Raw genomic sequence first — 57671 nt, 5'->3', positions numbered from 1 at the left:
CCAGAAAGCAGCTATAAAGACACGTTTGACTACATTGCAATGCACACGCCTTTTGGTGGCATGATTAAAGGTGCTCACCGTAATCTGATGCGTAAGCTAGAGCGAGCCAAACCGGCAGATATTGAATTAGACTTTGAGCAGCGCATTATGCCGGGTTTGATGTACTGCCAGCGGGTGGGGAACATTATGGGGGCAACAACCATGCTGTCACTCGCCAGTACCATCGTGCATGGCAACTTTGATGACCCTAGGCGTGTAGGTGTGTTTTCTTATGGTTCAGGTTGTTGTTCGGAATTTTTCAGTGGTGTAGTGACTAAAACCAGCCAAGAGCGACTACGCGCTCAAAATATCAAAGCACAGCTAGATAGCCGTTATGAATTGACCATGGATGAGTACGAGCAGCTTCTGATCGACAGCAACATGGTGAAGTTCGGTACCCGTAACGTGGAGCTGGACACGAGTTTTGCACCTAAAGCGAGGACATCTCAATCAGTGCCTACCTTGTTCTTAAAGCGCATCACAGAATTTCATAGGGAGTATGAATGGGTATAAATCATTATCACACGCTTAAGGTTCGATTTGAGCAGGATATTTGTTTTGTACAAATGTATCGCCCTGATGCTGATAACGCATTAAACGAACAGATGATTGATGAATTGATCGATATTTATCAAGTGTGTGAAACACAGGCGAAAATCGTCGTATTAGAAGGTACTGAGTCGGTTTTCTGTTTTGGGGCGGACTTTAAGGAGGTTGGCTCTGATGACGACGCGCAAGAAGATAGCCCAGCGCCTTTGTATGAGTTATGGCAAAAGATGGCGACAGGACCTTATTTGACCATTGCTCATGTGCGCGGCAAGGTGAATGCAGGTGGCGTTGGCTTGGTCGCAGCATCAGATATTGTGCTGAGTGAGTCAGCGGCAACCTTTAGCTTGTCTGAGCTATTGTTTGGTCTCATGCCAGCGTGTGTTTTGCCATTTTTGATCCGCCGAATTGGCGTGACCAAAGCGAACTATATGACATTGATGACACAGCCTATTCAAGCATCACAAGCAGCAGAATGGGGGCTGGTTGATACGATAGAGCAAAACAGTACCAACTTACTTCGTCGGCACTTGCTACGCCTGCGTCGATTAGATAAAAAAGCAATATCCCGTTATAAAGCATATTTAGCTGAATTAGATAGCTTTATTGATGATGCTAAAGCGCCTGCTGTGGCGGGAAACTTGGCTGTGTTCTCAGACCCTGAAAATGTTGCAAAGATTGTGCGGTACACCCAAACCGGACAATTTCCTTGGGAGGATAACAGAGCATGAGCGAACCTGCTGTTGCTGTGAGTGAAGTCAGTTCTGGTGTAGTGCAAATCACTATGCAGGATAAAGTGAACAAGAATACTTTTTCTGCAGCACTCACCGACGGCTTGATCGATGCCTTTTCGCAAGTTGGCCAGAATACGGAGTATAAGGTCGTAATTCTAACAGGCTTTGATAATTATTTTGCCAGTGGAGGAACGCAAGAGGATTTACTGTATTTATCGGGGGGGGAAGGTAAATTTTCGGACCGAGATTTATATAGTTTAGCGCTTAACTGCCCTATCCCTGTTATTGCTGCAATGCAAGGACATGGGATTGGAGGTGGATTTGTCTTAGGTATGTTTGCAGATATTGTCATTTTGAGTCGCGAAAGTATCTATACCACGAATTTTATGAAGTATGGGTTTACGCCTGGAATGGGCGCGACCTTTGTATTGCCGAAAAAATTAGGATTTGCCCTGGCGGAAGAAATGATGCTGAGTGCAAAAAATTATCGAGGTGCGGAGTTACAACAAAGAGGAGTTCCTTTTCGTGTAATGCCTCGAGCTGAAGTAATGGAATACGCATACGAGTTAGCATCCACTTTGGCTGAAAAGCCCAGATACTCGTTAGTGACTTTAAAAGATCATTTGGTTAGCGAGTTACGTGCTGGTCTAAGTCAGGCGATAAAAAGTGAAGTTGTGATGCATGACAAAACATTTAATCAACCACAAGTAAAAGAGCGCATCGCAGAGTTATTTGGTCGTTAATTTGTGTGATCCGCAGTTATGAAAACAACAGTGATACCAATAGGTTTAATTACGAGATCTATTTGAGGTGGTAACACGGTGTTGATAACACCGCTACCGTTCCAGCATCAGTAGATGCGCTCAAACGGATCATGTGTTAGGCCAAAATTGGTATTGGATATCTACATTGGAGATAAAAATGGAAAAGCAAGACATCTTTAATATCATTACCCGCAATCTAAGTGAAGTCATTCCTGATCTTGAAGGTCATCCATTTCAGCTCGCTGAGTCAATGCGTGATTTTGGTGCCAACTCAATAGATCGATCGGAAATTATTATGATGACCCTAGAGAAGCTGGGTATTAGCGTACCGTTGATTGAGTTGGCTAAAGCGCAAAGTATGGGGGATTTGGCGGGCATCCTACATGAAAAACTGTAGCCAAGAGTCGTTGATCATTACCGGTGTAGGGATCACGACTGCTGTTGGGCAAGGGAAACAGGCGGTAAGCGACGCACTCATTGCGGGCAAGCATAACTTTGCCGTGATGAAGCGCGCTGGCCGCCAGTATCCGAGCTCAACAAAGCAAACAAGTCAGTTTATCGGTGCTGAAATTGACGCTTTGTCGATTCCTGAGCATGTGTCTAAGTTTTCGTTGCGAAATATATCCTATAGCGCACAAGCGGTATTAGCGACGTTGAGTGAGGCTTGGCATGATGCGCAGCTAGATAAAGTCGACCCACACCGTATTGGCATCATTGTCGGAGGCTCAAATATCCAACAGCGTGAGCATGTCCTTATGCAGGATACTTATCGAGATAAGGTTCCTTTTGTGCGGCCAACTTATGCAATGTCTTACATGGACAGCGACATTTGTGGTTTATGTACAGAGGTATTTCCTATTAAGGGACTTGCCTACAGTCTTGGCGGCGCTTCTGCCAGTGGACAATTGGCAGTGATACAAGCATTAGAGGCTGTTAAATCTGGACAACTAGATGTGTGCATCGCTGTGGGGGCACTGATGGACTTGTCGTACTGGGAGTGTCAAGCCTTTCGCTCTTTAGGGGCGATGGGCTCCGACATGTTTGCTGACCAGCCCGAACTGGCGTTAAGGCCTTTTGATCAGCAACATAATGGCTTCTTATTTGGAGAGTCATGCGCTGTGGTGGTGATTGAAAAGGATAAAGTTCATAGGGATCGTCACATCACTCCGTATGGTCGCGTTGCCGGTTGGAGTCACGCTGTCGATGGTAATCGTAATCCTAACCCCTCATATGAGGGCGAAGTAAAGGTGATTCAGGAGGCATTAAAAAGAGCGGATCTATCGGCGAGGGATATCGACTATGTAAACCCGCATGGGACAGGGTCAATTGTTGGAGATGAAACCGAGCTTAGGGCGCTCAGTCATTGTCAGTTGGAGCACGCGCATATCAATACCACTAAGTCTTTGTTAGGGCATGGGTTGAGTGCGGCTGGCACAACCGAGCTGGTGGCAACCTTGTTGCAGATGTCTGCTGCGAAATTACATCCATCAAGGAACTTAGATGAGCCGATCTCAGAGAGTTTTAATTGGGTAAGAGCGCAGAGTGTATCGCATCAAATAAAGAATGCGCTGAAGATGAGTATGGGGTTTGGTGGTTTAAATACAGCCGTTTGTCTACAGGCGTATAATTAACCTAAGTTGCGGATAATTAATGCCTTTTTGGCAGCTGGTTTTAGCGCTAACTGCGTTGAATGCACTTCCAATAGCCTGCTATTGGTACGTAAATTCGCCCTAGTTTCCCAAGCGCTCTCTGGCTAGGCCAGGAAAAACTAAGTTGTGCTGTAGCAACAATGAGTTGGAGCATTGCTTATCCAAACCTCAAGTTAATTAAGCGAAATAATATTAAAATTATATTAAAAACAAAAGATTAAGTAATTATTTAGCCGAAACTAATTGAGTTAATCATGTTGCGACGCAGGTCGCATGGGGAGAAATTTATGAAGGCAATTGTTTTTCCTGGTCAGGGATCACAAGTAAAAGGAATGGGGGAAACCTTATTCGATGAATATCCAGATCTTACAAAAATTGCTGATGATATTCTTGGATATTCAATCAAAGCGCTATGTTTACAAGACCCAAATAAAGAACTAAACAAAACACAGTTCACGCAAGTGGCAATCTACGTCGTGAACGCGCTGTCTTATTATAAATATATTGATGAGGGAGGCGAACAACCTGACTTTTTTGCAGGCCACAGTTTAGGTGAATTCAACGCTTTACTTGCTGCTGGCTCGTTTTCGTTTGAGACAGGGCTACGATTAGTGAAAAAGCGAGGCGAATTGATGAGCCAAGCTGCGGGTGGTGGCATGGCTGCTATCTTAAATATTGAAAAAGAAAAGATAGAGCAAATGTTGAGTGATAATAAGCTCGATAAAATCGAAGTGGCTAATCACAACACCCTCACGCAGTCAGTGATCTCTGGTGATACTAAACAATTAGCGCAGGCTCAGACATTGTTTGAAACAGGGAATGCGATGTATGTACCGCTCAATACCAGTGGTGCATTTCACTCCCGTTTTATGGTTGATGCACAACAAGCCTTCACCAACTATGTGGCAGATTTTCAGCTCTCTGTGCCTAAAATCCCGATTATTGCCAATGTATCTGCGAGGCAATATCAGCAAGACAATGTAGTGACGAATATTACGACGCAAATTAGTAGCGCAGTAAAGTGGTTTGATTCAGTGAAGTATATGATAGACCAAGGAGTGACTGACTTTATTGAGCTTGGACACAATCCTGTTTTAACCAACATCATAGGTAAAATTAAACGTGAGCTAGGCGTTGAGAACAAACCGGCACCAGCAAAACCTCATGTGACACCGTTGCAAAATGTAGCGATTGAAAAGCGTGCTGATGTAGCAAAAGCTGCGCGAGATAAAGTGGCACAGTGGAACAATAGCCATGCGGTCGGTGCCGTTGTGAAGTCTACCTTAGCGAGTTATGACGAGTTGACGACACGTACACCGGCTGTGGTGCTTTTTGGTCATAGGGCAGTGGTGTACATGCAAGGATACAATGGTTATTTCAGTCTTGATGAGCTTATGGCCAGTTGATGGCTTACCTCACTACGCTTGATGATCTGGCAGCGAGAGCAGTATTACCCATCCAAAGCGCGGGGGCATTAAGCGTAGCAGGTACATGTAGGAGCAATGTAAAAAATGAAAAAAACAGTTTTTATGTTTTCTGGACAGGGCTCGCAATATTTCCAGATGGGGAGAGAGCTATATCATACCCATCCAAGGTTTAAACTTTGGATGGATTATTGCGACGAGCAGGTTCTGGCAATGACTGGGAGCTCTTTTATCGAGCAATTATATGATGAAGAAAATCTACTGAGTATGCCATTTGAGCAAATCGTTCATACCAACCCTGCGCTCATCGCTATTCAATTTAGTTTATCTAAAATATTAATTGAAGCGGGCATAAAACCAGACTTATTAATTGGCTATAGTCTAGGTGAGATAGTCAGTGCCATCGTTTCAGGAGTGATGTCATTAGAAGAGGGGTTGAAGTTATCAATTGACTTAGCCAACGTTGCGGATAATAACGCCGAAAAAGCGCGAATGATGGCAATTATAAGCACGCGTGAAGAATTAGCCGCACACCACGACAAACTAGGATCCGTTTGGGTGAGTGGACAAAACTTTGCCCGTAGCTTGGTTGTGAGTGGTACAAAGGAGAACATCGAATCACTGCAAGGTTACTTTGGTGAGCATCGCATCGTATGCCAGATTTTAGCTGTGCAGTATGGCTTCCACAGCCCACTGATTGACAACTTGGAAACGCCATTTAAAGCCGCAGCTAGCAGCATTTTTTATCAAAAACCGAACATCCCTTGTGTGTCCTCATTCACACAATCGGAGTTAGATACACCCTGTGAAGCGCATTATTGGGGGGTGATCCGCGAACCCGTCGATTTCCAACAAACCATTGAACAACTGCTAAAACGCGGCACCTATACTTTTATTGATCTTGGTCCAAGCGGCACCTTAGCGACTTTTGTGAAATACATTTTGCCACAGCATAGTGCGTCAGAAGTGCATGCGGTGATAAATCAATTTGGAAAAGATATGCAGGGAGTAGATACACTCAAGCGGCAATTGCAAGTCGCGTGAGGCAGCAGTGCAATACAGTCAAAATAAGGCATAGGTGTATTTTGACTGTATAGTGGTGAGTGTGCAGAGATGGAGGTTATTGAGCAATAGCATGCAGTGCAGCTTCACTATCAGCAATGAGTACATGTTCATTTAGCTCATTAAGAAATAGCTTCTCGATTTCATAGAAGTCGATGTGGATCCCTTCTTGAATATCAGCGTGACCCAAATTATAACCTTTTTCAAAGGCCCATTTTATAAGCTCAACATTATAGTTTTTGTTCATCATCACATTCATCCTAGTTTGTTGTTCTGTTGGAGTTGGTTAAATATTGCCATATTTGTAATAAGGATAAACTGTCAGAAGTCACAGATCAGAGAAGCGTATTACTAAATTAAGCAATACTTTAAATATATACAATGCTCTTATGGTTTGTGATTACTTACTATTTATTATTTTGAGCATGTTATTTTATCGGACAATGCTGTGAGCTAAGGTGCTCACAGCGGGTTCAGTTAATTAGCCGACGCTCAGGTTGCTTGGCTGGTTGCTCTCGTTTCTAGATACTCAACAACAGTCGCCATGGCATTATTGACAGCGTCATGATCCTGCCAATCGATATTATCCCAGTCGATACCTATATCTAATGTGGTCACATCAGAAGTGAGAAGGGTTTTAAGGGTATTTGCAGACTGTATTGCTTTAAACTTAAAAGCTTTTTTAGCTTTTGTTGGCGTTTTTTTACCACTGAGTAGCTGCTTTATTTCTTGATTGATTTGCTTTTTATCAGTGATATTAAGAACCGATTTATCGTGTTTACTGCGATACTCAGCTTCGACGCTTAACACCACCTTTTTTACTTTGACAAACGATAAGCTCAGACCTGATTGAAACGCCTCTAACACGCATGGGTAGCGAGTTAATACATTATAATTGTCAAATGCCCCCATGGAGATACCTAGGTTTGAAGCTGTCTCTTTAACAGTAAGCTTTTTCATTCCTATCTTTAGGCGTGCATTATTAAAGGAATCGATTTCCATCATGGCACTTAAGAAGGCCTGTAGTTTACCATATTGAGGTAAATCTTCTCGGCTGGCGTTTTCTTGGAATTGTTTGACCTTAGTGAGAAGCGGCTTGTTGTCATAAATCTTGAACTGTGAGCTGCTCCCTAAGCCATTGGCATAAACTAATGCAAAAAAGCGTCGGTGCCCCGTAAGCACCTGATATTTTCCATCTTCTAGTGGATATATTGTTGGTACTTGAATGAGCTCTGATACGGAAATGTTGTTGCCAAGTTCAATAATAGATTCAATGGTTTGGTTGGCTTTTTTCCATTCGTGACTGCCGTATTTTAGGCAGTTGATTATACATGACTTACCTATAAGTACGCGGTCCTCACCATAATAGATATTCATCAAGTCTTTTTTGGATAATTTACGATTTACAAATTGCTTTGCATGTTCGTCATCAATAAAAACACAAGGAAAAAAGCGCGCATTAGTTGGATCAGGAATAACTGAGCTAAGAAAAACGGATTGATAGTTAAAAGATTGAGAATGTAACTTTTCTTGGCTATTCAAGCTACTTAAAATCAACTGCTCTTCTTGTGACAAAGCCATATTATAAAAACCCTAGTGATAAAGAAATGGAGATAGGAGTGCCTGTGTATTTTGCAGATAGGAAACTAGCATAAAAACTCAGGTAAGACCATTGCTTAGAATGTGCTTTGTGTACGACTAACTATAGCGAGCGAGTACTTAAAAAATACGTCTCGCAAATTAGGTACTTTACTTACCTTTCCCCCTTTTCCTCGCTACAATACGTCTCAATGTGTATCAAGTAAGCACTTGTTGTCTGCTAACATCGATAAAGTATTGCGGTGCACATCGAAGTGACCGGATTAAAGACAAGAGAGTTGAGTGGTACGTTTGTTTTCTGACACAAGAAAAAGGATCCTGTGTTCATGCCGTTAAATACAATTATTCTTGCTGCGGGTAAAGGTACTCGTATGCGCTCTAAATTACCGAAAGTTCTGCACCCGATTGCGGGCAAGCCAATGGTGCAGCATGTTATTGATAATGCTGTTTCACTGGGGGCACACTCGACAAATTTGGTGTTTGGTCATGGTGCTGAGCAATTACAAGCTGCCCTTGCACATAATCAAGTTAACTGGGTGCATCAAGCAGAGCAGCTAGGTACCGGTCATGCGGTTGCCGTTGCAAAAGAGCACATTGCTGATGATGATAAAGTATTGATTTTATACGGTGATGTTCCACTGACAAAAAAAAGCACCTTACAAAGATTGCTTGATGTCACACCTGACAATGGTCTTGCCGTGTTGACTGTGGACTTGGCAAACCCCACAGGGTATGGGCGCATGCTGAGAGAAAATGGTAAGTTGGTTGGCATCGTGGAGCAAAAAGATGCGTCAGACGAGCAGCTAGCGATCACTGAAATTAATACAGGGATCATGGCCGCTAACGGCAAGTTGTTGAAAAAGTGGCTTGGGCAATTATCGAACAACAATGCACAGGGCGAATACTACTTAACTGACATTGTTGCTATGGCACATTCTGAAGGCGTAGAGATCGCCTCAGCACAGCCCGACGATAAAATGGAAGTTGAAGGGGCAAACAACCGCGTTCAACTAGCGGCATTGGAGCGCGCCTACCAAGCTTGGCAAGCGACAACATTGATGCTGAATGGCGCAAGCCTTGCGGATCCTGCGCGCATTGATGTACGGGGCCAGGTAACGACGGGAGAAGACGTACAAATTGACGTAAATGTTGTCTTTGAAGGTCGTGTTGAGCTTGGTGATGATGTAGTGATCGGTCCCAATTGCGTACTTAAAAACTGTAAAATTGGCAATAATGTTGTGATTAAAGCCAATACACTTATCGAAGATGCGCAAGTAGCCGATAAATGTACCTTAGGGCCATTTGCACGGCTTCGCCCAGGTGCAATAATGGAGGAAGATTCGCATATTGGTAACTTTGTTGAGATGAAAAAATCTCGTTTGGGCAAAGGTTCAAAGGCCAATCATTTAACCTACCTTGGCGATGCTGATGTTGGTGAAAAAGTAAATATTGGCGCCGGTACCATTACTTGTAACTATGACGGTGTTAATAAATCCAAAACCATCATTGGTGATAATGCGTTTATTGGCTCTAACTCCTCGTTAGTAGCACCCGTGGAAATTGGCAGTACCGCCACAATTGGTGCAGGCTCTGTGATCACCGCAACAGTCAAAGAGAAACAGTTAGCGGTTGCCAGAGGTAAGCAACGTAATATGGATGGCTGGAAGCGCCCAAAGAAAAAGTAATTTAATCCGCACTATCATAGAGATAGGATTAAATTATCAGTGAAAACAATAAGGCAAGCGTGACTTGCCTTATTTCATTCCTTTCTGTAACCACTCGTGGTACATTGTATTTTCAATAAAAAAATATTAACAATAATATTACCCGATAAGTGCTATGGAAAATTTATTTCGCCGCGAGGTGTTAGAGCATAAACAGCACCGCTTAGAGGGCACGATCAGCTTAGTTCAACCACCTGTTTTTAAAACACTTGGATTGCTTATTTTAGCGGTGGTTATTTTGAGTCTCGTGTTTTTGTCAAACGGTAGCTATACCAGAAAGGAAAGTGTATCTGGCGTGATTGAGCCCAGTGGAGGGCTGCTGCGTGTTGGTGCGATGCAACAAGGGGTGGTCTCAGAAGTACTGGTCAAAGAAGGTGAAAAGGTCGTTGCTGGGCAGCCGCTACTGCGTATCGCCTCGGCAAAGCACAGCACTGAAGCAACCGAGTTAAACCAAGCTTTACTCAATCAATATCGCTTTCAACAACAAAATTTACTTCAGCAAATTGAGCAACTGCGTGAGCAATATCAATTAGATATAGCAGAGTTGCGCCAGCAAGAGAACACGGCAAAAGAAAAACTAAAAGAGCTTGAAAGCCAAGCGAGTACCTTTCAAGAGCGGTTGTTGCTTAATCAAGAGTTAGTCACCCAAATCGCTACCCTTAAAGGGACGGGTTATATCTCCGAACTTGAGTTACAGCGTCAAAAAGACACCTTGCTGTCATTAAAGCAACAGTCTTCTTCGATCCGCTCTGAACGTATTGCGCTTGAGTCGCAACTGAAAAACATTAGCAACCAATTGGCTAAACTACCGATTGAGCATCAGAATCGAATTTCCCAACTACAATCTCAGCAAGCTGATTTACTTATTCAAATCTCTTCTATCGAACAAGCGCGACTCGGTGAGATCCGAGCAACTCAAGCAGGAGTGGTAACAGGGTTACTGGCAAAGCTGGGTAAAAATGTGTCAATGGGGCAGCACTTACTGACTATTATTCCCGAGCATAGTGACATGCAAGCGATAGTCTATATTCCAACATCGGCGTTTGGTTTTATCAAAGCAGGGCAAGAAACTAAGCTTAGGTATCATGCGTTCCCTTATGAAAAGTTTGGTATTTATAAGGGTAAGATAGTTGAGCTGAGCAATAGTGTTATTTTACCAGAAGAAACCAATATGCCGGGTATTATTCAAGAGCCTGCCTATCGGGTAGTGATTGCGCTTAACGAGCAAGCGGTTAAGGCTTATGGCAAAGACACGGCTTTGCGAGCAGGGATGACATTAGATGCTGATATTGTGGTGGAAGAGCGGTCATTGTTGCGTTGGTTGTTTGATCCCGTGTTTAGTATTAAAGGCCAGTTATAAGTAGTAGAAGGGTTGATATGGAAATGGAACATGAAGGCGCAGCCAGTAAATTAGAGTTTTGGTCTCGAAAATCTTTACCAGTGATCATCCAGTCTGAGGCTGCTGAATGTGGCCTGGCGAGCCTTGCAATGGTCGCTGGGTATCATGGTCATCACACTGACTTAACACGCCTTAGACAACGCTTTAGCATTTCAATAGAAGGCTGTACGCTGCTTGATATTATGCACTTTGCTGAAAAGCTACATTTAACTTCACGGCCACTGCGAATTGAACTAGAAGATCTTGATGCTTTACAAGCGCCAGCCATTTTACATTGGGATATGAATCATTTTGTGGTGCTCAAAAAAGCAAATGAAAAGCGCATCGTGATACATGACCCTGCCGGTGGTGAAAAAACTTACACCATGGAAGAAGCTTCGAAGCATTTTACCGGTGTTGCGCTTGAGCTTACCCCAACAAAAGAGTTTGAAAAGAAAGAGAAAAAAGCAAGTCTAAGGTTTTCTGATTTTTGGAGCCGGATCACTGGACTGAAGCGCTCTTTGCTGCTGATTTTTATGCTGTCTATTTTGTTGCAAGTGTTTACGCTCGCAGCACCGTATTATATTCAGTTGGTGATTGATGATGTTATTCTCACCGGAGATACCTCGCTGCTCACAGTACTTGCCGTTGGCTTTTTCTTGGTGCTAGTGTTTGAAATCGCGACGAATGCACTGCGAGGTTTTACATTACTGCATTTCGGTAACCAAATGAATATTCAATTGGGTGCCAATCTGTTTCATCACCTAGTGCGATTACCTATTTCCTACTTTGAAAAGCGTCATATGGGAGATGTGGTTTCTCGATTTAGCTCATTACAACAGGTCAAACAGTTACTTACCACCGGGGTGATAGAAGCCATTATCGATGGCTTAATGGCAGTGATCACATTGGCGATGATTTTCTTTTATAGTCCGATGTTATCCGCCGTTGTACTAGTCGCTGTAATTGCCTATGCCGCAATCCGGATAGCCATGTATAAGCCGTTTCGTAATATTAGCGAGCAGGAGATCATGGCGCGCGCAGAAGAAAACTCAAACTTCATGGAAACGGTACGCGGGATCCAAACCATCAAGTTATTTGGCTCTGAGGTAAAACGAGAAGGGCAATGGCAAAACCGCTATGCCAGTGCAATTAATCATAATATACGTCTGGGTAACTTTAAAATTGGCTATGATGCTATCAACCGGGCATTGTTTGGGATTGAAAATATCATTGTTGTTTACCTTGCCGCACATTTGGTGATTGCTGGTGGGTTTAGTACAGGGATGCTATTTGCTTTTATGTCGTATAAACGCCAATTTATGGATAAAACCGCAAACCTTATTGAGAAGTTAATTGAGTTTAAGATGCTTGGTTTGCACTTCGACCGTATTGCTGACATTGCACTAACCGACAAAGAAGAGTTACAGCCAGATCAGTATCGAAAACTGAATATTGAAGGCAAAATCGAGGTGAAAAATGTCTCATTTTCCTATTCGGATGCAACGCCAAACGTCATTGATAAACTAAATTTAACGGTTCATGCGGGGGAGTCAGTGGCAATCACTGGGCCTTCAGGCTGTGGTAAGTCGACATTACTCAAGCTGATGCTTGGATTGAATAAGCCCTCAAGCGGTGAAATAGTGGTTGATGGTGTGCCACTGAGTCAAATCGGTGCAAGACAATATCGCCAACAAATAGCTGCGGTGATGCAAGATGATGAGCTGTTATCAGGCACAGTTGCAGACAATATCGCCTTTTTTGATTCCCCAATTAATATGGAAAAGGTAGTGCACTGTGCTCAACTTGCCGCAATTCATGACGATATTAGTGAAATGCCAATGGGTTATGACAGCTTGATTGGTGATATGGGGTCGAGTTTATCTGGCGGTCAAAAGCAGCGGATCATTCTCGCTCGCGCCTTATATAAAGATCCAAAAATTTTATTTATGGACGAGGCCACAAGTCATCTAGATACTGGACTGGAAGAAGATATTAATGATGCCGTCTCGCGCTTGAAAATCACTCGGGTGATCATCGCACACCGCAAGGAAACCATTGCCTCGGCAGATAGAGAGATAAAGCTGAAAAAACCTGAGCACCATGAGGATGAGGGGCACACCTCAACGACCGACTCTGAATAATGCGAGCGCCATGCTCGCTTTATCTTGCTTGGTAACCATTTATCCGAGTTATTGCCCTTTCGTCGGTTAGATCACAAATACACCTGCTACAGCGTTATTTTACCTCCATCAACTTGGAGGTAATAACGATGTATATATACCAACGATGCTTTTTTCTGATACTAACGCTTAGTTTACTAAATCCGGCTTTTGCTGGCTCACAGCTTAATACTGCGTTAAGAGCCCAGCAGCAATTTAGTCAGGCCGATCATAGTCAATTCTTTAAAACGACAGATGCTCATTTATCGTTTGCTGCTTTAGACTTGGATTATGAAGCGGGCGGTGTGAGGGTGGCGACCACCTTTAGTATGACTAAACAGCAGCGTACTGAAACAAAATTTACGATTTCAGAAGCTTATTACGACTTCTCGTTAGCTCAGTGGTTTGGCTCTGTAGGTAAAAAGAAAGTCGATTGGGGAGTAGGTTATGGTTTTCGTCCTTTGGACCTGTTTTCGCCGACTAAGTCCCTCGCGCTGTATACAGCGGTTCCTCCAGGTAGTTATGTAGTGACTGGAGATTATTTTACACAGCGCGGTAATGTCAGTTTATTATGTAATGAAAGCAAGCGGTTATATTTAGACAAGGGGCGAGCCACAACATCATCGTTAGGTTGTGGCGGTCGATATTACCATTATTTTGATAATGTTGAATCTCAGTTTATCGCGCATTTTGACCGTCGTATGGGGTGGCGAGTTGGAGGAAGTGCAGTTACTGTGTTGCGTGAGGCAACCGCTTTATATGGCTCGTTATTGTGGCAATCTCGTTATCAATCTCCGACATTTAAACGTGGATTGAATAACGCGTGGACACAAACTACTTGGCATGAAAATAGTTTGCAGGCACTGATTGGGGTAAATCACAGCATGATGGCTGGGGTGAACATCATTGCAGAGTACTGGTTTGATGGCCGTGCACCAAAGCAACATCAATGGCGTCAAGTCTTGGAGATGGGAAGTGCCTCACTACGAGGCCACTATGCAACACAAAACTTGTTTCAACATAATTTGATGCTGCATGTGCGAGGCCATGATAAATCTTGGCAACCGAGTTTTACGGCAGTGCTCAACCCCCAAGATAGCAGTATGTTTATCGATGGTAAGTTATGTTACTCTCAAATTCAGGGACGTCAGTTCTGCGCCGGTGCTCGCCGTTATTTGGGAAGCGCGCTTAGTATTTATGGTCAATTAGGTCAGCAGCAGGTGGCTTATTTGAGCCTTGAGATAAAATTATAATAACAATCATTATGTTGGGATCATCATTGTCGGTAAATTTACTGCGTCGTCATGGCCTGTTATTTACTATTTGCTGCATGATAGGTGTGCTTATCTACCTAATGGGGTGGTCAGCGTATTTATCAATTAGCTTATTCGTTTCTGTTGGGATTGGTTTTACAATCCGGTTAACACGTTATTGGTTAAGTAAAAACTATACCAATATGCCTCTATCTGTACAGTTTGTCAGCGCTATCTTTATCGCCCTTGCTTTGTGGGGAAGCGCGCCTTTATTAATGGGATGGGCACAAACTGTTTATCAACATAATTTGCGCCAATACATAGGCATAGTGGCTATGGGAGGCTTTTTTACTGTGGTGATTAGTTTTGTTTATTACCGCACTGAGCAAACCATGGCACTGAAAAAAGCGCTATTGCAAGCTGAGCTTGACCAAGCAAAACATGAAAAGGTGCTCGCTGAGACTGAGCTTAAGCTATTACAGTCACAAATGGAGCCACATTTTTTATTTAATACTCTTGCCACCATTCAAGCGCTGATAGATATCGATCCTAAACAAGCCAATGATATGCTCAATGCCTTGACTGCGTTACTTAGGCAAAGTCTTACTCATGCTCGCCGTGCTTGGGTCTCACTTGAAGATGAGCTGGCATTTATCAGGGCATATTTAGCAATTCAAGCGGTGCGGCTTGGCGAGCGACTGGATACTGAGATAACCGTTGCCGACAGTGTCTCTTTAGCAACACAATTTCCTCCCATGTTATTGCAGCCTTTGATTGAAAATGCGGTGATCCATGGTATTGAGCAACTACCGTATGGAGGAAAAATAACCATACGTTTGCTATCCCAAGACAGTACACGTCTACTCATCGTTATCGAAAATAGTATGCTTGCTGAGGGGAGTCAAAAGTCGGGCAACGGAGTAGCGCTCGATAATATAAAAAGTAGGTTACAGCAGATTTATCAAGGAAGTGGCCATATCGACATTTCACAACAACAAGAAACATTTTTGGTAAAACTGGAGGTACCTTTCAATGGCTCAGCAGTATAAAGCCGTTATTGCCGATGACGAAGCGATCTTACGCGCGCATTTACAAGCAAAATTAGCAGAAACTTGGCCTGAACTTAATATCATTGCGCAAGCTGCTAACGGTGAGGAGGCGCTGGCTCTTAGCGAAACACTACAACCGGACGTGTTATTTCTCGATATTAATATGCCAGCAAAAACTGGTTTAGAAGTGGCAGCTTTGATTAATCAGCAAGTTACGCACCGGCCGCTTATTGTGTTTGTGACCGCTTATGATGAGTATGCTATTTCAGCATTTGAACATCAAGCATTAGACTACGTACTTAAGCCCATCAGTAATGACAGGCTACTAAAGACCATCGAACGAATAAAACAGCGGCTATTGCAAGCAAGCTCGCAACAGGTGCAGCTCCAACAGTTGTTGGCCTCATTAACGCCGCAAACAGCGAACGATAATTTGCAATGGATCCGCGCCAATAAAGGTGGCTCGATACACATGCTAGATATTAATGCCGTGGATTATTTTATTGCCGATAATAAATATACGGAAGTGTCGAGTGCCGGTGAGAAGTATTTGATAAAGACACCGATCAGCGAATTAGAAACCCGCTTAGCAGCGGAGCACTTTTGGCGGATCCACCGCAATTGTATTGTTAGGGTAAGCCAAATTGATAAGGTCGAAAGAGACGAGTTAGGTCATGTACATGTGCACCTAAAAAATGAACCCACGCAGCTGGCAGTGAGCCGAAAATATCAAAGCTTATTTAAACAAATGTGAGCAAACACCCTGTTAATACCAATTTGACTTAATACTTGTTCAATTTGAAGGAGTAAATCTGACGCTAACAGCGTTAAAAATTTCTCATTTAGAACAACTAAATAGCAAAATTTTTGCCTGGTTATCGACAAGATTTTCTCGCCTCAAAATAGACCACTTAATTAAGCAAATTGGTATAACATGTGCCAACCTCGGTTTGGCACTGCTTCTTCTCTAGTGATTATACGGCCGAACCTAAGTGTCTAGCTTGTCTTGTTACCCACAAGGTAAAAGCGAACAATACACTTATCGGCCAATATTGCCATTTATCCGCTTTTTTTACACTTTATCACTTCAACCCCACCGCACTGTGTAAACCACATACACTGACCTCATCAACAGCAGGTGAGGACATACAAAGTGAAAACAAAAATACTATTAATATTGAGTGTAATAGCAAGTACATCAGCGTTTGCGAATATCGATGTCAGTGCGGTTTATCGCCAAGGCATACAAGGTGATAAATTACAAAATCAAACCGCAATAGCACAATTGCAGCAAGTATATAAGCAAGCCCAAAGCCCACTTACATTGGCGCTTCTTGGCAGCTTACAAGCAGCAAAAGCACAGTTTATAGATTCTCCTTGGCAAAAATTGCAACAAGCTGAACGTGGTGCAAGTACAGTAGCGAAAGCGCTAAAACAAGGACAAACATTACCGCAACAAGCGCAAAAGCAAATTGCTATCGTTGCTGGATGTACTTTTGTCAGATTACCAGAGACTTTACACCGGCATCAGCAAGGGATGTTTCTACTCGATCAGGTAATAGCAGCCGCACCGACAGAGCGCCAAGCCATACGGTGTGCCATCGCAGGGGCGAAGCGTCTTAAAAATAAGCAAAAGTTTCAGCAATACACGGCGTTACTAGACTCTGAGCTGGCAGGTGAATAATGCTGAAATTTACGCAGATCCATAAAACTTATAATGATAATGGTCAGCCACATACTGCACTTCAAGAGGTATCGGCAGAGATTAATGCAGGTGAGTCCGTGGCATTGTGTGGGCCGTCAGGTAGCGGAAAATCAACCCTATTAAACATTTGCGGCCTGTTAGATAGCGATTACCAAGGGGAGTTGTCCTTAGATGGTCAAATTGTTCCTAAGTGTGCAGATTCATTAACACAAATACGCCGAGCACATATTGGGTTTATCTTCCAGCGATACAACTTAGTGCCGGTGATGACGGTATTAGAAAACATAGAGCTGCCACTGATGATGTTAAATATGCCCAGTGCACAACGGCTGGAACTGGCTGCGAAAATGGCAGTACAGGTAGGATTAAAAGACCATATTAATAAACGACCTGATCAGCTTTCTGGTGGCCAGCAGCAACGAGTTGCTATCGCAAGAGCACTGGTAAAGCGACCAAAGTTAGTGATAGCAGATGAACCGACCGCAAATTTGGATACCACCACCGCGAACCTGGTTATGGACATGATGGCGGCGCTAGGTCAGCAGTATGGCACGACTTTTTTAATGGCAACCCATGACGACAGGATGCTACATCGCTTTGCTCGTCGATTCAATTTACAAGATGGTGAATTACAACAAGTGACTACGACAAACTCGTTTTGGAGGGCTGGATAATGCGCTGGTGTTACTTTGCTTTGTTAAATGTAATTAGAAATATGCGCCGCTCAATATTGGCGGTGACTATCATAGCGGTGGCGATGGTTGCCATATTAACAACCTCTGGTTTTGCGTTGTTTACTTATCAGTCACTCGCAGAAAAAGCAGCGCGAGATGAGGGAAACTTTATTGTGACGCATCAAAACCATGAATTAGAGGAAGACATGCCTTTGCAATATGGGCTTGGAGATATTAGCTCGCTACATACTGCGCTGAATGCTGATGAAGCGGTAAAAGCGGCATTACCTCGAGTGAAGTTTAGTGGTTTGGCTTCAAACGGTGATAAAAGCTTAATATTTATGGGTCTTGGAGTAGACAGTGAAGAGTTTATGGTCAAAGGACCAATCTTCAGTTTGTTGGAGGGGCGGTTATTATCATCGTACACCGATCCTCAGGCGCTACCACAATTGTTGTTGGCGAAGGGGTTGGCAAAAAGCCTAAAGGTCTCCATAGGTGATGTCGTCACGTTGATGACCACAACGACAAGTGGTGCCTTGAATGCCGTTGATTTCGAAGTGATTGGGATCTACACCACCGGGATCCCAGAACTTGATAAGCGTCAGCTCTATGCCGCGTTAGATCAAGCACAAGCTCTACTTAATACAACAAAAATAAGTTCACTGTCAGTCTATTTGTTTGACTTAGCGGCTACAGCAGAAACGATGTCTCACTATCAGCAGCTTGAACAGGATTATGCTTTTACACCTTGGTGGGATAAAGCGTTTTACTATCAATCGGTTCAGTCACTGTATAACCGTATATTTGGTTTGCTTGGGGTCATGCTGGTGTTGTTAGTGCTGTTTGCAGTGTCGAATACGATGACGCTATCTGTTGCCGAGCGTACCCGAGAAATTGGCACATTAAGAGCGCTTGGGATCTATCAATCTGAAATCTTACGCAACTTTACTCTGGAGGCGGTCACTATTGCACTAATCGGCGTGGTGATTGGAGTTGTGGCCGCATGGCTAGTAAGTCTAGTCATTATGATGTTAGGTATCGAGATGCCTCCCCCTCCTGGTAGTGAGCAGGGGTATCCTCTGGTGGTGTTATTTTCATGGCATATCGCGTTGATGAGTGCGGTGTCAATTTTGGTTATTTCGGTGTTGGCAGCACTTAGAGCTGCACATCAAGGTTGTAAAAATACGATTGTGGAGGCATTAAGTCATGTTTAACTCAGTTATTTTAGCCATGTTGTTGATGTTATTGAGTGCCAGTAATACTAGTTGGGCGCAAGAGCAGGAGAGTGAGCAAGCGCTTAGCAAACAAGCTATAGCCGATGCTCTGAATAAAGCGGATCAATTTCGTAGTAAATATGACAATGCGAAAGTAGCGATTAAGGTGAGTCAGTATGAAGCTGAGCAACTTCTAACAGTCCGTGAATTTGACGTTTATACTCAGTCACAACAGCGTGCATTAGTTATTTATAAAAGTAAGTCTGAGCTAGGCCAAAAAGTACTGATGAAGGGTAATGATTACTGGATGTTTTTACCAAAAAGTAGACGCCCAATTCGGATCACTCCGATGCAAAAGCTCCTCGGCGAGGCTGCAATTGGAGATATCGCTACCATGCGCTGGAGTGATGATTATCAAGTCATCGCACATCATCATAAAGCGCAAGGTATAGAGATGACATTGCAAGCAAAGCATGAGAAGGTGAGTTATCAGACCATCAAGCTGTTAGTGGCTAAAGAGAACTTTTTTCCAAAGCAGGCAGAGATGTTTTTAAGTTCAGGACGTTTGGCTAAAACGGTCAACTTTACGGCACGAGGCGATCGGGTGGGCAGCATGCTGATCAGAGATAAGGTACAGCGTAATAAAATGACCCAAGTAGAGTATCAAGATTTTGAAGCGATAACTCTTGCAGAAAAATTCTTTAACCCGCAAATACTGATCCGCAATGATTTACGCTTTTAAATCACCAGAGTTCAAATACAAGTAGAGGATTACCTCTACTTGTATTTACCGTGACCGATTATTCCATTGCGCAAGTGTGCTCGCGACATGAACGAGGTCGACCTGTCCAACAGTTGTAATCATCACTACAATAGTTACTGCCAGCAGGTGAAAGTGGCTGCATATTTCCACCAACAACTTGCGGTGTCATCGCTGCTGGTACTGACTTACCATCATTTGAAAGTGCTTTAATATTTTTTTTGTTTAGTTGTAATTTCATGTGTTTTTCCTTACCAAAATTAGCAACCTAGATTTGAAATAGTTATCACTTCGCCTAGCCTAATAAAAACGTACTTTGGCTAGATAAAGCCATCATATAAGGCGAACCTGAAAATACATACGTCCTATCCAAACCCAGGTTGAGTAGATGAAAAGTCCTTTTGTAAATATCCTTTTCAATCACTCAAATTGAGTGGTCAAAAATTAAACTAGTTCCTCATTTGGGGTTTGTCAACACTTTTAACTTATTTTTTAAATTTTGTTTTTTATGTTTAATTTTGGTTTTTTTTGTATCTATGGTGTGAGTTGTGTGGTTCGAATCAGCATTTGAGTTTATTCACGTAACAGGTTAACTTACCTATAGTAAAGACAAATAAAACCACCATCGTGTGTTAACAAGGACAACCATGTTACTCCCAGTAGATTCAGAAAAAAAACATAAAATACAAACTCTTATTGGTGATTTGGTGAAGTTGGTCGAATCCGATTTAACAAGTGTTATGAGTAATGGGCTACTCAGTGGATTGGCTGGCCACTTATTATTTTTGTACCGTGCATCAGAGTACCATGACAATTGGGTTGATGAAGTGCAGTTTCATCAGGCTCTTGAGCGGCTGCAAAATGAGCTGGCTGAACAAACGCCCGAATTGAGCTCAGGGCTTGCAGGTCAAGCCTGGCTTTTAGAGTATCTGAACCAGTCTAACAGCGAAGAGTACGACCCCGAATTACTCGAAGAAATTGATAGCTTTTTTGCCGCAGCCCTAGATTTCACCCCGTGGACGGGGGAAGTAGAGATGGTACTCGGGCTGGGTGGATATTCTCCTTACATTGCCAGAAGAGCAAAACAAACCACGCAGACCGTTTTACTAGACAGAGTCGTGACTGGTTATGAGTCGGTAGCTGTTAACATCAATGAGCAACATACCACTTGGTCTCAACCCGCACAGTCAGTATTTCGATTTGATAAGGATGATACGACGGCACCTGAATTTAACTTGGGACTTGCGCACGGTGTACCCGGTATTATTGCTGCGTTACTTCCAGCATTACAAGATGAGAAGACCAAGTCGCGTGCTCAAACCTTGATTATCAACAGCTGTGATTGGTTGCTAGAGCAACAAACGCATGCCACAGATAGGGCTGCTTGTTTTGGTTCTTGTGCTGGCGACAAGCATGAATCTCGTTTAGGTTGGTGTTACGGTGATTTAACCATTGCACTGACCTTGGCCAGAGCTGGGCATGCTTTGGATAAACCCAGTTACCTTGATCGTGCACTAGAGATTGCGCTTTTTAATGTCGACAGAGATGCAGAGCAAGGTCATATTAATGATGCTGGCCTTTGTCATGGCTTTTTTGGTTTGGTGACAATTTATCAGCGCCTAAATCAAGAAATGCCACATCCAAAATTACTACAAGCAGCGCAAACATGGCTTGATTATGGCCTTGCCAAGTATGAAGAAAGCGGTCTTAAAGCACTATATTCATTTAATGGTGTTGATCAAGATCATCAGCAAGACTTTAGTTTTTTAATGGGCTATGCCGGAATTGGTCTTGCGCTCATCGGCGCGCTAGACGACAACTTGGATTGGACTGATTGTCTCTTAATGAGTTAAGGAATAACGATGTCAGCAAAAATAACAACAGACTCTTTTTTTGTATTAAGGGCACCAAAGCTGCCAGTTGAAACATTATTTGATCAGCAAGACAGTAACCTTATGCTAAGCCAATGGCTTGCAACCCCTGGGGTGATGGAAGCGCTCTATGTGGCGAGTCCGTCATTGGTGGAGCGGTTGGACCAATGGCGTGAAAAGCCACATTCCAAGCAAGGCAAAAAAGTTGCCTTAGCCTTATTACGATATTTAATACGTATGTCTTCCAGGCCTACACCATTTGGATTGTTTTCAGGGATCCATACCGGCAAAGTAGGTACTGAAACACGTTTAGTCAGTGACAGTGCACAGCGTGATACACGAAAAACACGCCTAGACATGTTCTTATTGTCAGCAATACGCTCACACCTTGCTGACACTGAAGCAAAATCAGACAACTTACAGTATCACCCAAATCCGTCACATTACTTTATTGCCGATCAATGCCGATATATTGAAACTTATTTATCCGATGATGCGATGCAGTATCGTTTAAGCGCTGTGGATAGTGACGAGTATTTCAATACGATGCTTGATTTGGCGAAGCAAGGTCTGAGCTTTTCACAGTTAGTTGAGCAATTTAAGTTGCGTTATCCTGATGCTGAGCATGAGGAAGTCACTCAGTATCTCGAAGCATTGATAGATGAAGGGGTACTTGTGCCTAATATCCCTTTACCGCTTACGGGTGAAAGCCCTGACACTGCACTTTTAAAGGCGCTACAGCAGTTCGCACCAGAAACTATTACAACTAAATTATCACAAGCCATTACTGATTTGGCTGCAATGGACGAAGCTGGGGAAGCAAGTCCGCAACAGTATCATGACATTTATCGTTACTTGTCAGAACTCCCCATCAAAGTTCAGGAAAATAAACTCTTTCAGTCAGATACTTATCGTGCATTTATTGAGTGCGAATTATCTCAACAAGAGGTGAGCAGAGTCACCAAGCAATTACAGCTGATCACAAGCTTGAGTCAAACGAGCCAAAATAATCCGCTAGAGAAGTTTATCAATCAGTTTAACACTCGATTTGAAGGGCAGTTTGTGCCATTAGATGTGGTACTAGATGATGAATCAGGTATTAGTGTTTCAACTGAGACTGGCTATGATGCGCCRCTGGTGGGGGGGTTACAGCTGGGTAAAGCAAACAGTAACCAGACATCTACGCAAACCCAATCTGAGTTGGACTTTATTATTGAGCAAGCCGTGTCTATGCCCAGTAATTTAGGTAAAGACTGTATCGTGCTAAAAAGCAGTGAGTTAAAACAGCGAGTAAAAAATAAGGTCGACTATCAATTCCCCTACTCAATGGCGGTTATGCTGAGCCTTTTTGAGGACGAAGAGTCAAACTCAGTAGTCAAACTAAATGGCTGCTATGGCCCTTCGGCGGCTAACTTGTTAGGTCGTTTTTGTCACCTAGATGACACGTTAAACAAGTCGGTAGTGGCACATTTAGCGCAAGAACATAACCATAGTGATGACGTAATTTTTGCCGAAATTGTCCATGTTCCTGAAGGGCGTCCTGGTAACGTCATTGCTCGACCACACTTACGTCAATACGAAATTGTATTTATGGCGGACAGTGTATTAGACCCCGAATATCAAATTCCCCTGCATGATCTTTATGTATGGGTGGAAAATAGACAAGTTAAACTTTGGAGTAAACGTCTAAATAAGCGAGTGATCCCAAGGCTTTCGAGTGCACATAACTTTTCAGCAAGAAGCCTCAGTGCCTACAAATTCTTGTGTATGATGCAGTATCAAGAAACCGATCCTCCAAGGTTTTCGATGCCAGCTAATTTGAGTAGCGCAGCTTATTTACCTCGTATTATGCTGGACAACCTGATCTTAAAAGAAAAAACGTGGCGAGTTGAGCGTAAAGCACTTGAGGCGATATTAGTTAACCAGCAAGTAGATAGTGCGAAACTCGCACAATTAAAAGCACAGTATCTCCTTGATGATTGGGTAAGCTTTGCTGCTGGAGACAACATTCTCACCTTGAACTTAAATCAAAGTAGCATGGTCGAAATTCTACTAATGGAGACAAAAGGGCGCACTGTGGTCGAACTAAGTGAGGTACTCACTTCACGTTTTACGTCCCGCGTGACCGATAAGCAAGGTCGGCACTACGCCAATGAAATCATTGTTCCTTTATTTACAGAGACAGCAAAACCATATCGCCATTATATTGAAAAGCCGCTAGAAAATATTACCGCAACACCTATTACGCGGCGCTTTAGTGCAGGTTCAGAGTGGCTGAGCTTAAAGATTTATTCCGGTAATACGATTGTCGAGCAGCTACTATATGAACAACTAGTACCATTGATTGAAGAAAACAGCACGTTATTTGAGAAGTGGTTCTTCATTCGCTATGGAGATCCTGATTGGCATATACGATTGCGTTTTTATGGTCAGCCAGAAGTACTTTGTGGAGAGCTACTGCCAAAGCTTAATCAGCTGCTGGCGCCAATGATCGAAAGCTCGCAACTTCATAAAGTGGAGCTGATGACTTATGAGCGAGAAGTTGAACGCTATGGCGGTCCACAGTCTATGGCGTTAGTTGAGAACTTATTTATGTTCGACAGTATACTCATTGCCAAAAGCTGCCAATTAGTCGAAGAGTTTGGAGAAGATATTCGCTGGCGTGTCGCATTGGCTTGTACTGATAGATTACTCACGCTGTTTGACTATGATGCTGAGCGCAAGCTTAACCTTATTTCCTCGTTAAGGGCTGGCTTTGGCAAAGAGTTCAATGAAAATAGCATGCTCAGAAAGCAGCTGGGGAACCGTTATCGTGATCATCAAACGCAACTCGATGATGACTTTGTGAAGTTACAGGTGTCGCAACTTGCTCAATGTGATGAAACCCAGCAAGCTATTTTAGCGCTTTTGGAAGCTTGGCAAAAACAGGCTGAGCCGGTGGTAAAAGAGATCCTCGAGCTTGAGCGCAGCGGTGCACTGAATTTGAGTACGGACTCGTTGCTTAGCTCGTTGCTGCATATGCACAATAATCGTATGTTCAAAGCATATGGTCGAGAGCAAGAGTTTGTGATCCACGATATGTTAAGACGAAAATACTTTTCTGAGTCTAAGGCGTCATAGCATAGTTTAACAAGGCCGATAGATTATCGGCCTTGTTAATGGTTGCGATCCTAACTGATGCGCAACTGCCATATTTCGTTGTATTGAGGTAAATATGCCCGTACCGGTCTATTTTGAGGCGAGAAAATCTTGTTGATAGCCCCGCTACCGCGTCCTGCTATCGCCAAGGTACCTACCTCCGTGTAGGCAAGGCAAAAATTTTGCTATTTACGTTCTAAATAAGAAATTTTTAACGCGGTTAGCGTCAGATTTACGCCTTCAAATTGAGCAAGTATTAAGTCAAATTGGTATTATACTTCAGCGTATAGCCAACCATCGGACATTGCCTTATGAGAAATAAACTTGTTGTCGCAATACTTTTTGTATTTAGCTCACTGGTCTCAGCAGAGCCTCAACTAGATGCTAAATTAACAGTGTTTAAAGCGTATTTGGGGTCATGGGAGTCCAATTTTGATGTGCCAAAAGGTAAGCCGCAGATGCGTGATGTAAGTCATTGGGAGCGCGCACTTAATGGTACAGCTATCCGCTCGCTACACTCTATCAACGATGGAATGTATGGTGGCGAGTCATTGATTTTTTGGGATAAGAGTAAAGAAAGTCTCGTTTTTTATTACTTTACGACGGCAGGATTTTACACTCAGGGAACGATGGAAGTCTTGGATGAGGGTGAATTTGTAGCATATGAAGAGGTGGTTAATAACGACAGCGGTATTACCAAGGTAAAATCAACAAGTAAATTTGAGAATGGTCAATTTACCGTGTCGACACAATATTTGAAAAATGGCCAGTGGACACAGCCCGAGTCACGTGTTTATACCAGAAGCGACAAAACGGTTAAATTTAAATAATACCAATTATCTTAATTAAGAGGTTTATTTTGATTTGAGGCGAGAAAATTTTGTCGATAACTCCGCTACCGCGTCTTGCTGTTGCCAAAATACCTACATCTATATAGGCAAGGCAAAAATTTTGCTATGTAGTTGCTCTAAATGAGAAGTTTTTAACGCTGTTAGCGTAAGATTTATTCCTTCAAATTGAGCAAGCACTAAGGCTAATTGATATAAGACCTAAAGCAGTGAACGTAAGGTGTTTTAGGTCTTATTTATGCCCAGCTCTTACTATAACGGCATTGCGCGACCGACTCTTCCTGTTATTGGCTCTCTTGCCCTCAGTGCCCGCACTGTGCGCAATGAAGGAGAAAAGGGCAGCCACTGTCCATCGGGTTTTTGCGCTTCAATAACAAAGCCTGGAATGGCGGTAAACGCATCCAGCTTGCCAGAATGCAACGTGGTTGCGGCCACTGTTGGGATCCGAAAAGCGATATTAGCCTGCGCTAATTTGGGTATTTCTTGAAAGCCTAATATTGCTACAAACCGTTGCCAGTCAGCCTCTCGCTGTGCTTTTAACTTCGCAGTAAAATAGCCGCTAGATTGGTTGTATATACGACCAGCTTGATAAGGTAATTCCCACTCTGCGTGGTGCCATGCCCGCTCTGCAAGCGCCAAGAGCCGTGGATAAAGCATGTATTCGGCTTGTGCATCACTGCGCAGCATTTCACTCCATAAGTGTCCTTGGAGCCCGGCAAACTTAACCCCTTTGTTTAGTGATGAGTCGCTGTCGTTGGCTATGTAGGCGTGGTGATTGGTATTTTTCCAGAATTCAGCATGTGCAGGAAGGTTGTCTGGCATAAATTCAAACATCTTCTTACTTTCAATAGCGCGGCTTGCCCAGTGATTACCACGCTCTTCTGGGTGAGATTGATATGGAAAGTCAAAGTAGGTTACATCAGGGCTAGACAGGACAACCTGCCAGCCCTGATTGGCGAAGCGATGCGCGACCGCGTGCCCGTTTTCGCTTAATGTCGCCCAAGCATTGCTCTGTACGTTTGCTGGCATATTTGCAGCACGTACATCACCTAAACCGTCGCTCCACCCTGCAACCTGTATTCCTTTTTTATCTAGTAACTTTGCGATCCGTTCAATGAAGTAACCGTTAAAGTTGGTAAAATCTTTCACGCTTGAGCGCAATTTTTTACAAGCCGGTGACTCTAGCCAAGCACCTGCGGTTTCATCGGCACCTATATGGTATGTGTTGAGTGGTACACCCGCACGGTCATGCAGCACTTTTACTTCGCTTAATACTTTGTCGATAAAAGTGTAAGTGTTTGAAATACAGACGTTTAGCGTGTTGTCGTTGTAATGTTGAATGGAGCTGTAACGCGTTTTATCAGCAGCTTCGACTAATCGATACTGCTGTGCATTCTCTGGTTTGCCTTGTGCCATCAACTTTTTATATCGCGCCTCCATGGCGATGATTGCAGCGCGTGAGTGACCAGGCATATCTAATGAGGGTAACACCTCAATATGATGCGCCTTGGCATAGCGCAGGATCTCAATATAATCCTCAGCAGAGTAAAAGCCATTCACTTGCGCGTTTTTATCATTTCCTGCGCCTAATTGCGGCAATAGGCAGCGAGTTTCGGTCAAATCAAAACAGCGATAAGCGCCGACAGAGGTGAGTTCATCAAGACCGTCGATGGCTAAGCGCCAGCCTTCATCATCCGCTAAATGAAGGTGCAGTTTATTTAGCTTATACGCCGCCATCTGTTCAATGGTTTGTAAAATAAAGGCTTTGGAGCGGAAGTTGCGGGCAACATCGATGTGTAAACCACGAAAGTCATACCTTGGTGTATCAATAATATCCACCATGGGAATACTTAAATCATTAATATCCAACAGTCCCGCAAGGCTTTGTAGCGCATAAAATGCAGCAGCGCTGTTATTGGCTTGGATTGAGATATTATTTTCGGCGACCGTCAGTTGATAATGTGGGCTTGATTGCTGATTTGGCTTTACAGCGACATTAACTACAAGTCCGTCCTTGGTGCTTTTTACCCCGAGAGTATTGAGTCGCTGTTGTGCCATGGCGATAGCATCTGCTGAAACGCCTGAAAGTTGCAGATTAATGCCAGCTGCAAGGTTCAGTCGTTTGTTAGACAGTACCGTCAGTTGCTTGGGCTTTGGGATCAGCCCTATTGCGGTATCAAGCGTTGGCCTAACTTGATGCTGATGTAAGTATTCACTCCCCATCCATGGCGTCTTGTCTTTGCTGCTGGTTTGCAGTTGATTGAGCGTATCAAATGGCATTAGATAAGGTTGTAATTCAAGGCCGGTGTCGTTATCAAGTTGAGGTTGTGTGCTGAGGATGATTTGTGGGGTGAGCTGAAGCTGTGCGTCCGTTACAACATAGTTTGGCATAAACTCCGAGCGTGTAACTTGAGAGTCCTTAGTGTAGAAACGCACTGTAGTAGGGGTGCTGGAAAATCCAGTAAATTTTGAGGTCGGTGTGATTTTATGAATGTCACCATTGATATGGGTGATGGTAAAGGTATCGCTCTCAACATGGTAAATCGGCATCAGTTGGCTAAAAAAGATAGCAAAGTCTTGGTTTGCCTTGGTATTTTCTGTGGCTACGCTAAAGCTCAACTCTGAGTAATAACACTTTTGTTGTGCTTTTGGGCAGGTACTGGGCTTACTATCTAATAAGGTATAGTTAACATCCAGATTCTGGCTCAGCCAGTTTAATGTGGTTTGGTCGAGCGCATAAAGGGGTGACGACACCCCAAAAAGTAGCGCAATAAGCCGGTTAAACTTCATTGGCTAGTTCCTTGTTATTATAGTGATGAAACAGTCCATATGCCCCTAGAAGTGGAGCATGGTTAAGGCTGCTTGGAATGACGCGAACGGATTGCGCCAGCGTATCGCCAAGTAACTGCTGCATGTTGGCATCGAGAGCCGCTTTAAAATAGTGGTATGAGTGCGTGACAGAGCCGCCAAGCACAATCACATCAGGGTTGAGCATCATGACGACTTGCGCGAGTGCATGACCAACATGACTGCCAAAAGTCTCAAATTGCTGTAGTGCAAATGGGTCGCCACGGTGTGCTTGTTCGGCCAACCATTTTCCTTCAATGCCTTGTCGCTGAAAAAACTGTCCTGAAGCATAGTCTTCAATAATTCCATCGAGATAGCTTAAGTTGCCCAGCTCTCCAGCGGCACTATGGTTACCCGTATATAAATTACCGTTAAACACAAAACCGGCACCAATGCCTGTACCAAGGCAGAGGCCAATTAGGTTGCTGGCATGGTGGCGACCATATAAGTATTCACCAAATGCAAAACAGTTAGCATCATTATGCACAACCACAGGTAACGAAAATCGGCGTTCTAACAACGACTTTAGCGGCACATGTTGCCAATTAGGGATATTTTGCGTTGTCAGCACGGTGCCGCTGTGTATATCTAGGGTACTTGGTACCCCAATGGCAATACCGGTTGTGTTGACCGTGAGGTTATCGGCGATTAAGCGCATAATAAAGGCGTTAACTTGGTCGACACCGGCTTGATTGGGTACCGTATATTGGCGTATCTGCTGGGCTTCATTGCGGACAACCGAAGCCACAAGGGCTTTGGTGCCGCCTAAGTCGATACATAATAAAGAGTGATCCATCGTCATTTAACTATTTTCGTTTAGAGGGTGAGACAGCATCTTTTGACTATTGCCAAAAGTCTTATTTTTAATCAATGGATTAGCCCATACACCAATACTTAAAATATAGCTAAGCGGCAGTAATAGTAGTAGGGCTGCGAGCTGTAAGTTGTCACTCAGCTCCGCGGCTAAACCAATAATGGGAGACATAAAGGCGCCGCCAATGATCCCAGTGCATAAAATTCCCGTGATTGCACCGTGGCCAGTTTTGAATGAGTTTAATGCCAAGGCAAAGATAACCGACCACATGATAGAGAGAAAGAAACCAACCAGTGGAAAGGCAACGAGGGCAACAGCGGTGCTACCGAATAATGCACATAGTAGTGCGGTAGCAGCGCCAAGGCTGAATAAAACTAGTAGCTTTTGAGCATCAATAAACTTAAGCAGTGCTAGCCCAAATAGGCAGCCTAAGGTTAAACATAGCCAAAACTCGCTAACCACTTTTGCGCCCTGAGTGGTTGGCTCTAGACCATGATATTGCTGTAAAAAGACCGAAATAAGATTGGCCACGCCTTGCTCAAGGGCGACGTAAGCAGCGATGGCAGCAAAGAATTTTAATGCGGTTTTATTGTTAAAAAAAGCGACACTTTGTGACCAGCTTAGCTTTTGCTTCTTTTGCTCAGGCACCGCGCTAAATGGAGTAAGTTGTGAGAGAACTAACATGGCCACACTCAGTAGTGCAAATACCACATAGATGCTCAACCAACTTTTATCGGCAGGAATAAAGTGAGTTAACGCTGTGCCAAACTGCTCTGCATTGGTGACTTGAGATTGTAGTGTGCTATACACCAGCGGGGCGAGAGTTGCCGCAGCGCCAAACATCAACTGTGCAAGCACTGAGAGCACGGCAAAATGTTCTGCGCCGCCGCTGGCTCTCAGCAAGGGGTTGATAGCGACTTGTAGTAATGCCATGGCAGACCCGAGCATAAACAGCGCAACCATAGCGATAGCAAAAGAGGGAAGCAACACAAAGGTTGTTGCGCCTATTGCCGCTAGCGTGAATGCCAGCTGCATCACGCTTTTTTCTCCCACGCGCTGCACCAGCAAACCTGCAGGAATAGACATCACACCATAAGCGATAAAAAAAGCGAATGGAAAAAAGCCTGCAAGCGTGAGGCCTATGTCATAGCTTTCTATTAATGCAGGAAAAATCGCGCCTAAAATATTGGTAATAAAAGACACCGTAAAAAAGGTTGCCAATACTAAGGCAATTACGAGGTAGCTTTTTTTCATATTGTATTTCCACCTTAAATAAACAGGGGTGATGGCGTGAAAATTTCGCTTGTGGGCAGACAAACAAAAAGATCAAGGGGAACCTCACCACCACCCACAATTGGGTTATGCACTGCGTTGATCGCTTAGCAGCAATTGCTGCAATGCCTTGGTATGAGCAATAAAATGCTTGTCGCTCAATTGTGTTAGGTATGCTTTTGCGGCAAGCTCAATATGTGTTGGTGCTTGCTCAAAGGGCATTTGGCAGCAGCTGTCGCGATGATCCATTCCGCCAAGTAAGCAGTACCAGCTTGGACGAATATAAGGTGACTGAGATCTGTGTTGGTGCAGCCAAGCGTCAAAATCGCCGCCGTCACGCCAGTGCGTGAGCAGCGCATCAAGCTCATGTAAATTCAACGCTGCGACTTTGGCGTCTTGCCAATACTGAGTATCTGTACGCTTGCTGGTAGCGTAATGTGCCAGTACATATTCTTTAATACCGAGCACCAGATCAGATAGTTGTTGATTGATGGCTTGTGCCTCAAGCTGTTGCGAAAGCAGGCGATGTAATAATTCAATGCTATAGCCTGTGACCATCAGCGCGGTGGCTTCGAGTGGCTCGATAAAACTCTGTGCAAGGCCAATGGCAAACACATTGCCTTCAACACAACGCGCCATCATACCCACTTTCATGGTGAGGTGCTTGGCGGGTCCGGTATCAAGTTGCGCGGCTTGGCGTAGTTGTAACTCAGCCTGCTGGGCGCTGATATGTGCGCTACTATACACGTAGCCATGCCCTGTCCTGCCTTGTAGTGGGATTTGCCAGCGCCAGCCACTGGGCATAGCAATAGCCGCTGTGCTTGAGGGCAGTGGGGTTATTTTGTCCCCGGCAATAGCGATGGCTGAATCGTTGAGTAGTTGATCAGAAAAGGAAATAAAGGGCACTTCGAGTGTTTTTTCTATCAATAGCGCGTTAAATCCTGAGGCATCGACGTAAAAATCACTCTTTATTTGCTCACCTGACTCCAGCATCAGCGCGATAACTGTTTGGGAGTCATGCTGTACGCTAGTTACTGTGCTTTGTCTGTGCTTGACGCCTCGCGCTAGGCTAAATGCACTTAACCATTGTGCAAGCTTTTGCGCATCAAAGTGATAACCGAACTCAAGCGCTCTTGGTAGTGGTTGTTGTGGTATCGGTGCTTGTTGCTTGTCGGCAAGTACCGCCGCCAAAAAATAATGCTCAGGCTTATCAATATACTCACTACCACGGCGTCTTGCATTGGCGTTGACAAAGTAGACTTCTGCGGTTTTTGCATCCATTTCTGAGAAAAAGGGATGGAAATAGCCGCTATTGTCACCATTCCAGTTATCAAAAGAGATCCCAGTTTTGTAGCTTGCCTGACATGCAGGCATCCAATCGCATTCTTTTACTCCAAGGCTCTGCATAAAATGCTGTAAATGCGGCGTTGAGCCTTCACCTACACCGATGCTGGCAATGTGTGGCGACTCAATCACTGTGACCGATAAAGTAGGTTGATGCTTAGCAAGATAGGCTGCGCACATCCAACCCGCAGTACCGCCGCCAAGAATTGTCAGTGACTGTATTGTTTTTGTAGGCAAATGGGTTTTCATAGGTAAATGACCTCAGCCGCCAACGACTGAGGCTCCAAGGTTAGAACTTATAGCTAACGCCAAGGTAATAACGAGTACCAAATTCAATGGTATTTTGGGTTAAGTTATACTTAGTATCGTAAGACTGGATAACTTCATTGGTCAGGTTGACCCCCTCCAAGCTCACATCTAAGTTATCCAGTGCGTGCCATACCAAAGACGCATCCCATTGCTGGTAGCTGTCGTTGCGCACAGCTTGCGCCGCACCTAAACCAATCCATTCACTGCGCCAGTTATAAGCGATACGTGCACTAAACTGCTCGTTTTCGAAAAAGAGTGAGCCATTGAATGAGTTTTCAGAGACACCCGGCACCATTTCTTTTGTATTATCTGGTGTAGTGGTTTCACTATCCACGTAGGTGTAGTTAGTAATAAAGCCAAAGCCATTATCAAAGCTATGTTGAAGTTGCAGTTCTATTCCAGTTACATCACCGTCGCCGTTACTACGCGGGCGCGTGACTCGGCATTGATCATATTTAGAAGGGTCGGTTCCGCATCCGTCTACATATTCAACGGCTTCTGTAGAAAAGACAACGTTGTCAATCTTTTTCACAAAAACGGCTGCTGAAAATAGCGAAGCTGAGGTAAAGTAATATTCAACACCAATATCCGCTTGATCGGCTTCGTATGGTTTAAGATTGGGGTTACCACCTTTGGCTGAACCAAAGTTCGCATCAATCGCCAGACCCGGTTTTAAGTCGTTATAATTGACCCGAGACATCACACTAGAGGCGGCAGCGCGAATGATAATATCGTCGCTGTAATCGTAGGCGAAATTGATGCTAGGTAGCCAGTTATCATAATCAACGGTTTCATCAAAGGTTGTATTATCGACATAACCGGTGGACTGCTGTTCGGTGTCTATATAACGCAAGCCGATATTACCGCGGAAGTTTTCACCGCTGAAGTCACTTTGCACATAGATAGCGAGCACATCTTCTTCAACATTGTAAGTCTTACCAAGATCTTGCTGCTCGATCAGTTCACCCGCCTCATATTTACCAGTGATAAAATCCCACCATTTGTCTTCGTCAAGCTTGGCATATGAGTTCAGAATGTGGCCACCTGTTTGTGAATGAAGATTAGTAAAAATACCATCACTCCAATTGGCTAAACTATGACCATCAGGCACAAAGCCGATAACATCAGCAGGGTTTCGTTGCAGCGCGATACGTGAAAATTCGTTTTTGTTTACTTTCACACCTGCTTTGATGTTCTTGAAATAATCATGTTCTAGCATCCATTTAATATCTGCTTGTGCATAACTTACTTCATGCTCTTGAACCGTCGTTTGGAAGTTTGATTCATGAGCAAATTTGAGTTGGGAGGCATCGGTCGGATCTAGTGAATCAAACCAAATTTGATAAGGGCCTGTGGCATCATAAGTAAAGCCACCATCGGTACTATTTTGACCATTAGGGAAAGCAGGATCGCCAATTTTGTCTCCTTCATCGGTTGCTGGGATCCACCAACTTGAGGAGCCAAACTGCGTTCCACCATCCGAAGTAGAGCGACCAATCACGCCACTAACCTCAAAGGTATCACCGACATATTTACCACTGAAGTTTAAGACATCAACTTCCATGTTGACGGCGTTACGTATCGTAGGGTTATAGATGATTGATGCGTAAGCAGGTAATACCCTTGCGCGTTGAGCGCCGCCTGCATCATTGGTAGTGACATCCGTCGTTCCTGCCCCACGACCGGTAACAGTAAGGAAGTTATGGTTAACATGTGGGTTGTCGAATTCAAAGTTAAAATAGTCTACTGTGAACTCGGTGTTTTCACTTGGTGCAAATTGTGCGGTGAGCTGTGCGCTAGTACGCTCCCGTTCGGCTCTAAATGCTTGGGAGCCAATTGCCCATGCCGAGATATGTGATACTTGATTGGTATCTGGATTGGCTTTAAATTGTTCGCCATAAGAGCCGATGGATTCTATGACATGGCGGCCAGAGGTTAACCGCTCTAATGAATATGCGGCTAAGACACCAAATCTTTCATCGTCGCTTTTCCAGCTACCCAAAAACGAGCCACTTAAATCATTTTCATCATACAAAGTGGAGCGACCAGCCTCGGCTGATACCATATAGGTGTGGGCCGCTAAGTCTAGCGGTTTGCGCGTGACAAGGTTTACTGTACCGCCTAAAGCACCTTCTTCAATGTTTGCTTCCGGTGTTTTGTAGACATTCACTGCGGCTACTTGCTCTGCTGATAACAGTTCCATGTTAAATGTTCGGGTAGATGGCCCCAAGTCATACCAATCGGTACTGGCAACGGACTGACCATTTAATAAAATACGCGATTGTTCGGGGGCAGTACCACGGATAGTAACGCCACTGACTTCGCCATATTGACGCTCAACTGTGACCCCTGAAATACGCTGAAGTGCATCGCCAATGTTTTTGTCCGGGAACTTACCAATATCCTCCGAAGTGATGGCATCGACAATGCCATCGGCAAAGCGTTTGGTATTCATAGAAGCTTCAAGTGAGCGGCGTATACCTCGAACTTCAATCACTTCAACATTGTCTGTTGCGCTTTTTTCTGCAGCGAGCGTGGATGGTGATAAGGTGAGTAAAAAAGGCGATAGGGTACTTGCTGTCACTATGGCGGCAAGTTTATTCAATTTAAATTGCTTCAACTTAGTTGTTTTCATTGTTCTGCCCATTGTTCCTATTTGTTGTTGGCAGAAGCTAGGGTATCGTCTTGAGTGTTTTTTAAGCGGTATCTTTCTATCTACTAATGATACTTTTCACGCTTAAATAGAGGGTATTTGACAAAAATACTTCACTGCACTTTGGGTTATCGCTATATTTCGATAGATTAATATTGTTTAGTGATTGAATTTGCATGATGTGCAACTAGGTGTAATGAACTGTGGTTGCAACAACTTATAACATGCAGATTTTAAATAAGTTTATTAATGTAAAAGGAAATTGCGATGCGAGCGATGTACGAGAAAGTGCTGCCATCTCCCGGGTGTTCATGGCGTTATTGCCTATATCAATTGCCGGAAATTCCTTTTAATTGGCACTATCATCCAGAATATGAGATCTGTTTGACGCTCAACAGTGTCGGTGTATGTCATGTGGGTGATCATATCGCCCCTTACGAAGACTTGGATTTGGTTATCCTAGGGCCTGACTTACCGCATACGTGGCAGTCAAAACCTAATCCTGATCACTCTGCTCATGTTGTTCACGTCGCGCAAATTCCCGCGGCTTGGCTAGAATCTCTAGTGGCGCAGCATCCAGAACTACATGGCTTATCTGAGTTGTTAAATGCTGCGCGACGTGGCGTTAAATTTCCTGTGGAGGTCGCAAAACAAGCCAAAATCTGGTTTGAGCAAATAGCAAATGCTGAGCCGTTAATGCGCTTCGTATTACTACTTGAAATGCTCACCTTGATGACAACATCAAACTATCAACATTTGGCTAGTAGTGGTTTTCGCTTTGACCCTCGCCATGATCCTGCCAAGGATAAGTTCGATAGAGTAATTGCCTATATTTATGAGCATTATACAGACAAACTGAGTGCGAATGACCTTGCCCAGCAAGTGCACATGAGTACCAACCATTTCCATCGTTTTTTTAAAAAGCGTACGGAGCGCACTGTCACAGAATTTATTAATCAGCTTCGGATCGCCAAAGCATGTAAGCTTTTGATTAGTTCAGCTTCTCCCATCAGCGTTATTTCGGATCAGTGTGGCTTTAATAACATCTCTAACTTTAATCGCCGTTTTCAAGCACTAAAGGCGTGTACGCCTAGCGAGTTTCGCGCGCGGCTGCATCAAAAAGCATTATATTAACCGCAACTTTGTAGATAAACGCACAAGCAATCGTGAAATTTACGTAATGTTATGATATTCATACTTATTCCTGAATATTCAACTTGGTATTTATCAAGGAATTGCCAAGAATGTGCCGGGTCGCAACAATAATAAACGAGGATGACCGTGATGACACTAGGACACTTTATTAAACAGATCCGTACACAAAAAGGTTTGAGCCAACCACAGCTAGCAGAGCAAATGTGCGTTGAGCAAAGCTATTTATCGAAACTAGAAAACGACAAGTCTGTACCTTCTAATGAGGTATTTAGAAAGTTACTGACAGCGCTTAATTTATCTTTAGATGAATGTATGCAAACCTTATCAGCACAAGGAAAGCGTGAAGAACTAAGCCAAATACCAGATATAGAGTATTGGTATAAGCAACATCAACAATCAAAACAAAAGCAATATAAGCAACTTGCAATGCTAGCAGTGTTGTTAGTGTCTCTCGGTGTGGGGCTATTTTGGAGTGGCTACAAACAGACATTTTTTAGTGAAAAACTGTTTGAATATGAATCTCAGGGAGTATTGCAAGCCGGTGAGCCCGTTGAGTTATACAACAAATGGCACGCATATCTCGTTCCTCATAGTAAGAATGGTGACCGTGAATTTTTTGATCAAGTTCAGCTTGCCATGGCAAAGCGCTTAGACAAAAAAACGGTATTTTTTTCAGATTACAGAGGAAGTGCTTATACCGAATCGGTAACCGATGGTAGAAGGCATTATCGTTTTCAAGGGCCTAAATTTAGTGAGCGAGCAGAGAATGCCTGGCTGCAATTTATTGGCTTATTGTGTTTCTCTGCTGGGATTATGCTAACTTTAGTAGGGAAACGGTTAGTTAAACCTTAAGGTAAAGGTGTGAGATGCAAAAGCGATTATTTTTTGGTATTGGCATGGATGACGACGCTCGCGCACATATTGGCCAGTGGCTAGTCGATAGCGTGAGTGCCAGCAAAACCAATACACCACCGAATAATTGGCATCTTACACTGGCATTTCTGGCTATGGTGGAAGAGTCAAAAGTGGCCGAACTGTGTGATTTTGCCAGCACCCTAACGGTGCCTAAATTTATGCTGCCATTTAGCGAACATGGTTACTGGCAGCACAATGGTATTTTTTATTTAAAGCCGGAGCAAAAGCCACAAGCCTTGCTAGATTTAGCCAACCCGCTACGCGCTTTTGGAGAAAAGTGCGACTTGTATCATAACCCGCATCCATTCTCACCCCATATCACGTTATTTAGAAATTGTAAGCCAGAGCCGACTGTGGCAACTCCAATAGCGCCCTTTTCGCTGACGGTAAAAAAATTTCACCTCTACCACTCTCACCGTAATACGCAGGGCTTGATCTACGACCCTATCGCGTCGTTCTTTCTCAGCTGAGAGTTAATATAACCAGCGTTTAAACTTTTCAAGCAAGGTGCTAAACCATCCCAGCTGATAGCGGTTGTATTTACGACAGTTAAGGAACAAGCGTTTAGTTGCTTCATTTCGAGCAGGGCTAATATGGAGGCGGCTACACTCTTGGCTTGCCTGTTTCCAGTCTTGTGTACTGATGGCATTAATCAACTTAGGAAACGCTAAAAACAGTTTGTTTGTCCCTAGGTTATAAGCCATATCAAGAAGTGCATGCTTCGCGGGTGTTGGGAGCTTGTGATAAGGAATACAGCCAACAGCTTGTTGCTCGAGAAAGTGTGCCAGTGCACTCTCAAAACCTTGAATGTGTTTGATCAGTAGCTGTTTTGAGGCGCTCGGAGGTAGTGTCAGTTCAGTATATTGTGCATACCAAGAAGCCTTGTAGCCTGTGGGCTTGCTTTTAATCCGACGGTACTCATCATGCTTTTGTTGCAAGGTTGCAGCACGCTTTGCACGTCTGTCCTGCATCGGCAGCTGACAAAATTGCTCAATAGTTTGCATATGAAAACCAACGCCTATGGTTGGATTACCATTTACGTCTAAATAAAGGTGAAATACCTCACCTTCAAATTGCCGTAGGTGACGTATTACTTGTTGATAGAACTTGTCGGTATGGTCGAACAACTGGGTACCTCTGTGATCACCGCTTTCTCGTTGGTGATATAGCATTCTTTAAGTATAGAGCAGTAACAGGCCTGTGCTTTGAAAACTGATTTATGTTCATCAATTTTATCCCATAATCCACGATTAAAATTACTCTTTGGCATCGTGAAGATATTAAAACTATCACCATCGGCAAGGAGAATTTTTTGTGGCTCGCTAGAGACATACCAGCCAAACTTTTTTAGATAGTTGATGTTAGACTCTTCATCTTGTGCATCACTTAATGCCGCTTGATAAGCATGTAGATTGCAACAGGCATCCATTAACTCGGTGACATCATAATAGGTTTCACCGTCCAATTCGTATTTGATGTGATGGATCACTGCAGGGCCGGTGCCTGAGTTACGAATGTCGACTCGAATAGTTGCTTGTGTCGAGTCTAAATCAAAATTACTGTAGCTAAATTGCAACCAAGGCCAAGTTTCCGTTTTTAGCTGTTTTTCAGCAGCTGAAACCTGCTCTTGTGCCGCTTTGGCTTGCAAGTACGTGGCATAAAAAGAGGCCGCAGAAATAAACATCGCGCAAAGCGCTAAAATGGTGTTCATCTTTGAGCGAGATAGCTTGAACCGCCCATGCGTTTGCCTGTTCTTATGAGGCTGTGGTGTTAATAGCGCACTCGTGGTCGTGTCGCTGTTGTGCTCAGAAGGTACATTATTATTATTATGTTCTGACATGTTCATCCTATGCGTATCTGGGATTATGGTGATAGGAATACTTGTAAAGTATCGCCAATATTCAGCGTGTCGGATGACAGCTGGTTCCAATGCTTGAGTTTGGCAACGCTCACATTAAATTGTTTTGCAATGCGCCATAAACTATCACCGCGTTTAACACGATAGTCCAGCTGTTTGTCAGCTAAGATAGGTAAAATCAGCGTTTTGCCAGCACGGATCCGGTCGCTTTTTAATTGATTGAAAACCTTTAACTCAGCCACCGTGACTGAGTAGCGTTGTGCGATGCTACTGAGGGAGTCACCACGACGAATGGTGTACTGCTGCCACGTATCAGCTGGCACTTTTGGTAAACTGGCGAGCATGTTTTGCCACTCCGACACCCGTGCTGTTGGGATGACTATATGGTCAGGGCCTGCAAGCAATGCAGGAAAACGCGCATATCCTGGATTTAGTATCTCTACTTCTTTCCAGCCTTTAAGGTCTGATAAAACCGCCTGTTGCTCAAGTTTGATAACGCTGATTAACGAACGGTTGGGGATCTTAGGAAACTTCATCAAGTCATGCTTTAGCAGCTGTGAGGCTGCAAGTAATTTGGGTACGTAGTGTCTGGTTTGGCGCGGGAGCTTCAAATGAAAAAAGTCAGTTGGTTTACCTGCTTTTTTATTACGTTCAATGGCTGCGAGCACTCTGCCTTCACCGGTATTATAAGCGGCAATAGCATGATACCAATCACCATCAAAACGCTTGTGTAGGTACTGCAAAAAGTCCAATGCAACCCGGGTCGAATCGACAATATCTTGGCGACCATCATACCAAGCATTGATCTTGGCACCGTAATGCTTGGCAATCAGGGGGGTGAGTTGCCACAACCCCGAGGCATGTTTATGGGAGTAGGCTTGGGTGTTAAAATCGCTCTCGATTAATGGCATCAAGGCAAGCTCTATGGGCAGACCGCGTTTTTCCACTTCTTCAACTAAATAATACAATAAAGGCGCTGCACGTTCGCTGATGGTATCCATATAGTTTGGGTGCTTGAGATACCAGTCAATTCGCTGCGTTACGCGTTTGTCGTTGGAATCAGCAAAGCTGAGCTGGTGTTTAATTCGAAGCCATAAATCATCCGTTTTGAGCGGATCATATGGTGTGTTATCTGTGGCCTTTACTTCCTTTTTCACAACATTTTTTGGTTTTTCAACGCTTGCTTTTGCAGCGTTATCTGGCCTTGATTCATGCTGCTGAGGATGTTGTATTTGACTACAGCCATTTAGCAGTAAAATCCCAACGAGTAGTGGAGTGATAAGGTTTTTCATAGCGCCTTTTTATTATCCTTTTATTATGCAGTCCATGTAGAGAGCCTGAACCACATAAGATTGTATATAAGTTCGGTGCAAATGCAAAAATAGACACCTTACTTGCTGCGGCTGTGTAGTGTAGAGCGGTGAAATGGATACAAAATGAACTTTAGCGTTACAGTATTTAGCATTGAGCAATAATATTGACGCAATCAACTTTAGTAGCGTGATGATTGCGTATTGTTCACTTATTCAAGACGTAGCTGTTGCTTAAATTGGGCTTTATAGGTTCGCGAAAGCGTTAAGACTTTCCCACTTTGCAATGCGATTTCGCTGTCACCGCTGGCGAGCGGCGTAATACTCACCACTTGAGAGACATTAATAGCAAAAGAGCGATGGATGCGAACAAAGCCTACAGGGTCTAAGCGCTGACATAATGCACAAAGCGTTGAGCGTAGCGGATAAATGCGACCATTTACGTGTAGATTGACGTAATTTCCAGACGATTGTAACCACTCAACCTCTTCAACTTTAACGATAAACTCTTTACCAAGTTTACGTACCAACAAATGATGAATTGGTTTTTGGAGTGCTTCATCGTCGTCACTTTGCTGCTTTATCGGTGATGCTTCGCCGAGCATATGAGAGACGCTAAATTGATAAGCTTTTATGAGTGCGATAAAGAACACAAAACTCCAAGCATCTTTTTGATATTCATAGATAAGTTCAAACCAAGAAAGGTGGAAGTTGTAACCTAGTTGCAAGCTAAAATAAATCGTTTCGCGTAATAACACCATGATGCCAACATGGCCACAACAAAATAACAGTGAGGCAATAAAAAAGCTAAAAGCGACGTTAACAGGTTTATGCCACTGCCAAGGAAACGCGTTTAAATACCAAGATATGGCAGGAATTAAGGTTAGACTGGCAGCTGCACTGGTATATTCCCACACAAATGGTTCCCACAGCGCAAAATCGAGCATTGCATCTCGTTTGGCATCCATGATCTGAGTAATGGCGTTTAAGGTGTTATTAATCGCCAGAAAGAGGGCGAGAAGCACGATAGCCATCAACGGATGATATTGCTGAATAAAGGTACGTGAAAACATCATGGTTTAATTTTTTCTTTTACTCTAGCAACTGGACGCAAAGCGGTCACTTATTTTATCCCACTATTCCACGGCTTATCCCTAGTTATTGTTATATAAGCAAATGTTTGCTTTTTTATATACCGTTTTGGCGCATCCTGGAGATAAGTTTACTTCTAAAAAGAAAGCAAGATGGAGAATTTAAACAGGCGAGTAGAGCTGGACTGGCTACGTGTTATTGCATTTACGATACTCATTTTTTATCACACCGCCATGTTATACATACCTAATTGGGGTTTTCACTACAAGAGTGCTTATTCATCGGTGTGGCTAGAATATTTAATGTTACTGATCTCGCCATGGCGAATGTTGCTGATCTGGTTTATCTCTGGTGTTGCGCTTAGATACATTTTTGATAAACAAGGGGCTGGTAACACGGTACTCTTTCGCACGCCTTTGTTATTACTGCCACTGTTATTCGGTATATGGGTCGTTGTACCTGTGCAACTTTTCGCTGAAATGCAGCAAAATGCTGGATTAACATTTGGATATGTCGACTTCTACAAACACTTTATTGAGCTAGACAGCCCTTTGTTTAGTCAATATCAACGCGGTATTTGGCCTCATGTAGACGTTAACCATCTTTGGTACTTGCGAGCGCTATGGTGCTTTACTGTGCTTCTTGCTGTGCTGCATATTGTTTTGACTTCAAAGCTTCACGTAATGTTTCTGCATTTGAGTGCGTTACGTTGGTCAACTTACGCGTTGAGCATACTGGGCGGTGCAAGTTTACTTTGGGCTCAGTTAGCACTGGCGGGAGATAGCCAAAGAGAATTTCAAGGGTTTGTGTTTTTGCTTGCCGGTTACCTGCTTGCCAAACGGCAACATTTTTGGGCTTGGCTGACTTGCCACAGTAAAATGTTGATATGGATTTTTACATTTAATGCGATGATTATACTGCTTTTATATCACTTTTACTGGTTGCAAGACTCGCTAACTCCTTTCATTGTTTGGTGTGGTAGCATTATTTTGGTTTTACAGCGCGTGTGTGCTGTTTTGTTGGTATTAGCATTGGCAGCGCGTTATCTTACCCGTTCTCATCCACTGCTTACGAGACTCAATAAAGCGGTGTTTCCTATTTATCTCTGGCATCAAAGTGTGATCATTGCCTTAGCGCTTTGGCTTAGTCGGTATCAGCTAGGTGGTTTGTTAGAGAGCTTGGTCGTGATCATAGGAACTCTGTTATTTTCGGGGTTGTTGTTTTGGCTGGTACCAAAGTTGGGTTCCTTCGCAGTGGTGATGGGGTATCGTGCTAATTCGCTAACAAGCAATAAGTTCATTTGGGGACTGGGCTGTTTGTTATTGCTACCACTTATCTTACGGATTATTTAATCTGAAGTTTGAATAAGTAGCAGCTTTGATAATGTCATTTAGCCTTGTGGTTTTGGCAAATCAATGACAGTCGGTAGGCGCTATGAGTACTTGCCTAGCCATCTGGTTCTTAAAGCGCGGTAGGCTGAGTATTGCCTGCTATGCTTTTCCCTTCTTTAATTTTGTTCAAATTACGCTTAAGCGCGAAGCTGAGTCCTGCGTATTAACCAAACACGCAGCGAAAACAGGCTCCTTGCTTACGTTGTATGTATACTAATTCGCCACCATGGTTGAGCATGATTTGTCGCGATAAGCTCAACCCGATCCCCGACCCTTGCTGCTTAGTGGTAAAAAATGGTACGAAAATCATATCTACGACATGCTCTGCGATACCTGGGCCGTTGTCGCTGATTTCAATGTAATGCTGACCTGTGCCAWTGACGCCAGTTTTTAGCACAATAAATGGGGGTTGTTGAGGTGCTCGGGCTGATTGATGATGCAATGCCTCCATCGCATTTTTAAGTAAGTTGATAAGTACTTGCTCTATTTGTGCTGGGTCCAGCATCACTAACTGATCATGGTGAACATCTAGTTTTATGCTAAGGCCTGCGGCGTCACAGCTGGGTTGATGTAGTTGATAAATCCCTTTCACCAAAGTTGCGAGTTGGCAAGGTTGTAATTCGGGGCTTGGTAGGCTGCTGACTTTTCTAAAGCGGGCGATGAATTCACCGAGGTACTCTGTCCGTTTTGCAAGAGTACGAAGCGCGAGCGCAAGATCCTGTTTATCTTCTTTGTCGTCAAAACTTAAGGATTCAGGCAATAAGCTTTCACAGGTTTGCGCAATGGAGGCTAATGGAGTAATAGAGTTTGCTACTTCGTGGGTGAGCACTTTAGTCAGGCGCTTGTATGCTTGTTGCTCTTTATTTTGCAGTGCGTCTTTAATGGATTGTAGCGTTACTATTTTACGGATCTGGCCTTGGATCTGCGCCGATGTTATTTGTATAGACAAGTTGTCTTGTTGCTCACCATACTGCCAATTCGCGATTGTTTTTAAGCGGTTATCACATTCATGGATCAGTGGTGCAATATGCGCTAAGTCCTCAATATGATTAATGGTTTTGCCGAGCAAGCGAGGTACTGCTGGGTTGGACTCAATGACATTCCCTTTGTTGTCAAAAACCAGCACCGCTAAGTCAATATGAACTAATAGCGTTTGTAAGAAATGTGCTTGCTGCTGGGCAATAAAGTGCGCGCTTTGGATCCTATCTTTTATTTCTTCCAAGAGTGTTCGCATGGGATGATGTTGACTCAAACCTAGGGAGCTATCACCGTTAGCAAGAGACTTAAGTACAAAGCGCATATGCTTGTTTTGTTTATTAAATTGATAATACAAAGACAGCACAAAGGCACCAGCAATTAGGGTAATGAGGAGCCATGTTGCTGAGAATCCTACTTGTATATACAAATAAAGTGAAGCACCGCTGCTCAGTAATAGCGCAAAAATAGTGAGCATGAAAATGACAGTTGGGTGCTGGGTTAAGCGAACCATATCGTGCAACCTACAAGTTATACTTATCTAATCGTCGATACATGGCACCGCGCGTTAACCCAAGTGCTTTTGCTGCACTTGATACGTTACCTTGATAGTGCTTTAACGCTGCCCGTACCGTGCGCTGTTCGATTTCCTCTAGGTTGAAGGTGTCAGTTATCTGGGTATCGTCTCTCCCTTTGGAGTCGGTTGAGGGCGACGGGCGCGCTGCGGTATTGATAACTGTGCTGATGTCCAAGTATTCACTTTCACTTAAGATCACCGCACGCTCTATCGCATGTGCCAACTCTCTTACGTTACCCGGCCATGGATATGCTTGTAGGCTTTGCATATCCATCGGGTTTACTTCAAGTTGTCTTTTATATTTTTGGCAAAAGTGGGCTAAGTAATAATCCACCAACAGCGGAATATCCTCAGCGCGCTCACGCAGGGGCGGGAGGCGGATCTCTATGGTGTTGATCCGATACAATAAATCTTGTCTAAATCGACCTTCGTCAACGGCTTGTTGAAGGTTATCATTGGTGGCACAGATAAGCCGTATATCTACAGAAATGGGCTTACTGCCTCCTACCGGCGTCACTTGTCGATTTTGTAACGCTGCCAACAATGTCGCTTGTTGGGCTAGGGGGAGATTACCTAGCTCATCTAAAAATAAACTGCCTTGATGTGCCAACTCGAAACGACCAACCTTATCACTTTTGGCATCGGTAAATGCGCCTTTTTTATGCCCAAATAGCTCACTTTCGAACAAACTCTCGGAGACTGCGCCCATATCAAGACTAATAAAGGCATTGTGATGACGCATACTCGCCTGATGAATTGCATGTGCGGCAAGCTCTTTACCAGTACCACTTTCACCAGTTATCAAAATATTAGCGTCAGTTTGCGCAGCGCGCTCAATGGTTCGAAACACCGCTTGCATCGCCGGACTTTGACCTAAAAAGGAAAATTGATGACCTCCAGATTGATTGAGCGCTTGGTTCAGCCCTTGGGTCTGGCGAGTTAATTTACCTACTTGTTGTTTATCTTTGGCGTGCGCGAAGGCAGCCGCAACAGCACCAAGAAGCTGATCGTTTTGCCATGGTTTAGCGATAAAATCTGCGGCACCGGCTTTAATAGCATCAACGGCAAGTTGTATATCGCCGTAGGCAGTCATTAGCAGCACTACAATGCTTGGGTCTTGTGCGACGATTTTCTGTAACCAGTAAAACCCTTCTTTGCCACTGATTGCGTCTTGACTAAAGTTCATATCAAGTAAGATCACGTCTATTTGTTGCGCGTTGATTTGCGCTTCAATATCAAACGGATTGTCTGTTGTGAGGACTTGTTGATAGTGCTTCTTCAGCAACAGTTTTGCTGCAATGAGAATATCGGTGTTGTCATCAACGATTAATACGGTGCCTTCCTGCTTCATATCCTGAGTGCTTTGTTTTTCTTTTAGCGTACCGCATTCGCTCAAGTGGCGTCCACGAAAAGTGTTCATTTATGGACAGGCTAAACAATTTAAAGTGTTCTATTTTCGGACACTCTTGGTATGGAGATATTCTTTTTTCTCTATTAAGTTATTGTTATTTAAGTTAATTCTCACTTTGGTACAGAGCTTGATAACAGTTACAGATATAACAAGAAATAAGCTAACCGACATAGAACAAGAGGTGTGATTATGGATAAGAAAATTGAACGTTCAGGATTACAAAAACATCTAAAAAAAGTGATTGCAGGGGGCGTGCTATTAGGCGTTGCTGCGGCTGCATTTGCCTTTACCAACACCGCTTCTTCCGGTCGTAGTCAAAACTTATCGCTCAGTAGCGTCACGGTCGCTACTGTCAACAAAGGTGCATTTATTGATGCCCTCAGTTTGCGTGGTCAAGTTGTACCAAAGACAACGATTTATCTCGATACCATTGCAGGTGGTCAAGTTGAAGAACGTTTAGTCGAGCAGGGCGAATATGTGGAAGCCGGTCAGCCGTTAGTAAGACTGAGCAATACCAGCTTGCAGCTAGATGTCATGAGCCGAGAAGCGCAGGTAACTGAACAGCTTAACTTCCTAAGAAACACCCAAATGACGATGGAAACCAGTCGCCTTAATTTACGCCGTGACTTGCTGGAAATTGACTTACAAATTAGCCATTTAGAACGTCGTTATAAACAGTCAAAGCCGCTTGTTGAAAAGGGCGTGTTGGCAACCGATAGGCTCTCTGAAATTGAAGATGATCTCACCTACTACAAAGCGCGCAAAGAGTTAACATTAGAGCGTCAAGCACAAGAAAACTCAATTCGTCAGGTACAAGTGGAGCAATTAGAAGACAGTGCTGACATGCTGCAAAAAAACCTACAGTTTGCGCGYAAAAATCTTGAGAATCTGCTGATTAAAGCCCCTGTTTCCGGATACCTGAGTGAGCTAGACGTTGAAATTGGTGAGTCCAAAGGCAAAGGGGCGCGTTTAGGTCAAATTGATATTCCAAATGAATACAAGCTGGTTGTCCGCCTCGATGAGTTTTACTTAAATCAAGTACAGCCTGAGATGGCAGTCAATGTGATGTTGGACAGTGGCTCGGTTCACGCCAAGGTCAGCAAAATTGATAGCCGAGTGTCGCAGTCACAGTTTCAAATCGAGGTCGCTTTACCGAGTGGCCAAAGTGATATTAAACGCGGGCAAAGTATAGACATTGAACTTATGCTCGGCGGCAATAAAGAAAATGCGGTACTGCTGAAGCGCGGTGCATTTTTTACCAGCTCGGGCGGTAATTGGGTGTATGTCTTGTCTCATGATGGCAAAACTGCACAGCGCCGTGACATTCGCCTAGGCAAAAAGAATCAAGATTATTACGAAGTGTTAGATGGTCTCACACCTGGTGAGCAAGTGATCACCTCAAGCTATAGCAACTTCGACAAAGCGCAACAACTACATTTCTAAGGATATAACAATGATAAAACTAACTAATCTAAACCGTGTATTTCGTACTCAAGACATTGAAACAACTGCGCTGAACAATATTAATTTAGTGGTTAATGAAGGTGAGTTTGTCGCTATCATGGGCCCATCTGGCTGCGGTAAATCAACATTGCTATCTATCCTTGGTATGTTGGATTCTCCGACGTCGGGTCAGTTTGAATTTGCTGRTACTGATATTGCCGGTTATAGCGAAAAGCAGCTTTCACAACTGCGCAAAGCATCCATAGGGTTTGTTTTTCAAAGCTTTAACTTAATTGATGAGCTGACGGTATTTGAAAATGTAGAGCTGCCGCTGCAATACCAAAACATCTCGAAAAAGGAACGTAAGCAGCGTGTAGAACAAATCTTGAAACGCGTTGCGATTGATCATCGTGCCGACCATTTACCACAACAACTGTCTGGTGGTCAGCAGCAGCGAGTGGCCGTTGCAAGAGCGCTGGTGATCAATCCAAAGCTTATCTTAGCGGATGAACCGACAGGTAACTTAGACTCAAAAAATGGTGAAGAAGTCATGGCGATGTTGCGCGAGTTAAATCGCGAAGGCACCACGGTGATCATGGTGACACACTCTGAAAAAGAAGGCGGTTATGCCGACCGGCTTGTGCGCTTACTTGATGGCCAAGTCATGCTAGACAAAGCGAATGCACAAGGGCAGCCCCCGAAAAGTGAGGTAGCATAATGATAGCGAACTATCTTGTTACAGCGCTGCGTGCTTTTAAGCAGCAAAAACAGCACTTTGTGTTGAACGTTTTAGGTTTGAGCGTAGGATTAGCAGCGGCTATTTTAGTGGCTTTGTTTGCAAAAAATGAGCTTTCTTATGATGGCCAGCAGCCAAATGCGGATCGTGTCTATCGGATCAGCCAAGACTTTTCTGAATTGGGGTTGGCTGTTGTGCCTATTTTTAATTATTCCAATGCAAAACTAGCGCTTGAGTATAGCCAAGTTGAGGACGTGTTTGGTTTGACCATGGTAGAGCTTACCCGTGAGGCGATGGTGGATGTTCGAGTGGGAGAGCAGGGGTACAAGTTAAATGCGCTTTACGGTGCGACGCCAAATATTGAAAGCTTTATTGATATAAGCACATTATCAGGAGACTTGAAAAATGCTTTGAGTACGCCAAACAGCATTGCGTTGAGCGAATCTGAAGCGCTAAGAATATTTGGTAGTGTTGGTATCATTGGTAACACCTTACAACATCAAAGTGGTCAATACACGGTACGAGCTGTATTTGCAGATCTCCCTGATAACACCCACTTTGCATTTAAAAACCTTGTTCACGTAAAGCATGACCCCACTAAGCTTGGTATGAATAGTAGCTATGTGTATGTGCGTCTTGCACCCAATACCGATGTTGCTGCATTGGAAAAGACCCTCTCAGAGCGCTACTACTATGAAGAGATGGCGGGCAAAATCTCGATTAACCTACATCCGCTACTTGCACTGCACTTAACGGCTAAGTCACCGTTTGAAATGAAAGCCGGTGGTGCGAAGCAGGTGGTCATGATTTGTGTGGGGTTAAGTGTGCTGTTGATTTTGATTGCAAGCTTTAACTTTATCAATATGACCGTAGCCCAATCCGCAAAACGAGCTAAAGAAGTAGGGGTACGCAAGGCGTTGGGTGCGAGTAAAACGCAGTTAGTGATCCAGTTTTTATCTGAGTCGGTACTTGTTGCACTCTTCTCAACCATACTGGCCTGTGTGTTGGTAGAGCTATTATTACCGAGTTTTAATGGCTTGGTCGACCGTGCTTTGTTTATTGATTATGTTTCACCTTTTGGTGGTGCGATTTTTGTGGTAGCGATGAGTGTTGGGATTTTAGCTGGTCTATACCCTGCATTTTTTATGTCGTCATTTAGTGCCAAGCGAGTACTGAGTGGCGATCTTCAGCGTGGTAATACTGCTATTTTTGTACGTAAGAGCTTACTTACTCTGCAAGCCTCTCTATCTATCGGTTTGATCATCGCATCAGCAACGTTATTGCAGCAGCTTGCGCATTTACAAAGCTTACCTTTGGGCTATCAAACAAAGCAGCGTTTAGTTATTTCGGAACTGCCTGTCGAGGACGTATTCACCAAGCAACCAAGCTCATTGGTAAATCGCATTACTGCCATCGAAGGGGTCGAATTAGCAACGATACTGGATACCCGTCTGACCGTATCAATTAATAACACGCTACAGCCAACGTGGCCTAATGGAGAAGCGTCCCAAAGTTTAACCCCTGTGATTGGCTCAGGGTTCAATATTGTTAAAGGGTTGGGGTTAACATTATTGGCAGGACGCGACTTTAGCCCTGAATATAGCAGTGATTGGGCGTATCGAGAAAATGGCGTCACGAAAGTCAGTACAATTATCAGTGAACAAGTGGCCAAGCAGGCGGGTTATCACAATGTCGCCGATATCATAGGCAAAACCATCAAAGATACGGGTCGCAGTGTGGATATGTTGGTTGTTGGTGTGGTTGAGGATGTCAAAGTTGGTAATACCAAAGATGCCAGCAGTAATATCATGTTTTTATGTGGATTTAGCTATTTATCATCAGTTTCAGAGCTGATTTTAACGATAAACCCGCACCGTTTGCCTGAAATTACCACCCAGGTCACGGCGGCGTTAGCAGACGTTGCTGATCTTTACGAACCAAAAATCAATCTGTTGGAAGATAACTACAAAGCAGTACTAAAAGCAGATGAACGAGTCTCACAAGTGGTGCTGATTTTTACCACTTTGGCTGTGTTTTTAACGTGTTTGGGCACATTTGGTTTGGCTTCTTTTGCAACGGTACGTCGGCAAAAAGAAGTTGCGGTTCGTAAAGTGCTGGGAGCATCAAGAGTCAGTATCGTTAATATTCTAGCAAAAGAGTTTTTAATGCTAGTTGCGGTGAGTGTCGCTATTGCCTATCCGGTTACATATTGGTTAGTAGGAGATTGGCTTGCAAACTTTAATGACCGTATTACTCAAGACTTTTGGGTGTATGGCATTGCGGCATTCGCGGTCGCGGGGATCACCTGGCTAACGGTTGCGACGCTTGCATTTAAAGCCGCAAGTATGCGTCCGTCATTAATTTTACGTTATGAGTAAAAGGTGCTTAAGGGCTAAGGAAGAAAAATGATTATTGCCAATTTACACACTGCGTTGCGGGTTGCAAAAAAGCAAAAGTTACACTTTATACTCAATGTATTAGGGTTTTCTGTAGGGGTGTCTGCTGCACTCCTCATTTTACTTTACACTTTGCATGAGCTTTCTTTTGATACATTTCAGCCTAATGCCGAGCGGGTGGTTCGTGCCGAGGCCGACTTTTCGTCGTTGGGGCTCGGTACTGTGCCAACAATTAACTATCCGCGCTTGCTAGAAGCCAAAGATCTCACACAGGTTGAAGATATATTTGCGTTATTTAAAGCAAAAAATCATGATCCTGCATTGGGGTACGTAAGCGCTGGCGAAAATCAGTTTCAGCTTAATAATCTCTATGTTGCTTCAAGTAATATTTTAGATTTTATCGATCTCAAAGTGCTTGATGGTAATATCGAGCTTGCCTTGAGTACGCCAGAACAGCTGGTACTGAGCCGCTCAGAAGCGCTGCGCTTATTTGGCCGTGTTGACGTTGTTGGACAGCGCTTACATTATCAATATGGTGTATATACAGTGGCTGCGGTGTTTGAAGATCTTCCCCTAAACACCCATTTTGCTTTTGATAGCCTGATCCATTCCAAAAAAACGAGTGAAAACTTGTATATACACATGCACTATGTGTACTTGCGTCTAAATACGATGGTGGATATTGCCACTCTTGCAGACGAGATCACTGAATTGTTTGTGATGGAGGGGGAAAGGGGCATACTTTCTGTTAATTTAGCCCCACTTGCTGATCTACATTTATATCATGATGCCCTATCGGAGATGCGATCTGGCGGCAATCCACAAGCGATTATTGCCAGTATCATACTGAGTATCGCGCTTTTATGTGTAGCAGCTATCAATTTTATCAATCTCAGTATTGCGCAAAGTGGTAGCCGCATTAAAGAAGTGGGGATCAGAAAGTCTCTGGGCGCTTCTAGCGGCCAACTCTTTTGGCAGTTTCTTTGTGAGTATCTGCTAATTGCGATTGTCACTTGTATTATAGGTGCTGCGGTTATTGAGTTGAGCTTACCTTGGTTCAACTACCTTGTGGATAGAACGCTGCAATTTGCTTTTTTTAGCTGGCAAGGTGGTTTATTAATGCTGCTCTCTCTGAGCGTGAGCTTATTGGCTGGGATTTATCCTGCTTTGTATCTTTCTCGCTTGAGCCCTAAAGTAATGTTGCAAGGTGACACGTCTGCATCGGGAGGAGCTGTGTGGCTGCGTAAGGTTTTACTGGTGTCACAGTTTGTCATTGCAACAGCCCTGATTGTTGGTGCCATCACGTTGCCACAACAATTAAGCTTTTTGCAGACCTTGTCACCAGGATATGATGCTGAAAACCGCCTATATATCAGGGCGCTACCTAAAAACGAAGTGTTGTCAGGCCCTCATTCACCTTTGCTAGATGCAATTGAAAAGATAGCAGGGGTTAAACAAGTTGGTCCCCTAGATACGGACTTAACCCATGACATCCAATATAGTTTTAAACCCACCCTACCAAACGGCGAAGTATCTCCTGAGTCAATCGCGGGCATTGGAGTGGGGTTTAATGCGGTATCGCAACTGGGTTTGACCTTGGTAGCAGGCAGAGATTTTACCTCTCAATTTGCCTCAGATTGGTATGTGCGCAAAGACGGAGAGGCGTCTGTTAGTGTTATTGTCACCGAGTCTGTGACAAAACTAGCGGGGTTTGACACGCCCGATCAGATGATTGGGCAGTCTATGCAGCGTGGCACGATGACCATGACAGTTGTCGGGGTGGTGAAAGAGCTGCAAATAGGAAATGCAAAGCGAAACAAAACCATGGCTATGTTTTTGCCTGGCTACAGTTTAGTACCCACTGCTGCCATTGTGGTCGAAGTAGAAAAGTCGCAGCAACAGTATGTTACTCAGCAACTTACACAGTTGTTAGCATCAAGGCTGGGCATCTATGAGCCTGAAATTGAAGATATTGGCGCTAACTTTAGTGCAAATTTTAATGAAGATAGCCGTTTCATTCATATTATTCAGGTATTTAGTTTATTGGTTCTGGGGTTGGCAATGCTCGGTGTTGTTGGGCTAACTTCATTTACTATGCTAAAGCGACAAAAAGAAGTCGCAGTACGCAAAGTGCTAGGCGCATCACGAATTAGTATTGCGAACTTGTTGGCGAAGGAGTTTTTGTTATTGGTTGTGATTGGCATCTTGATTGCTTTTCCATTGGCATACTGGCTGGTAGGAGACTGGTTAGCAAACTTTAACGATCGCATTGAGCAAGCGCTGTGGGTATACGGCGTTGCTGCAATCTCGGTGGCCTTGGTTACTTGGCTGACGGTTGCGATACTTATCGTAAAAACGACCAGGACGCGACCTGCCTCAATCCTACGATATGAATAACAAGTAGGCAAAAATGAATTGGCGCATCAAAGCGCCAATTCACGCTGTTCCAAACCTATTACAGCATCCCATGTTATGAAGGAAAAACGCCAAAGGTGAACCAAATTTGTCAGTGAGCCGTTTAATTAATAGCCAGTTAAACGAGGAGAGCACTATGCTAGCTGCGACACTGAAAGAAAAAATTGCCAACAACGAATTACATGCCATTGTACTAAGCTATGCCGATTCAAATCACTACTTAGCTGGTGGTCAGGATGCCGATGGTAACTTGCACATTTTAATGTACGCTGAGGGCAAACTTACGCCATTTAATTCGCTTCGAGAAGCAGAAACAAAGCTGGCGGAGTTAGGTGCAACACAGGCATATCTCAGGGTGGAGTCAGCGTATGATGAAATTGGCCCTGAAGACTCTGCTGGAACACATATTAGCAATATGGAGCTGCGCCACTTAACTCCAAGTGCGGCTCCGATGTAATCGACCTTTGCTTAAAAACAACGAATTGTCTTGCTGCTTATTTGAGTGTTTAGGGTAATGAAAAGGCTTAAGTGCTCATGGTTGAACACGTAAGCCTAAAAATGGTAGTTTGGCAGTTTTACTCAACCGACAGCGTGACGACTTTAGTTGCAACTGCGGCAGATTTTTCATCTACAACGCTGAGTTTTACTTGGTGGTCGCCAGATACCGCTGGAGTGAAACGCAGTGTTTCATCGTGTACAGCAGTGCCTTCAATCACTTTCCCTGACGGCTCGGTGACCGTCCAAAAATAAGTCAAGTGTTGTGTGTGACTGTCGGCGTCAATGACTGCTGAGGTGAGCTGCACCTCAGTGCCTACTTTCAGCATCCCTTGAGCGTCCAGTGCGGCAATGGTTGGTGCACCATTTTGAACTGCACGAACTTGGATAAATGCAGAAATCTCAACATCGACCTTACCATCAGAAACAGTGCAGTTCAGTACATAATTACCCACTTCATTAAAGGTAATTGACGCGCGATTGTCACTGCCGTTAATTACCGCAGTGCTGCTTTCTGGCTTGGCTGAAAATGACCATTGGTAAGTGAGTGGATCACCGTCTTTATCTTCAGCTGAGATCTCAAATACTTTCGTTTGCCCTTCTAGTGCGACCGAAATTCTTGGGCTAATTGATACCGTAGGTTCATAATTTTCCGGAGTTGCTTTCACCATACCTGTGGCGGTGTCACTTAGCTCGCCGTTACTTACCGTCACAGCATAACGGTAGTAACCTTCTCCATGAGGTGTAAAGGTTACCGTGTCGGTATTTTCATTGCTAACAGAATAGGTTAACCCCGGCTCTCTTGGCTCAAATGTCCAAGCGTAAGTAAGCGGTCTGCCACTTGCGTCTGTGCTACGTTTAGCGCTGAGCTCAATAGCCTCGTTGATTTTGGTTGACTCTGGCGCATCAACGAATACCAGCGGTATGCGTGCTTCGCCATATTTTGCTGTTAATGTGTGGGTAGCTTCACTCACACGGCCATGCTCGTCTTTAAGACTGAAACGGATCTGATATTGCCCCGGTTTATCTAGTTGAGCAGAGGTAACAAAACCACTTGGTGTTGCCATTTTAGCTTGGCTACCGCTTGGTTTGCTGTCAAAACTCCAAAGCGGTGTTACCGCGCTCGGATATTGACTACCCTCGCTTTTAAGCTCAACAAAGTTTACCGACCCTAATATGACCTCTGTTGGGGCGGAAATAACAGCTTTAAGCTCTGGCCTGTCGTCATACACTTCTATCTGTTTGGTGACGGTTTCTGAGTAGGCTTTGCCGTCATGCACTGTTAAGCTAATCGTGAATACGCCATAGTCTCTTCCTGCAAAAACGGCATATTCCCCTTCTGGGTTGATAAGGTGAAAGTCTAGCGCACTGTTAGCGCTGCTCACTTGCCATTTATAAGAAAGGCGGTCGCCATCGGGATCTGAGCTGTCTTTCGCGCTTAGTGTGACTTGCTCACTTTTTACCGCGCGTTCTTTAAAAGGAGTAATTACCGCTGTTGGGGCGCGATTAGTGGGTTCAACAGGTTTATCAGTCACCTTGACTGACGCTTTAGCCGTTGACTCTTGTGAGTCAGACTTTATGGTCAGTTGAACCTCATAATTACCTGCTACATCGGCAACAAACTCGTTCAATAGACTGCTTTTATCAGCTATTTGTGCCGTACTGTTTTGCGGTTTTGCTGTGATTGACCATGCCACCGTGGCGTTAGCAGAAACCACGCTGCTGGTTCCTATTAGCTTAACCGTAGCGCCAGTATAAACCGACTGAATTGGGCTTATCTTTGCCTCAAGCTGGGTGTTATCTGTGTTGGAGTTATTGTTGTCGGTTGAGTTATCCGTACCAGTATTATTATTGCTATTACTGCTGTTATTGTTGTTAGCGGTAGCGCTTGAACCCCCTGAGCCGCCACATGCTGTTAATGTTGCGCCAAGGAATAAAGCTAATAATATTAATCGTTTGTTCATTTAAATGTCCCTTTATACAATCCAAGAGCAGAAAAATACACGGTTTTTTTTGTTTTATCTAGTTAAAATTTGTGCAGTGCAAAAATTAACTTGTTTACCCTAGAAAGTTTCGACTATAATCCGCATAAATTTCGAAACGAAACTTAATTGATGACAAAACGAAACACTCAACAGCGCAGACATACCATCCTTGCATGGGTAAATGAGTATGGTGAAGTCAGCGTAGAATCACTCGCGGCTGAGTTTGAAACATCAGAAGTTACGATTCGTAAGGATTTAACGGCACTAGAAAAAAGTGGCTTATTATTGCGCCGTTACGGCGGTGCTATTGCTCTCCCTAAAGAGATCACGGCGTCGGGTAAAGACGCGCAAGATTCAGCACGTAAAACAGCCATCGCTAAAGCCGCCGCAGCGCTTATTAAAGATCACAATCGCATTATTATTGATAGTGGCAGAACCACTGAAACCGTGATCCCAGAGCTTGCGCAAAAGCGTGGTTTAGTTGTCATGACGAATGCGATGAATATTGCCAACCGCTTGTTATCGCTTGAAAATGAGCCAACTTTATTGATGACCGGCGGGACATGGGATCCACATTCTGAATCATTTCAGGGGCAAGTTGCTGAACAAGTACTACAATCCTATGACTTTGATCAGCTTTTTATTGGTGCCGATGGCATTGATGTAGAGCGTGGCACTACGACCTTTAACGAGTTAATCGGGCTTAGCCGGGTAATGGCCAAATCTGCCCGTGAAGTCATTGTGATGGTCGAGTCTGACAAGATAGGCCGTAAAATTCCGAATTTAGAAATACCTTGGGCACAGATCACCACTTTGATCACCGACAACAACTTGGCAGATGACCTTCGCCAAGCGATCAAAGCACGTGGCATACAGCTTATCTGTGCTGAATTACACACAACGTGCAAATAAAATGGAGAGATTATGTGTGGAATCGTAGGCGCCGTTGCTGAGCGTCCAGTAAACAAAATTCTTATCGAAGGCCTAAAGCGCCTTGAATATCGTGGTTATGACTCTGCGGGTGTTGCACTTTGCGAAGGTGGCGCGCTAAATAGTGTAAAAGCGGTAGGTAAAGTAGTAAACCTAGAGTCAGCCCTTGAAAACGCTGAAGTAAAAGGTACTACCGGTATCGCGCACACGCGCTGGGCAACTCACGGTGGCGTAACTGAGGCTAACGCGCATCCGCATATCTCTAACAGCGAAATCGCATTGGTGCACAACGGCATTATTGAAAATCACGAAGGCTTACGTAGTGCACTCAAAGAAGATGGCTATGAGTTTTTGTCTGACACTGACACCGAAGTAATGGTGCACCTCATCCATCAGCTTAGACAACAGCACACTACATTACTTGCTGCTGTGCAAGCCGCGGTAAAACAGCTTGAAGGTGCATACGGTACGGTATTATTTGATAAAGCCAATCAAGATGAAATCATCGTGGCACGCTCAGGCAGCCCACTGGTGATCGGCCTCGGTCTTGGCGAAAACTTTATCGCCTCTGATCAGCTCGCGCTATTACCAGTAACCCGCAGCTTTATCTTCCTAGAAGAAGGCGATGTAGCACGCATTACTCGCGAAACGGTAGAAATCTTCGACATAAACGGCAACCCTGTAGAGCGCGAAGTGGTTGAGTCTAACATCACGCAAGATGCGTCGGGCAAAGGTGAATATCGCCACTACATGCTAAAAGAAATCTACGAGCAGCCAATGGCCGTACGTAATACACTTGAAGGCCGCTTAGATAACGATCGCGTTAGTATCGACGCATTTGGCGACAAAGCTAATGAAATTTTTAAAGATGTAAAGCACGTACAGATCATCGCATGTGGTACGTCTTACCACTCAGGCATGGTGGCGCGCTACTGGCTAGAGCAATTTGCAGGCGTAAGCTGTAACGTTGAAATTGCCTCAGAGTTTCGCTACCGCGACTCATTCGTTCACGAAAACAGCCTGTTGGTAACCATTTCACAATCGGGTGAAACTGCAGACACGCTTGCGGCACTGCGTCTTGCCAAAGAGCAAGGCTATATGGCGTCAATGACCATCTGTAACGTACCAGGCTCATCGCTAGTACGTGAGTCAGATCTTGCCTTTATGACCAAAGCAGGCGCTGAAATTGGGGTGGCATCAACTAAAGCATTTACGACTCAACTAGTTGGCTTATTGATGCTAACTGCGTCAATCGCGCAGGAAAAAGGCCGTGATCAAAGCGCAATCGTCAACGCCATCAAAACCCTGCCAACCAAGCTTGAAGAAACCCTAACGATGGCCGATGGTATTGAACTTCTTGCAGAAGAATTTGCCGACAAACATCACTCATTGTTCCTTGGCCGTGGTTCACAATACCCAATCGCAATGGAAGGTGCGCTTAAGCTTAAAGAGATCTCCTACATCCACGCAGAAGCCTATGCAGCAGGCGAGTTAAAACACGGGCCGCTCGCGCTTATCGACGCAGATATGCCAATCATCGTCGTTGCACCAAACAACGAGCTGCTTGAAAAGCTCAAATCAAACGTTGAAGAAGTACGCGCACGCGGCGGCATCATCTATGTATTTGCAGACAAAGACTCAAACTTTGCCTCAGACGACACCATGCGAGTAATGAACGTCAATCACGTAGAAAATATCATCGCTCCAGTGGTTTACACCATCCCATTACAGCTACTTTCGTACTATGTAGCCGTG

At 44.0% G+C, this 57671-nt stretch carries 46 protein-coding genes (2 of these 46 running past the window's edge); 31 read left to right on the top strand and 15 right to left on the bottom strand.

All coding sequences use genetic code 11. From position 1 onward, the window contains the following. From EAG18_RS02455 to EAG18_RS02425, 7 genes are all read left to right on the top strand, one after another. Positions 1–552, top strand: the end of a protein-coding gene (locus EAG18_RS02455; protein ID WP_125250826.1) for a hydroxymethylglutaryl-CoA synthase family protein. Its footprint begins 705 nt before the window's first position; 552 of the gene's 1257 nt are visible here — the last part of the coding sequence; its start codon lies off the left edge, out of view; it ends in the stop codon at positions 550–552. Then, on the top strand, positions 543–1316 hold the full coding sequence (locus EAG18_RS02450; RefSeq protein ID WP_125250825.1) for an enoyl-CoA hydratase/isomerase: 774 nt from the start codon (positions 543–545) through the stop codon (positions 1314–1316). The genes EAG18_RS02455 and EAG18_RS02450 overlap by 10 nt, the downstream gene beginning before the upstream one ends. Next, entirely contained in the window at positions 1313–2062 is a 750-nt protein-coding gene (locus EAG18_RS02445) for a polyketide synthase (RefSeq protein ID WP_125250824.1), read from the top strand. The genes EAG18_RS02450 and EAG18_RS02445 overlap by 4 nt, the downstream gene beginning before the upstream one ends. Positions 2063–2240: 178 nt before the next feature. After that, positions 2241–2480 (top strand): acyl carrier protein, encoded by a 240-nt coding sequence (locus EAG18_RS02440; protein WP_125250823.1) that lies wholly within the window; start codon positions 2241–2243, stop codon positions 2478–2480. Continuing rightward, entirely contained in the window at positions 2467–3714 is a 1248-nt protein-coding gene (locus EAG18_RS02435; RefSeq protein ID WP_125250822.1) for a beta-ketoacyl synthase N-terminal-like domain-containing protein, read from the top strand. The genes EAG18_RS02440 and EAG18_RS02435 overlap by 14 nt, the downstream gene beginning before the upstream one ends. A 305-nt stretch (positions 3715–4019) precedes the next feature. Next, positions 4020–5138 (top strand): ACP S-malonyltransferase, encoded by a 1119-nt coding sequence (gene fabD / locus EAG18_RS02430; protein ID WP_275557210.1) that lies wholly within the window; start codon positions 4020–4022, stop codon positions 5136–5138. 105 nt (positions 5139–5243) lie between these two features. Continuing rightward, positions 5244–6200: an acyltransferase domain-containing protein gene (locus tag EAG18_RS02425; RefSeq protein ID WP_125250820.1), complete on the top strand. Its 957-nt coding sequence runs from the start codon at positions 5244–5246 to the stop codon at positions 6198–6200. Between the two features lie 76 nt (positions 6201–6276). On the opposite strand, the gene EAG18_RS02420 is transcribed toward EAG18_RS02425, so the two are convergent. Together EAG18_RS02420 and EAG18_RS02415 are read right to left on the bottom strand one after the other, a co-directional pair. Beyond that, a complete protein-coding gene (locus EAG18_RS02420) occupies positions 6277–6468 on the bottom strand; it encodes a hypothetical protein (protein ID WP_125250819.1) in 192 nt (63 codons plus the stop codon). Between the two features lie 242 nt (positions 6469–6710). After that, positions 6711–7799 (bottom strand): hypothetical protein, encoded by a 1089-nt coding sequence (locus EAG18_RS02415; RefSeq protein ID WP_185745539.1) that lies wholly within the window; start codon positions 7797–7799, stop codon positions 6711–6713. A gap of 344 nt (positions 7800–8143) precedes the next feature. On the opposite strand from EAG18_RS02415, the gene glmU reads away from it, so the two are divergent. The 10 genes from glmU (at position 8144) to EAG18_RS02360 (ending at position 19718) form a co-directional block, all read left to right on the top strand. Next, a complete protein-coding gene (gene glmU, locus EAG18_RS02410) occupies positions 8144–9502 on the top strand; it encodes a bifunctional UDP-N-acetylglucosamine diphosphorylase/glucosamine-1-phosphate N-acetyltransferase GlmU (protein WP_125250818.1) in 1359 nt (452 codons plus the stop codon). A 154-nt stretch (positions 9503–9656) separates the two neighbouring features. Next, positions 9657–10901 carry an HlyD family efflux transporter periplasmic adaptor subunit gene (locus EAG18_RS02405; RefSeq protein ID WP_125250817.1) on the top strand — a complete coding sequence of 415 codons (1245 nt, stop codon included), beginning with the start codon at positions 9657–9659 and terminating at the stop codon, positions 10899–10901. 17 nt (positions 10902–10918) lie between these two features. Further along, complete coding sequence (locus tag EAG18_RS02400; protein WP_125250816.1) at positions 10919–13063, top strand: peptidase domain-containing ABC transporter; 2145 nt, start codon at positions 10919–10921, stop codon at positions 13061–13063. 128 nt (positions 13064–13191) lie between these two features. After that, complete coding sequence (locus EAG18_RS02395) at positions 13192–14334, top strand: hypothetical protein (protein WP_125250815.1); 1143 nt, start codon at positions 13192–13194, stop codon at positions 14332–14334. Between the two features lie 11 nt (positions 14335–14345). Beyond that, positions 14346–15383 (top strand): histidine kinase, encoded by a 1038-nt coding sequence (locus EAG18_RS02390; protein ID WP_125250814.1) that lies wholly within the window; start codon positions 14346–14348, stop codon positions 15381–15383. Beyond that, positions 15367–16137, top strand: coding sequence for a LytTR family DNA-binding domain-containing protein (locus tag EAG18_RS02385; RefSeq protein ID WP_125250813.1), 771 nt, complete (start codon positions 15367–15369; stop codon positions 16135–16137). The genes EAG18_RS02390 and EAG18_RS02385 overlap by 17 nt, the downstream gene beginning before the upstream one ends. Positions 16138–16536: 399 nt before the next feature. After that, on the top strand, positions 16537–17067 hold the full coding sequence (locus EAG18_RS02375; RefSeq protein ID WP_125250812.1) for a hypothetical protein: 531 nt from the start codon (positions 16537–16539) through the stop codon (positions 17065–17067). After that, complete coding sequence (locus EAG18_RS02370; protein WP_125250811.1) at positions 17067–17762, top strand: ABC transporter ATP-binding protein; 696 nt, start codon at positions 17067–17069, stop codon at positions 17760–17762. Before EAG18_RS02375 ends, EAG18_RS02370 begins: the two co-directional genes overlap by 1 nt. Next, positions 17762–18976 carry an FtsX-like permease family protein gene (locus EAG18_RS02365; protein WP_125250810.1) on the top strand — a complete coding sequence of 405 codons (1215 nt, stop codon included), beginning with the start codon at positions 17762–17764 and terminating at the stop codon, positions 18974–18976. The genes EAG18_RS02370 and EAG18_RS02365 overlap by 1 nt, the downstream gene beginning before the upstream one ends. Next, a complete protein-coding gene (locus tag EAG18_RS02360) occupies positions 18969–19718 on the top strand; it encodes an outer membrane lipoprotein-sorting protein (RefSeq protein WP_125250809.1) in 750 nt (249 codons plus the stop codon). The genes EAG18_RS02365 and EAG18_RS02360 overlap by 8 nt, the downstream gene beginning before the upstream one ends. 58 nt (positions 19719–19776) lie before the next feature. Here the strand turns inward: EAG18_RS02360 and EAG18_RS02355 are convergent, their stop codons facing one another. Then, on the bottom strand, positions 19777–19977 hold the full coding sequence (locus tag EAG18_RS02355) for a hypothetical protein (protein ID WP_125250808.1): 201 nt from the start codon (positions 19975–19977) through the stop codon (positions 19777–19779). 406 nt (positions 19978–20383) lie between these two features. Between EAG18_RS02355 and EAG18_RS02350 the strand changes: the two genes are divergently transcribed. The 3 genes from EAG18_RS02350 (at position 20384) to EAG18_RS02340 (ending at position 25575) form a co-directional block, all read left to right on the top strand. Then, positions 20384–21589 carry a lanthionine synthetase C family protein gene (locus EAG18_RS02350; RefSeq protein ID WP_125250807.1) on the top strand — a complete coding sequence of 402 codons (1206 nt, stop codon included), beginning with the start codon at positions 20384–20386 and terminating at the stop codon, positions 21587–21589. 9 nt (positions 21590–21598) lie between these two features. Next, complete coding sequence (locus tag EAG18_RS02345) at positions 21599–24727, top strand: lantibiotic dehydratase (protein ID WP_125250806.1); 3129 nt, start codon at positions 21599–21601, stop codon at positions 24725–24727. Positions 24728–25056: 329 nt separating this feature from the next. Beyond that, positions 25057–25575, top strand: a complete 519-nt coding sequence (locus EAG18_RS02340; protein WP_125250805.1) for a hypothetical protein — start codon at positions 25057–25059, stop codon at positions 25573–25575. Between the two features lie 270 nt (positions 25576–25845). Here EAG18_RS02340 and EAG18_RS02335 read toward each other — a convergent pair whose 3' ends face one another. The 5 genes from EAG18_RS02335 to EAG18_RS02315 all read right to left on the bottom strand — a co-directional run bounded on the left by EAG18_RS02335 (position 25846) and on the right by EAG18_RS02315 (position 34814). Next, entirely contained in the window at positions 25846–28383 is a 2538-nt protein-coding gene (locus EAG18_RS02335; RefSeq protein WP_125250804.1) for a family 20 glycosylhydrolase, read from the bottom strand. Further along, complete coding sequence (locus tag EAG18_RS02330) at positions 28373–29236, bottom strand: ROK family protein (protein ID WP_125250803.1); 864 nt, start codon at positions 29234–29236, stop codon at positions 28373–28375. The genes EAG18_RS02335 and EAG18_RS02330 overlap by 11 nt, the downstream gene beginning before the upstream one ends. Before the next feature lie 6 nt (positions 29237–29242). Continuing rightward, positions 29243–30508 carry an MFS transporter gene (locus EAG18_RS02325; protein ID WP_125250802.1) on the bottom strand — a complete coding sequence of 422 codons (1266 nt, stop codon included), beginning with the start codon at positions 30506–30508 and terminating at the stop codon, positions 29243–29245. A 105-nt stretch (positions 30509–30613) separates the two neighbouring features. Further along, positions 30614–32119 (bottom strand): tryptophan halogenase family protein, encoded by a 1506-nt coding sequence (locus EAG18_RS02320; RefSeq protein WP_125250801.1) that lies wholly within the window; start codon positions 32117–32119, stop codon positions 30614–30616. A gap of 40 nt (positions 32120–32159) precedes the next feature. Further along, a complete protein-coding gene (locus EAG18_RS02315; RefSeq protein ID WP_125250800.1) occupies positions 32160–34814 on the bottom strand; it encodes a TonB-dependent receptor in 2655 nt (884 codons plus the stop codon). A gap of 285 nt (positions 34815–35099) precedes the next feature. Here EAG18_RS02315 and EAG18_RS02310 point away from each other — a divergent pair, with 285 nt between their 5' ends. From EAG18_RS02310 to thpR, 3 genes are all read left to right on the top strand, one after another. After that, on the top strand, positions 35100–35966 hold the full coding sequence (locus EAG18_RS02310) for an AraC family transcriptional regulator (RefSeq protein WP_125250799.1): 867 nt from the start codon (positions 35100–35102) through the stop codon (positions 35964–35966). 150 nt (positions 35967–36116) lie between these two features. Then, positions 36117–36839 carry a helix-turn-helix domain-containing protein gene (locus EAG18_RS02305; protein ID WP_125250798.1) on the top strand — a complete coding sequence of 241 codons (723 nt, stop codon included), beginning with the start codon at positions 36117–36119 and terminating at the stop codon, positions 36837–36839. 14 nt (positions 36840–36853) lie between these two features. Next, the gene (thpR, locus tag EAG18_RS02300; RefSeq protein WP_125250797.1) at positions 36854–37372 is read left to right on the top strand and encodes an RNA 2',3'-cyclic phosphodiesterase; all 519 of its coding nucleotides are present in this window, start codon (positions 36854–36856) and stop codon (positions 37370–37372) included. Between the two features lie 3 nt (positions 37373–37375). Here thpR and EAG18_RS02295 read toward each other — a convergent pair whose 3' ends face one another. The 4 genes from EAG18_RS02295 to EAG18_RS02280 all read right to left on the bottom strand — a co-directional run bounded on the left by EAG18_RS02295 (position 37376) and on the right by EAG18_RS02280 (position 41146). Continuing rightward, on the bottom strand, positions 37376–38029 hold the full coding sequence (locus tag EAG18_RS02295; RefSeq protein ID WP_125250796.1) for a hypothetical protein: 654 nt from the start codon (positions 38027–38029) through the stop codon (positions 37376–37378). Then, positions 37993–38742: a hypothetical protein gene (locus tag EAG18_RS02290; RefSeq protein WP_125250795.1), complete on the bottom strand. Its 750-nt coding sequence runs from the start codon at positions 38740–38742 to the stop codon at positions 37993–37995. The genes EAG18_RS02295 and EAG18_RS02290 overlap by 37 nt, the downstream gene beginning before the upstream one ends. 23 nt (positions 38743–38765) lie before the next feature. Further along, positions 38766–40052 (bottom strand): LysM peptidoglycan-binding domain-containing protein, encoded by a 1287-nt coding sequence (locus EAG18_RS02285; RefSeq protein ID WP_125250794.1) that lies wholly within the window; start codon positions 40050–40052, stop codon positions 38766–38768. Positions 40053–40282: 230 nt separating this feature from the next. Continuing rightward, entirely contained in the window at positions 40283–41146 is an 864-nt protein-coding gene (locus EAG18_RS02280) for a LytTR family DNA-binding domain-containing protein (RefSeq protein WP_125250793.1), read from the bottom strand. 168 nt (positions 41147–41314) lie between these two features. On the opposite strand from EAG18_RS02280, the gene EAG18_RS02275 reads away from it, so the two are divergent. Further along, positions 41315–42514, top strand: a complete 1200-nt coding sequence (locus tag EAG18_RS02275; RefSeq protein ID WP_125250792.1) for an acyltransferase — start codon at positions 41315–41317, stop codon at positions 42512–42514. Positions 42515–42716: 202 nt separating this feature from the next. Here the strand turns inward: EAG18_RS02275 and EAG18_RS02270 are convergent, their stop codons facing one another. Beyond that, the gene (locus EAG18_RS02270; RefSeq protein ID WP_125250791.1) at positions 42717–44042 is read right to left on the bottom strand and encodes an ATP-binding protein; all 1326 of its coding nucleotides are present in this window, start codon (positions 44040–44042) and stop codon (positions 42717–42719) included. 10 nt (positions 44043–44052) lie between these two features. Continuing rightward, positions 44053–45456 carry a sigma-54 dependent transcriptional regulator gene (locus EAG18_RS02265; protein ID WP_125250835.1) on the bottom strand — a complete coding sequence of 468 codons (1404 nt, stop codon included), beginning with the start codon at positions 45454–45456 and terminating at the stop codon, positions 44053–44055. A 249-nt stretch (positions 45457–45705) separates the two neighbouring features. On the opposite strand from EAG18_RS02265, the gene EAG18_RS02260 reads away from it, so the two are divergent. The 5 genes from EAG18_RS02260 (at position 45706) to EAG18_RS02240 (ending at position 52963) form a co-directional block, all read left to right on the top strand. Beyond that, on the top strand, positions 45706–46959 hold the full coding sequence (locus EAG18_RS02260; RefSeq protein ID WP_125250790.1) for an efflux RND transporter periplasmic adaptor subunit: 1254 nt from the start codon (positions 45706–45708) through the stop codon (positions 46957–46959). Positions 46960–46969: 10 nt separating this feature from the next. Further along, positions 46970–47677, top strand: coding sequence for an ABC transporter ATP-binding protein (locus EAG18_RS02255; RefSeq protein WP_125250789.1), 708 nt, complete (start codon positions 46970–46972; stop codon positions 47675–47677). Next, a complete protein-coding gene (locus EAG18_RS02250) occupies positions 47677–50073 on the top strand; it encodes an ABC transporter permease (protein WP_125250788.1) in 2397 nt (798 codons plus the stop codon). Before EAG18_RS02255 ends, EAG18_RS02250 begins: the two co-directional genes overlap by 1 nt. Positions 50074–50100: 27 nt before the next feature. Further along, entirely contained in the window at positions 50101–52488 is a 2388-nt protein-coding gene (locus EAG18_RS02245; protein ID WP_125250787.1) for an ABC transporter permease, read from the top strand. Positions 52489–52642: 154 nt separating this feature from the next. Continuing rightward, positions 52643–52963: a DUF6482 family protein gene (locus tag EAG18_RS02240; RefSeq protein WP_125250786.1), complete on the top strand. Its 321-nt coding sequence runs from the start codon at positions 52643–52645 to the stop codon at positions 52961–52963. A 118-nt stretch (positions 52964–53081) separates the two neighbouring features. On the opposite strand, the gene EAG18_RS02235 is transcribed toward EAG18_RS02240, so the two are convergent. Then, the gene (locus EAG18_RS02235; protein ID WP_125250785.1) at positions 53082–54965 is read right to left on the bottom strand and encodes a PKD domain-containing protein; all 1884 of its coding nucleotides are present in this window, start codon (positions 54963–54965) and stop codon (positions 53082–53084) included. Positions 54966–55115: 150 nt separating this feature from the next. On the opposite strand from EAG18_RS02235, the gene EAG18_RS02230 reads away from it, so the two are divergent. Continuing rightward, the gene (locus EAG18_RS02230) at positions 55116–55898 is read left to right on the top strand and encodes a DeoR family transcriptional regulator (protein WP_125250784.1); all 783 of its coding nucleotides are present in this window, start codon (positions 55116–55118) and stop codon (positions 55896–55898) included. A 12-nt stretch (positions 55899–55910) separates the two neighbouring features. Next, positions 55911–57671: the 5' portion of a glutamine--fructose-6-phosphate transaminase (isomerizing) gene (glmS, locus tag EAG18_RS02225; protein ID WP_125250783.1), read on the top strand. Its footprint extends 60 nt past the window's final position; only the first 1761 of its 1821 coding nucleotides appear in the window; the start codon lies at positions 55911–55913; its stop codon lies beyond the right edge, outside the window.

Source organism: Pseudoalteromonas sp. J010 (genome assembly GCF_003934235.1).
GTDB classification, from domain to species: Bacteria; Pseudomonadota; Gammaproteobacteria; order Enterobacterales; family Alteromonadaceae; genus Pseudoalteromonas; species Pseudoalteromonas peptidolytica.
Note: the sequence above shows the minus strand (reverse complement) of the source record. Positions and strands in the feature narration are given on the sequence as shown.

Coding starts and splice junctions, on each gene's coding strand:
- glmU (WP_125250818.1), top strand. CDS start 8,144: ATGCCGTTAAATACAATTATTCTTGCTGCGGGTAAAGGTACTCGTATG.
- EAG18_RS02360 (WP_125250809.1), top strand. CDS start 18,969: ATGTTTAACTCAGTTATTTTAGCCATGTTGTTGATGTTATTGAGTGCC.
- EAG18_RS02440 (WP_125250823.1), top strand. CDS start 2,241: ATGGAAAAGCAAGACATCTTTAATATCATTACCCGCAATCTAAGTGAA.
- EAG18_RS02420 (WP_125250819.1), bottom strand. CDS start 6,468: ATGATGAACAAAAACTATAATGTTGAGCTTATAAAATGGGCCTTTGAA.
- EAG18_RS02385 (WP_125250813.1), top strand. CDS start 15,367: ATGGCTCAGCAGTATAAAGCCGTTATTGCCGATGACGAAGCGATCTTA.
- EAG18_RS02330 (WP_125250803.1), bottom strand. CDS start 29,236: ATGGATCACTCTTTATTATGTATCGACTTAGGCGGCACCAAAGCCCTT.
- EAG18_RS02290 (WP_125250795.1), bottom strand. CDS start 38,742: ATGTCAGAACATAATAATAATAATGTACCTTCTGAGCACAACAGCGAC.
- EAG18_RS02230 (WP_125250784.1), top strand. CDS start 55,116: ATGACAAAACGAAACACTCAACAGCGCAGACATACCATCCTTGCATGG.
- EAG18_RS02235 (WP_125250785.1), bottom strand. CDS start 54,965: ATGAACAAACGATTAATATTATTAGCTTTATTCCTTGGCGCAACATTA.
- EAG18_RS02320 (WP_125250801.1), bottom strand. CDS start 32,119: ATGAAAACCCATTTGCCTACAAAAACAATACAGTCACTGACAATTCTT.
- EAG18_RS02415 (WP_185745539.1), bottom strand. CDS start 7,799: ATGGCTTTGTCACAAGAAGAGCAGTTGATTTTAAGTAGCTTGAATAGC.
- EAG18_RS02355 (WP_125250808.1), bottom strand. CDS start 19,977: ATGAAATTACAACTAAACAAAAAAAATATTAAAGCACTTTCAAATGAT.
- EAG18_RS02285 (WP_125250794.1), bottom strand. CDS start 40,052: ATGAAAAACCTTATCACTCCACTACTCGTTGGGATTTTACTGCTAAAT.
- EAG18_RS02445 (WP_125250824.1), top strand. CDS start 1,313: ATGAGCGAACCTGCTGTTGCTGTGAGTGAAGTCAGTTCTGGTGTAGTG.
- EAG18_RS02425 (WP_125250820.1), top strand. CDS start 5,244: ATGAAAAAAACAGTTTTTATGTTTTCTGGACAGGGCTCGCAATATTTC.
- EAG18_RS02280 (WP_125250793.1), bottom strand. CDS start 41,146: ATGATGTTTTCACGTACCTTTATTCAGCAATATCATCCGTTGATGGCT.
- EAG18_RS02435 (WP_125250822.1), top strand. CDS start 2,467: ATGAAAAACTGTAGCCAAGAGTCGTTGATCATTACCGGTGTAGGGATC.
- EAG18_RS02365 (WP_125250810.1), top strand. CDS start 17,762: ATGCGCTGGTGTTACTTTGCTTTGTTAAATGTAATTAGAAATATGCGC.
- EAG18_RS02390 (WP_125250814.1), top strand. CDS start 14,346: ATGTTGGGATCATCATTGTCGGTAAATTTACTGCGTCGTCATGGCCTG.
- EAG18_RS02405 (WP_125250817.1), top strand. CDS start 9,657: ATGGAAAATTTATTTCGCCGCGAGGTGTTAGAGCATAAACAGCACCGC.
- EAG18_RS02370 (WP_125250811.1), top strand. CDS start 17,067: ATGCTGAAATTTACGCAGATCCATAAAACTTATAATGATAATGGTCAG.
- EAG18_RS02305 (WP_125250798.1), top strand. CDS start 36,117: ATGACACTAGGACACTTTATTAAACAGATCCGTACACAAAAAGGTTTG.
- thpR (WP_125250797.1), top strand. CDS start 36,854: ATGCAAAAGCGATTATTTTTTGGTATTGGCATGGATGACGACGCTCGC.
- EAG18_RS02310 (WP_125250799.1), top strand. CDS start 35,100: ATGCGAGCGATGTACGAGAAAGTGCTGCCATCTCCCGGGTGTTCATGG.
- EAG18_RS02240 (WP_125250786.1), top strand. CDS start 52,643: ATGCTAGCTGCGACACTGAAAGAAAAAATTGCCAACAACGAATTACAT.
- EAG18_RS02395 (WP_125250815.1), top strand. CDS start 13,192: ATGTATATATACCAACGATGCTTTTTTCTGATACTAACGCTTAGTTTA.
- EAG18_RS02315 (WP_125250800.1), bottom strand. CDS start 34,814: ATGAAAACAACTAAGTTGAAGCAATTTAAATTGAATAAACTTGCCGCC.
- EAG18_RS02245 (WP_125250787.1), top strand. CDS start 50,101: ATGATTATTGCCAATTTACACACTGCGTTGCGGGTTGCAAAAAAGCAA.
- EAG18_RS02325 (WP_125250802.1), bottom strand. CDS start 30,508: ATGAAAAAAAGCTACCTCGTAATTGCCTTAGTATTGGCAACCTTTTTT.
- fabD (WP_275557210.1), top strand. CDS start 4,020: ATGAAGGCAATTGTTTTTCCTGGTCAGGGATCACAAGTAAAAGGAATG.
- EAG18_RS02340 (WP_125250805.1), top strand. CDS start 25,057: ATGAGAAATAAACTTGTTGTCGCAATACTTTTTGTATTTAGCTCACTG.
- EAG18_RS02275 (WP_125250792.1), top strand. CDS start 41,315: ATGGAGAATTTAAACAGGCGAGTAGAGCTGGACTGGCTACGTGTTATT.
- EAG18_RS02335 (WP_125250804.1), bottom strand. CDS start 28,383: ATGAAGTTTAACCGGCTTATTGCGCTACTTTTTGGGGTGTCGTCACCC.
- EAG18_RS02250 (WP_125250788.1), top strand. CDS start 47,677: ATGATAGCGAACTATCTTGTTACAGCGCTGCGTGCTTTTAAGCAGCAA.
- EAG18_RS02265 (WP_125250835.1), bottom strand. CDS start 45,456: ATGAAGCAGGAAGGCACCGTATTAATCGTTGATGACAACACCGATATT.
- EAG18_RS02400 (WP_125250816.1), top strand. CDS start 10,919: ATGGAAATGGAACATGAAGGCGCAGCCAGTAAATTAGAGTTTTGGTCT.
- EAG18_RS02350 (WP_125250807.1), top strand. CDS start 20,384: ATGTTACTCCCAGTAGATTCAGAAAAAAAACATAAAATACAAACTCTT.
- EAG18_RS02450 (WP_125250825.1), top strand. CDS start 543: ATGGGTATAAATCATTATCACACGCTTAAGGTTCGATTTGAGCAGGAT.